Source organism: Vibrio sp. B181a (assembly GCF_030248375.1).
GTDB lineage: Bacteria > Pseudomonadota > Gammaproteobacteria > Enterobacterales > Vibrionaceae > Vibrio > Vibrio campbellii.
Window position 1 is genome coordinate 57,672 of sequence record NZ_JAHGAD010000020.1, and the last position, 57,671, is coordinate 115,342.

Sequence of the window (57,671 nt, forward strand, 5' to 3'; positions counted from 1 at the left end):
TTTGTGTTACTGATGTGTGAAAAGTCGGACGAAACATTAACTTTTGCACAAAAAAGCAGCATTTAGCGTGAACAATAATACATTTGTGCGATAAATGTGCTGATCGGGGTTCCAATTTTAAATTGAAACTGCTTTACTGACCATACATAGAGCGTCACACAAACATCTTATAAAGTGTACATTAATATTTACACGAACATATTCTAGACGCCTATCTCTATGCAAACACAACAAAATACTTTGGAGAAAAAGCGTGGCTACAAATACAGCAGCACCACGTGATACGTGGGGGTCTAAACTAGGCTTCGTAATGGCAGCAGCGGGTTCCGCTGTCGGTTTAGGCAATATATGGAAATTCCCTTACACAGCGGGTGAGAGCGGCGGCGGTGCGTTCGTTGCAATCTACCTTTTGTTTGTTATTTTTATCGGCTTTAGCGTAATGCTTACTGAATTCGCTATTGGTCGTAAGACAGGTCTTTCAGCAGTAGGTGCTTTCAAATCGACTGATCGTCGTTGGACATTTACTGGTGTTATCGGCGTACTGAGTGGTCTACTTATCATGGGTTTCTACCCTGTAGTAGGTGGCTGGGCGCTAGCGTACATCTTCAAAGTAGGTGGTGGTCTACTAAGTACTCCTGAAGCAATTGGTGACAGCTTCGGCGGCTTCATTTCTGATCCAGTTCAACCGCTACTGTGGATGGGTGTTTACCTATTCCTTAACATCGTTATCGTAATGAAGGGTATTTCCGGCGGTATCGAGAAAGCGGGTAAAATCCTGATGCCTCTTCTATTCCTTATCCTGATCGTTGTATCGGTGAAAGGTCTGATGCTACCGGGTGCAATGGCGGGTCTTGAGTTCCTATTCATGCCAGACTTCTCGAAAGTAGACAGCAATGTTGTTCTAGCGGCGCTAGGCCAAGCATTCTTCTCACTATCTCTTGGTATGGGTTGTATGATGACGTACGGTTCTTACCTTAAGAAGAAAGAGAACCTAGTTCAAACAACCGGTATGGTCACTGCGATGGATACTGGTGTTGCAATCCTTGCAGGTGTTGCAATGTTCCCGGCAATGTTCGCATTCGGTATGGAACCAGCAGCAGGTCCAGGTCTAGTATTCGTTGTTGTACCTCAGCTGTTTGCTGAAATGGGCGGCGTAATTGGTCTTCTATTTGCTCTGATGTTCTTCATCGGTCTAACAGTAGCGGCACTGACGTCTTCAGTATCTCTATTGGAAGTTGTGGTTTCTTACCTAATCGATGAGAAAGGCCTGAAGCGTTCAACAGCAGTACTTTCTGCAAGTGTCGTAATGGCATCACTATGTGTGTTTGCATCACTATCACTCGGCGGTGTTGGTCCAACACTATTCGGTACAGGTGCATTCGACATCTTCGACCTACTAACAGATAAGATCTTCCTAGCGGTTGGCGGTATGTTGGTATGTATCTTCGCAGGCTGGCGTCTAAACCGTGCTGACCTTGAGAAAGAGATCACGAACGACGGTAAAGTATCGTTCCCACTATTTGGTCTTTGGTACAACCTAGTGAAATACGTAATCCCAGTTGCTATCGCTATCGTAGCCTTCATGGGTATCAAGTCTGGTTTCGACAGCGGTAAGGGCGAAATCATGCTACTAGGTATCGGCATCATTGCTCTAGCGGGTATCTTCTCTAAGAAGCTATAAGCGAACAGCAATCAGCTAAATTCGAAAATTAATAAGCGGGAGTCTTCATAGACTCCCGCTTTTTTATATTCATTATTTATAGGATTGATGGAATTAATATCAATAATGGGTATTAATTGTGAGATAGCTCGCAGGGTGAGGTGGATCACAAAAGTTTGTACTCAAGTTGCATAAGTTCGTTCCGATAACCCTTACAAAGCATGTGTAAATATGTGGATTAACTAAGTTAGAAATAAGAAATCAGAGTAAGGAAGGTTATTAGTGACAATGTCTGTTCGTAAAAAACTGTACGCGAGTTTTGGTGCCATTTTGGCAATCATGCTAGTGATGATCGGGATTATCATGCTAGAGGTATTAAACTCGCACGAAGTGGCTGACGAGGTGAGAACGGACGACGTTCCTGAAACAGTGCAGTATCTTATTTTGATCGATGAAGCTGGCGATGTTTATCGCGATGCGTTGGGTAGTATCGTTGGTGTTGCAGGGGCCCAAGCTGAGTATCAAGTTAATAAAAAGGAGTTTTCTGCCGCTATTGCCGAAGTTAAACGCCTAGAAACGGTGGGTGGTGAAGATTACCGTAACGTTGAAAAAGCCGAGCGTTACATGAGTAACTTCACCCGTGACTTTGAATTACAAGTTCTGACCAACCTTGGTTTGGAAAATGTTGAGGAGAACGTTGCTCGTCTTCGCTCACTTTATGATGCGAATCTAGCACCGCTTGAATCCATTCTGGATGCCGCATCACTCGATGGTCGCCAAAGCACCAGTGAGGCATTACTCGATCTCTCTGATTCGTTTAACAGTATTGAGCTGACGATTTCTGTGTTGGGTTCGATTGCTTTGATTGCAACAGGTGTGATTGCGTACTTGTTGTCGAACTCAATCACCAACCGTTTGAGTAAGTTAGATGAATTAGCACAGCGCGTTGCAGAAGGTGATTTAACCGTCGATCCGATTGAGGATAAATCGGGTGATGAGCTGGCTAACCTAGCGACGTCACTAAATAAGATGCAGGCGTCTTTGACCAGCCTTATTGGTTCGATTTCGCTTGTGTCGGAAGAGGTGAAATCTGTTACCGGTGAGCTTTCCGTTGTGAGCCAAGATATTGTGTCTGGTGCTAGCAGCCAATCTGATAAAGCAAACTTGATTGCGACTGCGGCAGAAGAGCTGAGCTTGACCATTTCTCAAGTTGCCGAGCAAGGTGCTGCGACGTTTGAAGAAGCACGCAAGTCGGAATCAACTGCTGAACAAGGTCGCACCGTGATTGTAGAGATGGTGGAAAGCATTCAACAGGTATCTCAGCAGATGTCGGATATGTCGGTGCAGATGAACAGTCTAGGCTCTCATGGTGAGAAGATCGGCGCGGTTATCAAAGTGATTGAAGATATCGCAGAGCAGACGAACCTGCTGGCATTGAACGCAGCGATTGAAGCGGCACGTGCAGGTGAGTTTGGTCGTGGCTTTGCTGTGGTTGCAGATGAAGTACGCGCTCTGGCTGAACGCACAACAAAGGCAACACAAGAGGTCGGTGAGATCATTCAAGCGATTCAAGTCGGTACTCAAGAGGCAGTAACTTACACCGAAGATGGCTGTCGTTTGGTTGAAATTGGTGTGAGTCAAAGCTCTGGTGCAGTGAACTCGCTGGAAGAAATCGTTTCGGGTGCGGCGCACGTTCAAAGCATGGTCAATTCAATCGCGACGGCGGCGGAAGAGCAAACCGCAGTGACGAAAGAAATTGCTGCTGACATTACCTCGATCAGCGATATCTCAAACCGTTCATTACAATTGGCCAATGATAGCTCGCAAAGCGTAGAAGGTCTGAACCGTAAAGTTCAAGAACTGGAAGCGCTGGTGGGCAAGTTTAAGCTCGCCTAATTGCTTAGAATCGGTATACTTCTGGCTCCAAACGTGGAGCCAGTTTTTTATGTTCGACATTCTACACACCCATCCAGATTTTCTGATCATCAATAAACATCCCAACGTCTCAGTACACAAGGACGATGGAGATACCATGTTGCTGCAAGAAGTAGCAAAACAAAGTGGTGATGAGCAGTTGTATCTTATCCACCGCCTCGACAAAATGACGTCTGGAATTTTGCTTTTGGGTCGCAACGCGAAAGCAGCAAGTGCGTTATCGCAAGCATTTGCAAATCGTGAAGTCGAGAAGTTCTATCTTGCGATTGGTTCGAAAAAGCCTAAGAAGAAGCAAGGGTTCGTAGTGGGTGACATGGAACGCTCTCGTCGTTCTTCATGGAAGCTGGTCAACAGCAAAACGAATCCAGCGATTACCCAATTCTTCTCCCTCGCTGCAGAGCCGGGAGAGCGCCTGTTTTTATGCAAGCCGCACACTGGCAAAACGCACCAAATTCGCGTGGCATTAAAATCCGTTGGCTCGGGTATTGTTGGCGATCCTATTTATAATGCAGGCAATGAAGCCGATCGTGGCTACTTGCATGCATTTTCGCTGTGTTTCCCGTATCAAGATGAAACACATTGCTATGTTTGCGACCCGCGTGAACACAAAGCACTTGGTAGCAAATGGCACAATGAAACGGTATCCCAAGGTATCGACACTTGGCTCTCTCCGTGGGAACTAAACTGGCCTACGATCAAATAACCATCACAAAGAAAACGAATAAGAGAATTCGATGCAAGCATCACAACTTCCGCTGTTTTTTCAGCATCTAGAAGCCGAGCTAACACAAGCTCCCAACGAAATCCGCCGACTGTTTCACGGTCGTGGCCGCCGCTTCGAAGGTTTAGAGCAAATTACGTGTGATTGGTTACAAGGTCAGTTGATCATCAATCTATTTAAAGAAGTGGATGAGTCGTTTCTGAGCGAATTAAAAGCGGGATTGAACACGCTTTCTGATTCTGCTCTGTGGGCAGAGAAACAGGGCTGCACGATCGTGATTCAGCACCGTTACGCTGACGGTGCACCTTCTGAAATTCTATTGGGTGAGCTAGATGCTCGACCTGTGGTTGAAGAAAGTGGCTTGAAGTACCAGCTAGACATCGGTCGTAACCAGAACTTCGGTCTGTTCCTTGATATGCGCTACGGTCGTGATTGGGTTCGTGAAAATGCCAAGCACAAAAACGTACTTAACTTGTTTGCTTACACTTGTGGCTTCTCTGTGGCGGCTATTGCTGGTGGCGCAGATAAAGTGGTTAACGTGGATATGGCGAAAGCGTCGCTGTCTAAAGGTCGTGAGAACCATAAGCTGAATGGTCATAACATCAACCAAGTGAGCTTTATGGGGCACGATATCTTTAAGTCGTGGGGGAAGATCAAGAAGTCAGGTCAGTACGATATGATCATCATTGATCCGCCATCATTTCAGAAAGGCAGCTTTGCACTAACCAAAGACTACAAAAAGATTCTACGCCGTTTGCCAGATTTGCTAGCAGAAGGCGGTCAGGTGTTAGCATGTGTAAACTCGCCATCGGTGACCAGCGATTTCTTGATTGAAAGCATGAAGGAAGAAGCGCCACAGCTAACATTCCGTGAGCGTTTGGATAACCCACCAGAGTTTTTGGATGTAGATAGCGAAGCTGCACTCAAGGTTTTACTGTTTAGCTGAGTTTAGATAAAGAAACTTCTGAGTTTAATAACACTTTTCCACAAACAAAAAGCGCCTAGTACGGCGCTTTTTTAGTGTTCGTATCAACGGCTTTAACCAATCTGAACTTCGAGGTCGGATTCAATCGTTGAAGAGCAGGCGAGTACGTATCCTTGCTCAATTTCTTCTGGGGTCAATGTTTCAAGGCTAGTTGAAGAAACGCTGCCTTTGCGAACCTTACACTTACAAGAGCCACAAATGCCGCTCCGGCAAGCCACGATTAGTGGTAATGCAGCACCTTCCAACACATCAGCAAGGACTTGGCCTTTTTGCGCATCGATCGCCTGAGCAAAGTCTGGTACTGACACACTGGCCGTTTCATCTGATACTTCAGCTTCGTCGCTCACTGCTGGAGTAAAGCTTTCTTGGAAAAAGTTCGCCATATCAAAGCCAAGTTCACTTAGGTAGCTTTGGACATCAAGCATAAACTGATTTGGACCGCATAGATAAACCGTGCGCTGCTTAAAGTCTGGCACCAGTTCTTTTAACCACTCGGCATTCAAACGACCTTCTGGGTAAAGCGTTTCACCGCGGTTTTTCAGTAGCAATTTCAGTTTGAAATCTGAATAAACTGAATGGTAGGTCTCTAATAAATCAAAGTAGATGGTTTCAGGCTGAGAGCGAGCAATGTGCAGGAACTCAATATCAACTCCAGCGTCGTTATCTAGCCATTCTTTTGCCATCGCGAATACAGGCGTAATACCGCAGCCCGCACTAATGAGCAGTGCTTTCTTTCTACCGTTGACCTCGATTGGTGGATGATCGATGCAGTTGAAATCACCCGTAGGGGGAAGAGCTTGAACCGTATCGCCAATGAGAAGCTTATCGATGATGTAGTTGGAGACCTTACCGCCTTCGACACGCTTGATCGTCAGTTGCAAGCAGTCGTCACCGGAAAGAGAGCTGAGTGAGTAAGCACGAAACTCCATCTTGCCATCGATTTCAACACCAAGGTTGATGAACTGACCCGCTTTAAACTCAAACAAGAGCGATTCTGACAGGTCTGCCAACTTGAGGCTCACTGCATCGGCAGTTTCATGGTATTTGTCTACACAGCGTAACGTGACAGGTTGACTGCCTTGCCATTCAAAAAACATAACAATCTCTTTGGTTATCGAGTACTCAATAGATAGAAGCGCCCCCAATTAAGGAGGCGCGTGATAAGCGAGGCGATTACGCTGCTAGGATGGTTTTAAGATCGTCCTGAACATTTCCAATACTGCGCATATCGAACTTCTCTTGGATAATCGCAATCAAGTTTGGCGTTAGGAATGCAGGCGCTGTTGGACCTGTGTAGATGCCTTTCACACCAAGAGCGAATAGCGTAAGTAGGATCACAATCGCTTTTTGCTCGAACCAAGACAGAACAAGCGTTAGAGGAAGCTCGTTGATGTCGCAATCGAACTCTTTCGCAAGTGCCAGTGCAAGCTGGATTGCTGAGTACGCATCGTTACATTGACCCACATCCAATAGGCGAGGGATGCCATTGATGTCGCCAAATGTGTTCTTGTTGAAACGGTATTTACCACAAGCCAGCGTTAGGATTAGCGTATCTTCTGGTGTTTCTGCAGTGAAGTCGGTGTAGTAGCTACGTTCTGCTTTGTCACCATCACAACCACCGACTAGGAAGAAGTGTTTAATATTGCCTTGCTTCACTTGGTCGATAACCGCTGGTGCTGCGTTCATTAGTGCGTTGCGACCGAAACCAACCGTGATGTTGTGTTCGATTTCGTCATGCTGGAAGCCTTCTTGCGCTAATGCACATTCAACCACTTGGCTAAAATCATCACCTTCTAGGTGAGCGACACCCGGCCAACCAACAATGCTACGAGTGAATAGGCGGTCTGCATATTGGCCAACGTTCGGGTTCAATAGGCAGTTTGATGTCATCACAATCGCGCCAGGGAAGTTAGCGAACTCTTTCTGTTGATTCTGCCAAGCACTGCCGTAGTTACCCACTAGGTGAGGGTACTTCTTCAGCTCTGGGTAGCCGTGTGCAGGCAGCATTTCACCGTTGGTGTAAACGTTAATGCCTTTGCCTTCGGTCTGTTGCAGGATTTTCTCTAGGTCGTGAAGGTCATGACCAGAAACAAGGATACATTTGCCTTTCACTGGCTTAACGTTAACAGTGGTTGGTTCTGGGTGACCGAACGTTGCTGTTTCACCATGATCCAGCATTTCCATCACTTTGTAGTTCATAAGACCAATGCGCATTGAGCAGTCTAATAGCTCGCCTAGATCTTCTGGGTCAGTACCTAACCAAGCCATGATTTCGTGGTATTCCGCGAAGATGTCATTGTTGGTTTGCTCAAGTACGCGTGCGTGTTCCATGTATGCAGCGGCACCTTTTAGACCGTACAAGCAAAGTAGGCGTAGGCCGATAACGTCTTCGTGTACTTGGTCTTTACCACGGTTTACTGCCACTTGAGGAGCAAATGCTAGGATTTCTTCTGCGCTGTTTGGCAGTTCGAAGTTCGCAACGTTAGGTACGTTCAATACGACTTCGTCAGCAAGTGTTGCGGCAGTCATGACTTGGTCTTTTAGCAGTGCTTTGTATGTTGCTGCTTGAGAAGTTAACTCAAGGATACGCTCAGGATCGAAGTTTACGTTCGTCAACGTAGAGAAGAATGCTCTTGGAGCCCATTGGTTGATTTCATCATTGATGATGTTGAATTCAAGCGCGCGTGCTGCCCAAAAAGAAACCCCTTGCAGAGTGTAAACCAACACGTCTTGTAGATCGGATACCTCTGAAGTTTTGCCACACATACCTTGTGCGAAAGAACAGCCTTTTACAGCTGGGGTTTGGATTGTCTGTTCACATTGAATACAGAACATATTGGGTTCTCCAGTGATTGTAGTAATAGTCGTTTTGTTTTCTCCAATAGAGCAGAATGCGTGCCAATTATTATCTTATTGATTTTAAATAACTTTGTTCTTATTGGGGGACGTTGTTGATGTAATTGTGACAACGTAAATGATGTACAAATGACAACAAAAATACAGATGTGATGAGAAAAGCAACGCGTAGATAAACGCTTGAACTGTCGAAAGTGGAAGTGCTTGTTAAACAGAAGAAAAGTTAATGCGGTTGTATGGAGGCTAGAGATTCCCGATTGCGCTCCTTCGTCGGCTCGCTCTGCTTCGGGCTAGTAGTCATTCCGGACGAGCCTAAGCGAGCGATCCGGAATCTATCTTTTAAGACGTAAGTTTCTATCCCTTCAAGAGAAGAGAGCGAAGTAGTGGCTTCTATTTGCTAATGCCGAGCTTTTTACCCATGCGATACAAGTTGCCCCGATCCATTTGTAAAAACTCCGCTGCTTTTGCCCAAACCCCACCGGTTTGGCTTAAAGCGTGTTCAATCAAGTCTCGTTGATAACTCTCTACTAACTCACGCATTGGTTGGCTGTCTTTCGGTAAGTAATGCGATGTGTTTTTTACATCATCCAATGCCAATGAAGTATCAAAGTGATTGAGCATGATGGTGCTCGCGCCTTGCTGAATCGCATGTAATGCCGCACGCGTTAAGGTATGTTCAAGTTCTCGAACGTTACCGTACCAAGGCAGAGATTCTAGTTGAGTCAGTACCTTAGGGTGAACGTGAAGGTTTGGTGCGTTAAATTGCTGGCGTACTTTTTCTAACAAATATCCCGCTAGAACCGGAATGTCGCCATCACGCGCGCGCAATGGTGGCACTTCGATTGGGAATACGTTTAAACGATGGAACAGATCCGCACGAAATGTGCCATCTTCTACTTCTTTTTCTAACTGTCGGTTGGTGGCTGCGATGATGCGCACGTTAACCATCAAATTCTGATCGCTACCTACGCGTTGTAACTCACCTTGTTGGATAACTCTCAACAGTTTTGCCTGCAAAATCAATGGCAATTCACCCACTTCATCTAAGAAGATTGTACCGCCATCAGCCAGTTCGAACTTACCTGCACGATGACTATTGGCTCCTGTAAAAGCGCCCTTTACGTGGCCAAACAGTTCGCTCTCCGCCAGACCTTCGGGTAGGGCAGCGCAGTTTACGTAAATCATCGGTTTATCATTGCGATGAGATTGAGCATGAACTGAATGAGCAACAAGCTCTTTACCGGTCCCCGTTTCTCCCGTTACTAATACTGCGTAATCCGACTGAGCAACGGTCGCAATGTTGTTTCGTAATTGATTGATTTGTGGGCTTAAGCCAACCATGTCACTGTGTTGTGAGCGCGCTTGTTGGATCAGGGTTTGCGTAACGCTCTTTTGCTTCTGGTTCTGCGCTTTAAGGGCTTTTAGTTGCGCAATGTTACGCAGTGTCGCCGCCGTTAGCGCTGCGAACGTTTCGATCGCAACTGGGTCGATATGGTCAAAGGCACCAACAGCCAGCGCATCCATGGTTAACGCCCCGACAAGTTGACCCTCAACGTACAAGCTAAAGCCCATGCAGTCGTGAACGTCAATGCATTGATCTTCCGTTAAAAGTGTTCCATCAAATGGATCGGGCAGGGCACAATCAGCGTCGAAGCGAACCGGCTCACGACTATGAATGATGGCCTCTAAACGTGGGTGAGCTTTAGGAAAGTAGCGGCGACCGAGTACTGAACTCGATAGGCCTTTTACTGCAACGGGCGTTAGGAAGCCATCTTCATCAAAGATAAACAGACAACTCGCATCACAAGGGAACACTTGTGCCACTCCATCAATCAGGTTTTGGTATTGCTGCTCATGAGAGCGATTTGAGCTCAGGTTGAGTGCGATATTAAGAAGTACGTGATCGACAGTAGGAGTCATAACAGGCCCGGAGTTAGCTTGAATGGGCCCATGCTAGCAACTTGATGTCATTTGAACATCGAAAGGTGTGAGAGATTGATGTTCCATTGACGACGATCAAGTGAAGCTGCATTACTGTGACATAAACAAATGCAACTGGTTGAGTTTAATGGCTAAGCGTAAGGAATTTAGCCTACGGAAATAATGTTATCCGAAATTGATATTTTACTGTTGACCTAAAGTTAACTTGAGCTTTTATCCTCCGCACACCAAAACGTCATGAGGATAGGTTATGCATAATAATTACATTAAAGAATTAGCCATAAAGAGCTACCAAGAAGATATACAAAAAGAGTATTACCGAGCTAAGCAGCAGACTTGGCACTTACCGAGTTTTATGTTGGGAATTGTGCTCTCACAGCTTATTTTCGGCTGGTAATTCTGATAGGAGAAGTTTGGCCTCAACAGAATGGAAACTTTGAGGCCAAACCCCTGTTAGTTATCAGGGTAATAAATAGCGAGCAGTGGTGTTCTGAAGAACTAATTTTCAGAGAGCGTGTATGCTTGGCCTACTGCTCTACGTTGCTTAATGAAGATGATGAAAAATGCGATAGCGCTTGTCAAAGCGAGTATCCAACTAGTGAGTACCATCATGCTTTGAGTCGCAGGCAACATCGATAAACCGTAGGTGAAACCAAATGCTCCTATCATCTGTAATGCTCCATAAATCGCGCCAACTTGCCCTTTGTGTTTCGGAAACATATACAAGGCTGAAACGCCCGCGATAGCAAGTAAGAACGCAACCCCAAATGACATCACGCAGAAACCCAACAACATGAATGAATAGCTTTTCACCATAAGGCTGAATGTAGTCAGGGCACAGCCTGAAACTTGGATTACGCAGCCGAAGAAAAGCGTCAGATTCTCACTTAGGCGGTTCTTTAAGAACTGATTCCAAAATAATCGTGATACCACGCTACTGATCATTAACGTCATTGCACCTAATCCAAAATCTGCTACTGAGATGTCAAATTGGTTTTGAGCAACGAAGGAGCCCATCACTTGGAAAAGTAGAAGACAGCTCGTGCCGCTGATCATCATTGCGAGATAACACAAAAATGTTAGGTTTGAAGTGATAAAAGCATAGTCTTTTAGCATTTGCTTAGGTTTGATTGCGTCCGGGTTATGTTGACTGATTGTCTCGCGTTTAATTACTGCGATGACAAGCAATGTCACAACCGCTAGGCCGAGCAAAAAGATAAAGTTTGCTTCCCAGCTAAAATGTGTTGTGAGGTACCCACCTAGAATTGGAGTTAAGCCTGGTAAGCTCATAAAAATAATCCCATACCAGGCAAGTATCCCCATAAGTTCCGATTTTTCGAAAGCGTCTTGTAGTATTGTTCTACAAAGCAAGTAGAGTCCTCCTACGCCAAAACCTTGTACAACTCTACCAATCAGAAGAGACTCGATGCTTTGTGATAGGGCGCACAGCGCTGAGCCTGCCACAAAAATGACGGCTGAGAGTAAGGCGACGGGCTTCCTTCCATATCTTTCGGAAAAAGGTCCAGCGAGTAGTTGACTGCATGCTAGTGCAATAAAAAATACGCTCAAAGATTGTTGCACAAGTGCCTCTGAGGTGTGCAGAGCATTCTGTATCTCGGGGAGGCTTGGCACATACATGCTCGAGGCAAAAAAATAGCTGGACGCCATGATTAGGCTGATAAATATGATCTGGAGTTTGGACATTCGTTTAACCTCATGCCTTGTTAAAGGAGTAGTTAAACATGGTAGAGAGGTGCGTCGTTTAAAGCTTTTGGGCAGCTGACAGTTTGTTTACAAAACGCGCCATATCGTCTGGTCACTGTACATATTTGACCGTTAATCAATATTCTGCTTTTGATGCTTGTTATAAGCAGTCGAAAAAGAAGAGAGACTTGAATACTCCAACTCAAACGCAACAACCGTTGCGCTTATGCCTTTTTTCATCATTTGCTCCGCTCGCTCCATGACTACTTTATTTCGGATCTCTTTGAAAGAAGCTTTGAAGTGCGAAAGGAACAATCGGTTTAATGTTCGCACTGACGCACCAGTCTTTTGCGATAACTGCGAGATAGACATTTTAATGGTTGGTTTATCAGAGAGCGCTTCGATTATGATTAATAGGCGTCGGTCCATGCTACCCTGCGCGACGAAAGGGTGAGTTGTCGGTGCGCAACGAGAGCACTGGTCGATAAGAACATCTATGTATTGGTCGGCTAACTTGGGATCTTGAGTCTTGTTTTTCCAAACACTGAACAACTGTGTGATGATTGGTGGAACGTCCAGCATACAGACTGCTTTTATATTTGGGGTTGAGTTGGAGGGCAGCTTAAGAAGAGAAACCTGCGAGCGCTTTAGAAACTCTGCTCGGTGCGGTGTATAGGCTGGAATATAGACTAATGAGCCCGGCATGGATAACAGACTATGCTTGTCCGTTGATACAATTTGACACCCTTGGTGCACGTAGGCGAGATGTGAATAACTATGAGTGTGAAAATCTCCTGGCGGCCGATGTGATTCATATTGTTTGAGAATCAGTCTTTTATCTTCCAAATTCACCTTCTTTTTGATGTCATTGTTTATCTATTTCGAGGCTCATAGTTCAATGAATAAAAAATTGGACTACGAGCCTACAGTTTACACGAGTTTGACTGAATCTTTTTTTACTGGCGCCAATCGTTTTTGTTTTCGCGCCAACATGCTTCTTAACGTGGGGAAGGTTACGACTTTAATGTTTGAAATCCAGAGTAAATGCGCGTAAAGGTAGTAAACCAACACGCTGCACCAAAGATGTACGCAATCACGGCAAAATGTTGTGGGAACAAACAGAACAGCACGAAGCAACCGATGGTCTCTGTGCCTTCTGTCAGACCGCTCATGTAGTACAGAGATTTGTGCTTGTAGACAGGGTTATCGATACCACGTTTACCCGCCATGATCGCAAATGCTAAGAAGCTGCTTCCTGTACCAATAAACGAGAAGATCAAGAACGCGCCCGCAACGGCGTTCTGTTCTGGGTTTGCTAGTACAAAGCCAAATGGAATCAGAGAATAGAACAAGAAGTCTAGGCTTATATCAAGGAAGCCGCCCGCATCGGTGATGCCTTGAATCCTCGCCAACGCGCCATCTAAACCATCACAGATTCGATTCAGAAGAATAAACGCTAATGCAAGCGTGTATTGCTCTGCCATCAATGCAGGTAAGGCAAAACAGCCAAGGGCGAAGCCAAATAAGGTGGTTTGGTTAGCTGTCACGCCACATTTATCAATAAGTTTTGCGCTCTGTGCCAATGGCCACTTAATGATTTTGATACTCAGGCTATCAAGCATGGCTTGTCTCCCAAGGCCAGTTCAGGCAGCGACTGCCTTCTGGAATATCATCCTCATCGTGAGTCACCATTAAAGCAGGAATATTGGCTTGTTGAAGTTGCTCCACAACCCAGTTACGAAACTGTACGCGAAGATCTTTATCCAGCTTGCTGTATGGCTCATCGAGCAATGCAACTTTCGGTTTCGCTAACAACATGCGAGTGAGAGCGATACGCGCGCGCTGGCCGCCTGAGATTTGGTCAGGGAAAGACTCTGCAAGTTTAGTTAGCGAGATGTGCTTCAAAGCCTGCATCGCGCGCTCTTTACGCTCAGCCCCTTTGATTGAATTGGGTAGTGCGAACGCAAGGTTTTCCCACACGGTTAGGTGCGGAAAGAGCAAATCGTCTTGGAAAAGAATGCCGACTTGGCGCTTGTGCGCAGGTAAAGCATCCAGCTTTTCATTGTCGAGCGTGATTGAGCCTGAATAGTCGAACTCGGACGACAGGTGACCAGCAATGGCATCCAACAAGGTGGATTTGCCACAGCCACTTGGGCCCATCAGGGTAACAATTTCGCCTTTCTCTACCGTCATGTTGAAGGCAGAGAAAAGTGTGTCGCCATTGGTTTTACGGATGGCGAGGTTTTCGAGACAAAGACTCATTCGGTAGTAAACCTTTAATAGACAACCGGCGATACTTAACGTGTAAACGACTAAGTAGAATCGCAAAAGAGAAGAACATTAACGGCAAGAGAGCTTGCCAAATTGCGTAAATCGCGGTGACACGACGGTCGAAGCCACTTGAGAGGGCTACCGCTTCTGTTGTTATGGTGCTGATGCGACCAGCGCCCAGCACGAGTGTAGGTAGGTATTGCGCCAAGCTAACACTAATGCCCACCGCCCAAGCAAACGCTATTGCAGGCAGAAGAATCGGCAGTTTGACTTTTAGCCAAGCCTGCATTGGTGATTTACCAAGGCTTAGGGCAACACGAGTTAACCCATTGTCGAAGCTGCGCCAAGGGCCATCCAATGACAAGTAAACAAACGGGAATGCAAAGAACACGTGAGCCCAGCATACCCAGAAGAAGTACGCGTTGCTGTCGAGATACAGCGTGACGACTTGCATACCAAACAACACAGATAGCTGGGGGATCAACATTGGCACGGCAATGATGTATCCCGGCACCTGCCAGCGGTAACGTAATCGGTATTCATGAGCAATCAGCGCCAGTACAAGGGCAATAGACGCACTGATCACCGCAATCAACATGCTTTGCTCGAGCGTACCGAGAATACTTTGCCACTCGTATTCCCAAAAACGTAAGCTATAACGGCTCGGCAATAAGTCAGGGAATCGCCAACGTTGAGCGAAGCTCCACACTACCATAAGTGGCACCATTAACAGTGCGAGCAAGGCAATCATAGAGAACAAGGTTTTGCCCGGTAAGTGGAAGCCGCTGCGGCCGGAGTATTGCCAGCGTTTAAAGCCTTTAGTGATGGTCCATTCCACTAGGCGAGCAACACCAATCAAGATGCTCGCAATGGCAAACAACATCACTGCACCTGCCGCCGCTCTTGGTAGCAGGGATAAGTCAGGATCGTTAAACCATTGCCATACCAACACTGCAAACGTAGGAGGGTTGGTTGGGCCAATAATGAGCGCCACATCCACAACGGATAAGCTGTAAGCTAGAACAGCCAACATTGGGAAACGCAGCTTTGCTAACCATTGTGGGAAAACGCATTTCCACCACGCTTGCGCGGAGCTATAACCCATTGAATGGCTGACTTTTTCAATCTTCTCAACTTTTAATTGCTGAAGAATAGGAATGCTCATCAACAATAAAAACGGCACTTCTTTAATGGCAAGCATGATGATCAAACCCAGTGCGTATGGGTCTTTGATCAGCAGTGCTAAGTCATTCACTGTTTGGGCATTTGGATCGTAACCAAACATTTGGTTGAGTACGCGAACACCCATGCCAGTCGGCGCAAATAGGAAAGCAAAACCAATCGCAAACGCCACATGTGGCATGGCGAGAAGTGGAGAAAGGCTGACCTCAATCTTACGCCAGAATTTACTCCCCCAAGAAGCTTGCAGAATCGCAAACGTCATTAAGCAAGCAAGGTAACTGCTGAAAATGGCGGAATAGAAAGTCAGGCCAATGGAAGTCCATACGCCTTCCCAATCGAAGACGGCACTAAAGCCATCCAGCGAGAAGTGGTGAAGACCAATCGGAGGGACATAGCCGAGCGCAGAGACCACCACTCCGAGCAGGCCCGGAATTGTTGGTAATATACAAACTGCGATAATAACTAGATACAGCGCTCTTAACATGGGTGTGTATTAATTCCCGTAACGTTTCAGCCATTCTTTTTCTAGCGCGGCTTGCCAGCTAGGATGTGGCTCCTCGATAGATTTGAATTGCTGGGTATTCTTAGCCGTCCCCGTTAGGAATTGGCTGCTTAGCACTGAAGGATCACCCCAAGTATTAATGTCACCTTTGCGAGATTGCGCTTCAGGGCTTAATAAAAAGTTTATAACAACTTGTGCACCTGCATTGGCATTTGCGTTCCAAGGAATCGCTAAGAAGTGGATGTTCGACAGTGCCCCTGCATCCATCGCATACGCTTTCGTACTTTCTGCAAGGTTGCCGCTCGATTGCGCAGAGAAAACCGCGTTCGGGTTGAAGGTCACCGCTAGGTCGATTTGACCGTCATCCAACAGTTGAATGGACTCGGCAGTACCGCCAGGAAATTGTTTACCACCGCGCCATGCCACTTTATGGAATTCATCTAGGTATGCCCATAGTGGTTGTGTGACGGCTTTAAATGACTCTTCCGTTACTGGTTTTTGCAGCACAGGATCGTTGTGACTCAACTCAATCAGTAGAGACTTGATGAAGCTGGTGCCATGAAACTCAGGCGGGCGAGGGTAAGTCAGACGGTTCGGAAACGCTTTAGCGTAACTCAGCATTTCTGCATAAGAGTGAGGCGGGTTATTCAGAGTTTCTTCATCGTGAATAAATACGAGTTGGCCGACCCCCCAAGGTGCTTCTAGGCCATTGGTTGGCTCTGAGAAGTCGACGTCAACAGGTAGAGTTTTATCTACATATTGCCAATTTGGTAGGCCTTCTACGAAAGGACCAAACAGCAGTTGGTTGTCTTTCATTGATTTAAAGTTTTCACCATTAATCCAAACCATATCAACACTGCCACCGCTGTTTTTTCCTGCGGCTTTTTCAGCAATAAGACGAGTAGTGGTTTCAGAAATATCAGTGACTTTGACGTGATTAAGCGTCACGTTGTAGCGAGATTTAAGCTCTTTGCGTGCCCAATGGAGATAGCGGTTGATCTCTTGGCTGCCACCCCAAGCATGAAAATAAACGGTTTGACCGTCAGCTTGTTGTTCGATTTTTTGCCATTCTTCTGAGTGAGAAGCGGCGAAAGAGGAGGTGGCAAAAGTGGTGGCTAAAATGCCAATGGTGCTAAGTAGCTTTTTCATACGTAATCCGTGTTTATTTATCTTTGTTTTCATTTTGGAGCTCTGTATACCCATGTGATGAAAAATGCGATGAAAATCGTTTTTTTCAGCACTAAAACTATGGGTATAAACCACGCTGGAAGCTCCTTTCCCTCAAGGTGGATAGTAATCTATCTCGCTTTATTATCAACGCGAATTTGATAATAGATTCAGAGAATTACTCGCCTTGTGAGGTCATACCAATCCACGTCAGTTTTTGGCCTTAAAAGTCACCAATTGAAGGGCAAAGTGTGAGCAAATTAGTAGCAATGAAAAGAGTGCAACTCCCGATAAGTCGCACTCTTTTGGCGTCAATAATTGGTAGACCGGATTACTTCGCTAATTCTTCCATGTTGATGCCTTTTTTCTTCGCGATATATTTTGGAATTAGAGACATGCCAAACAACACAAGGCCTGCCACTGCAAATTTCACTAGCAGCATCGCAGACACACCGTTTGTTGCGATATCACCCGCCATGTAAGCGAAAATGAATGCACCTGGTGCCATTGTTAGTAGCGAAACCAGAGCGTAAGTACCTAGGTTTAGGCTGGTTAGACCGTAAGCGTAGTTCTGTAGGCTGAATGGGAATACAGGCACAAGACGAGTCAGGATCAAGAAGCTTGTACCGTTTGCTGCTACGCCATCATCGATTTTCTTGAAGATTGGGTTGTCGCCAAACTTCTTCATGATGTTATTACGAAGCAGGAAGCGCGCTACGATGAATGCTGCCACTGCGCCAAGCGTTGCGGAAAACAAAGCCAATACGCCACCTTTGATAGGACCGAATACGATACCTGCCACAATGGTGAACGCACTGCCCGGAAGTAGGAAAACACACGCAAACACGAATGCTGCAACGAATACGGCGTAACCCCACACACCAAAGCTTGCGATCCAGTCTTGTAGACTCTTGATGTCAGTGATGATTTCAAGAATGCCAGTTTGTTTTGCCGCGAACAGAGCAATAGCTACAACAGCGACGATAAGAGCGATTTTTACGAATTTCATAAGTTCAACTTCACTTAAACCTAATAATTAAAAAGATGTAGCTACAAAAACGTAGCTACAGAGACACAGCTACACAGACATGCACTTGATCAGACCCGCTTTTGATTTGTAGCGGTTGAACCAAGCTTTCACAGGGCTTGCAAGTACGTTGACTGGCGGTTCATCGCCTTGCATGATCACTGGGCCGAACATCAGATCCAGAATGTGCCAAGACTTCGTGCCAACACCCATCATGGATGCACGACAAGCTGAGCAATAAACTACGACGTAGTCAGTCTCGAACTCTTCAACTCGGCGCTTGATTACACGCGTGGCCACGTCTGGGTTTGCTGGCACAACCATGCCGCCGAAGCCACAGCAGCGCGTGTTTTCGCGTGTGTGTTCTGGCTCAGAGGTTTTGTAACCAAGCTCGTTTAAGATCCAACGGATCCCGTCTTGCAGTTCTTTCTCGTAGCGAGTTGAACAAGAGTCGTGAATGGTAAATACCACATCACTGTTTTTCGCTTTACCGCGTAGCGCTTCTGGCAGACCGATTTCTGGAAGCAGTTTCCACAATGAAACCGGCTTTTGTGTGCCACCAGATTTCTTGATCATGCCGTAGCAGCTTTGACATGCCACGATGACTTCTTGTGCGTCCAGCTTGTCAAAGTCAGCTTGAAGCTGGCCGTAACGCTCTTTGAACTTCTCTGTTTGACCGATAGCCGCGGTCGGTTTGCCACAGCACTTCTGGACTGCGCCCATTTCAGGGAATACTTCTTTTAGGTAGCTTGCGATTGCTGCTACGCCTTCTGGTGAATAGGATGGCAAGCTGCATCCTGGCATAAATACTTTATTACTCATTTTGTCGATACCGCTCGTTTTGCCATAGTGAAGATTTTTGAGAAGCCCAGCTTCTGGTGCATGTTGATCGCTTTATGACCCGGCATTGGAGATTCACCGTTGTTTGCCTTAACAAAGTCAGCACGTGCGCCTAGGAACATTTCCTTCATCGGGAAGTCTTTCGGACACACGATGGTGCATTGGTCACACGCGTTGCATGAATAAGCCATCAGTGGGTCCATCGACTTGTTGTTCACAAAGTCAGAGAAGATAGTCTTCGGACAATCGCTGAAGTCATTCATCATGATGCACTCGGTCATACATAGCTTGCAGCTACATTGCAGACAGCGAGAGGCCTCTAATTTGATTTGCGCTTCAGTAAAGCCTAAATCCACTTGGGCAAAATCTTGCTTACGCTCTTCAGCGTCACGTAATTCACCGTGTAGGCGAGGGGTATCTACCGTACCTTTTGGTAGTGGTACGTCTAGACGAGATGCGTAGCTGTACTCTTGCTCGAAGTCGCGATCTTCAGTCAGTGGACGAGCCGTTAGGAAGCGCTCAACACTCATTGCTGCTTTACGACCCAATGCCATCGCTTCAATCACGATGTTACCGCCACATGCGTCGCCGGCTACGAAGACGTCTTCTAGACTTGATGCTAATGTTTGTTTGTCGACAACGTAACGACCGCCGCGAGTTTGCTCTAGTGCACCGTCAGTAATGTCTGCCACGATTTGGCCCGTAGCGAAAACAACCGTATCCACAGAGATGGTTTTGCTTTCTTCGCTGTATTGAGGAGCAAAGTTGCCTTGCTCGTCGAAGATAGACAGTACTTTCTTGATAGTGATGCCGGTTACTTTGCCGTTCTCGTGTTCGATAGCAACTGGGCCCCAACCTGCGTTGAACTCGACGCCTTCTTCTAGTGACTCGTCGATTTCGACTTGGCTTGCAGGCAGGTTTTCAAGACTCTCAAGTGAGCATTGGTAAACGTCGCTTGCACCGATACGCCATGAAGAGCGGGCACAGTCCATTGCAACGTCACCACCACCGATAACCATCACGCGTTTACCTGCACGAGGGAATTGGCGAGTTTCAGAAATCTCTTTTAGGTACTCAACGGCAGAGAACACACCATCGTTGTCATGACCCGGCAGAGGGATGATCGAACCTACGTGTGCACCGTGAGCCAGAATCACAGCATCATGTTCGCTACGTAGATTGTCGAAGCTAATGTCTTTGCCGATCTCAACGCCAAACTGAGTTTTAATACCCAGCATCGCTAGGTAGCTGTATTCGAAATCGATAACATCGCGTGGTAGACGGTATTCAGGGATACCCACACGCATCATGCCGCCGTATACGTCTAGCTTTTCGTAAATCGTTACTTCGTGACCTTGACGACGAAGTTCGATTGCTGCTTGAGCACCAGCAGGGCCAGCACCTACGATCGCAATGTGTTTGTTTGTCAGAGGGGCAATGTTGAGATCCCAGTGATCTTGGTTATCCATTTTCTCTGCGACGAAACGTTTGATGCCCGCTACGCTGATCGGTTGACCGAACTCTGTGCTACGACGACAAGACGCTTCACAAGGGTGGGCACAAATACGGCCAAGAGTTTGAGGAAGGAATAGTTTGCTGCGGATCAGATCCAAAGCGCCTTGGAAATTCCCTTCGCCTGCCATGCGAACGTACTGTTTTACGTCCGTGTGCATTGGACATGCGGTTTGACATGCCGGATCGGCATCACCCATACAACCATCGACAATCGTTTGAGCTGTGTCGAATAGCTTTTGGCTAAAAATTACATTGTTCATTCACTGCGGTTCCGTGTTGATTAGCTCTTGCCGTTGATAACGTTCACTTCAGGATTCTTTTGCTCGTAGTGAGCGTGGCTGTATTCGATCCATGAGCCGTCGTAGTTGTAGACGCCTTCTGCACCTAATACTTCAGTAAGAATCATTGTGGTGTGGGCAGAGCGAACACCAGATTGGCAGTAAGCGATGACTTTTTTGCCTTTGATGATGTCGCCGTAAAGGGCTTGCAGTTCTTCTGCTGATTTCAGTGTTGTGTCTTCGTTCAGCGCTTTAGTCCAGTTAATGTGAACACTGCTTGGGATTGTGCCAGGGCCGTACGCACCAGAAACCGCAACCTCACCGTTGAACTCGTCGTTGCCGCGAGTATCTAGGATCACCCAATCAGGGTTGTTTTGCGCAGCAATAACCATGTCTAGCGTGGCTAGGGCATTGTTATCTTGTTGTGCGTTAGGTGCGTTGTATTCAACCGCTGCCACGCTTTGGTTTGCAGAGCCTGTCGGATAACCAGCGCCCATCCAAGCGTTCAAGCCGCCGTCAAGGTAACGAACGTCTTGGTGACCAAGGTTATGGATTTGCCAGTAAAGACGCGCAGCATCGTGGTGAGAGCCTGCCGCGTAAACTACGATTGTGCTGTCTGCTGTCGCGCCGAAGCTGCCCAGAATCGTTTCCATCTCTTCTGTGCTGTTGCTCATACCACCGAAGTCGTAGGCGTCTTCAGCTGCTGAGTAATCGTTGCGCCACATAGTGTAAGAACCAGAAATAGGGCTATCTGGCTTAATAGGGTTTAGCGCACCGATCACAACCAAGTCTTTGTTACCGTCCATCAGCGACTTCAGTTGTTGTGCAGAAATGAAGTGTTCTGGGTGAGCGTACTGTGTGAACTTCTGCTCTTGAGCAGCAGCATCCACAGTCACAGCCTCAGCCGAAAACATCGTATTGTAAGCTGAGTAGCCAACCGCTGTAACAGTGGCGAACACACCCAACGCAATCGTCGATTTTTTCATGAGTTGCTTCCATATATTAATTTAAAGTTTTGCTGCCGAACCTTCGATGGTTCGACAGATAGAATGCTTTTGAAGGGGGAGTACAGGCATGAACGTTTTTTATTCATTTTTGGTGTTCATGATTTAAAACAGGTGAAAATGCGCTCTACCCCTTTATGGGTAAGGCATTCTGAGGAAATCGTTTAAATGGCGATATTGTGGTTTCCCACAATAATGATGTGGGATTGATCTAAAGCAACAAAGTAGCAGGGGGCAATGGTGGTAAAATGCGCCACAGCCGTATTTTGGTAGTATTTTGTAAGTGATTGATAATTATTCTCAAAAGTTTATTCTTTTCATTTTTGCTCTCTCTTTTTTCTTCACCTCTTTTGCTTTTGCTCATGACCAAAAAGTACAGAGAACAGACTACGATGTGGGTGTTTTAGCGCTGCGTGGACACGCACATGCTCGAGAAGCATGGCAACCGACTTTGGATTGGCTGGAGACTCAGAATCCTGGTTATCAATTCAACCTACATACTTACGATTTCGACCAACTTGAAGATGCATTTTTGCACGGTTGGCTCGACTTCATTCTGACCAGTCCAGGGCAGGCGACCAAACTTGCTCGCGAATACCCAATCAACTGGTTGGCAACGCAGAAAACCGCTTACAGTGATTTACCAAATAAGTCGATTGCTTCGGTGGTGGTTGTACGTGAAGAATCGCCTTTTAAAACACTGAAAGACATCAATAAAGCCAATGTTGCGGCGGTATCGGAAAAAGCGTTTGGTGGTTTTCTCGCGCTGCGTTACGAGCTCGATAAACTGGGCTACTTCAAATCATCATTCTTTGAAAAGATCCACTTTACTGGCCCACCGACGGATCAGCTGATTTTGGACGTGATTGAGAACGATCTCGATGTGGCGATCGTTCCTGCTTGTACGTTGGAGAACATGGCGAAAGAGGGGCGTATTCAACTGCATAACCTACGTGTATTGAATGAGAAGCGTCCTGCAGATTCAGTTTGCGCGGTGAGTACGCCACTGTACCCAAACTGGACGATGGCGATGACGGAACGCGCACCAGTCGATGTTGGTCAGATGGTGGCACAAACCCTATTCGCAATGCCAGAAGACCACCCGGCAGCGATTGCCGCAAATAATGTCGGTTGGATGCTGCCTGCGCCGAGCATAAATGTAGATAAAGTTTACAAGCACTTAGACATGCATCCGCTGCAAAAATCTTGGGGACAAAAAGCGCAAGAGTGGCTGCATAAGAACCAAGCCATTGCGATGGCGTCTTTACTGACTTTACTGTTGTTGACGGGCTATCACTTCTGGCTGGAGTGGAAGTTTCAGCGCAGTCGCGAAACGCTAAAAACTACCATGAATGATTTGCGCCGCAAGAGTTCTATGCTTGAGCACGCGCAGCGAATCACCATAGTCGGTGAGCTTGGTAGTAGCCTGGCGCATGAAATCAATCAACCTCTGGCGGCGATAAAGAACTACAGCCAGGGGGCTAAGGTACGTATGGAGCGAGGTGCTACTGCCGAAGAGATGGCACCAATCCTCGATAAAATTCAACAGCAGGTCACTTCTGCAAGTGACATTATTCAGCGCCTTCGTAGCTTGATAAACAAAACGCCAATTGAAAAGAGCTGGGTGGATTTAGCTTCGTTAATTGAAGAAGCAATGAAGCTGGTGGATTACGAGTTTCAACGACACCGAATTCAATTGGGCGTGCTTTACTCTGGCGAGCCACAAAAAGTCTTTGCTGACGCCACTGGTTTGCAGCAAGTCATTCTCAATGTTCTGAACAATGCAAAAGACGCGTGTTTGAGCCATGTGCCGAAGCGCGAAGACTTGTATGTGGATCTCCACGTTAGCTTTTGCGATGAGATGGTGATTATCGATGTGATGGACAATGGCATTGGTATTGAAGAGCAAGAGACACCATTAGATCAAGCCTTCTACACCACTAAAGAAAATGGACTGGGCTTAGGTTTGGCCATTTGTCGTGATGTGCTTGATGCCCACCAAGGCAGCATTCAATTTAGGTCAATTGAGCCAACGGGGTGTCAGGTGACCATTGTATTACCGTATCAGGAGGCTTGTCATGAGTCGTAACCTTTGTCCGCTCTATATCGTTGATGATGAAGAGCCAGTATTGGAATCCATGGCGTTTATGTTGGAAAGCTATGGTTATGAGGTTGAGACTTTCTCTAGCGGGATAGATTTCCTCAATGAGGTCAATTTGTCTGCACCTGGTTGTGTTTTGCTCGATAGCCGCATGCCAGACATGCGTGGGCAAGATGTTCACCAAATGATGAACGAGAAACTCAGCCCAATTAGCGTGATTTACCTGACTGGACATGGTGACATTCCAATGGCAGTGGGTGCGCTAAAAGATGGCGCACTCGATTTCTTTCAAAAACCAGTCGATGGTAACGCCCTTGTGATGGCAGTGGATGATGCGATGGCGCAGTCACTCAAAAATGGTGAGAAGTTGGGCGCTAAGCAGGTTTTACAGAGCCTCACTAAGCGTGAGAGAGAAGTTCTCGGTTTGGTCGTCAAAGGGATGAAAAACCAAGAGATGGCGGACTTATTGTGCGTATCTTTGAGAACGATTGAGGTGCACCGCTCTAACGTGATGAAGAAGCTCGAAGCAGAGAGCTTAGCGGTGTTGATCCATAAAGTGGGGCATTTAATTTAGCTTCAGTGTATTTTGGTATCGATAAATGAAAGTATTTAGGTCGAAATATTTATTGTAACCTAATGATATTTAGGGAAAGGTTTGCTCAATTGATATCAGGAAGATAACATCAGCAACCAGAATAAACCTTACTCTTAATTAGAATCCAACTATGTTTGTCGATACCGTTAAAAGCGCTTTCTCATCATTGAGTGCAAATAAACAGGCTATTGCGAAAGCAACGGCGTTACCCATTCTCCTTTCTTTGATGCTGGATCTTGTTTTGAACTCAGCGCAAGGGGATGTCGCTCCTATTCTTGTTCAGATCCTGATGGCTCTTTTATCTGCAATCGTTGCAATCAACGTTCATAGCATCATTTTGAAAGGTCCCCAATCTGTGCCACAGTGGGGACGTTTCACCTTTGGAAAAATCGAAATGTGGTTTATCGGCCACTACTTGGCCATGACCGTGGCGGTGGTCGCTGTGGCTGCGGTTTGCGCGATGATTAATCTTGTCCTAGCAGCTATCGCGCTATTAGCGTTAAGCGTTGTGTGTTGTCGATTAGTCTTGGTTTTTCCTGCCATCGCGATTGGTAAAGGTGTTTCTTTTCCTTACGCATGGAATCTTACTAAAGGCCATACCTGGTACATGATGAGCGTTGTGATTATTGTGCCGCTTCTGTTCGGATTGGCGATGTCGCCATTGGCGTTTTTGCAACTGCCTTTCTTAATGAGTCTATTGAGCTTTATAGTCACCATTATCGGAATTGCAATTCTGTCTAAAGCGTATGAGCAATTGAGTGGTTTTGACGGGGAGTCTTACTCTCAGCAGTCATTCTGATGCTTAAATGAAAATAAACTTTGATATAACAAAGTGTTAATGATGCATAAGCGCTTCCTTTGAGAGGCGCTTTTTTATTGTTGTTTGTAGGTGGATTTACCTACTTTTGTAAGAATTTATTACAAATTACATTTTTGAAGTGATATAAAGCACACCTCTAATGAGGCCGGTCTTGTTTTTTGACTGTCTCATATCGAGGAAACTCATTTCGAGGAAACCATGACTTTTTAATTGACGATTAAGGAAGGTGTTTTTTGCTCATTAGTCCGCCCTAGAACGATCTCTCAGATGCGTTTGCATCAATCCCTTCACCGTGCGCAATGCACCAATTAAGGCAATACGTTTATGAGAGATTTATGTTTAAATTTACAAAAGATACTTGGTTCAACAATGTTAAAGGAGATTGTTTATCAGGAGTTGTTGTAGCACTGGCACTCATTCCAGAAGCTATCGCATTCTCTATTATTGCGGGACTCGACCCTAAAGTGGGTTTGTATGCCTCGTTTTCCATCTGCGTCGTGATTGCGTTTACTGGCTCAAGGTCCGGAATGATTTCCGCGGCAACAGGAGCGATGGCGTTATTGATGACCACCTTAGTTAAAGATCATGGTTTGCAATACTTGCTTGCCGCATCGTTTTTCGCTGGTGTGCTGCAACTGTTAATCGGCTATTTGAGGCTAGGGGATTTAATGCGTTTTGTATCCAAGTCTATTATGACAGGGTTCGTTAACGCTTTGGCAATTCTGATTTTTATGGCTCAACTGCCTGAACTGACTGACGTTTCTTGGCCAGTTTATGCTTTGACCACGCTAGGTTTAGCCATCATTTATTTGTTCCCATACCTACCGAAAATCGGAAAAATGCTGCCTTCTCCATTGGTGTGCATTATCTCGGTGACGGTGATTGCGTTGATGTTTGATATCGATATTCGCACTGTTGGCGACATGGGTGAACTGCCCAGCGCGCTCCCTGTGTTCATGATTCCCGATATTCCTTTCAACCTTGAAACTCTGCAAATCATTTTCCCTTATTCGTTAGCGTTAGCCATTGTTGGTGTACTTGAATCATTAATGACAGCATCCATTGTGGATGAGCTTACGGATACCGAAAGTGAAAAGAATGATGAGTGCAAAGGACAGGGCATTGCGAATATGGTCGCGTCTCTGTTTGGTGGGATGGCTGGTTGTGCGATGATTGGTCAGTCAATGATCAATATTCAGTCTGGCGGTAGAACACGTTTATCAACGCTTTGCTCCGGTGTGTTTTTGCTGGTCATGGTGGTGTTCTTGGGGGATTACCTAAAGCAAATCCCAATGGCGGCACTTGTGTCAGTGATGATCATGGTAGCAATTAGCACTTTCTCATGGCGCTCTCTTGCGGATATGCGCAAGCACAGCTTGCCGACGAACGTGATTATGGTTTCTACGGTGATTGCTGTTGTGGCTACCCACAATCTCGCAATCGGTGTTCTGGTAGGCGTTTTATTAGCGTGTGTTTTCTATGTGAACCAAAGCCGTACCTTGATGAAGGTGTTGGATGAAGTCATTGTCGATAACGACCATACGATTCACAAAGTTCATGGGCAAATCTTTTTTGCTTCCGCTTACAGCTTTACCGATATGTTCGACTTTGATACTGCGACGAAATATATCACGATAGATTTATCCGATGCGCATTTTTGGGATATCACCGCGATATCGGCACTGGATAAAGCGATTCTTAAGTTTCGAAAAGGGGGCTCGATAGTCGCCGTGACCGGCATGAACGAAGCGACGCTGGATATGATTGATCGTCACGCGGTTTATGACGATCCAGAAAAGCTTGCTAAACAAGGTATGGGACATTAGAAGCAAAAAAAGCAGCCATTGGCTGCTTTTTTAGAGACTTATTCTGTCAGAGACCGACTGCCTCAAAACGAATACGGGATTAGTTTACCCAGTCACGCAATTCGAACGTTAGTTCGTGGTCTGCGTTTTTCAATACTAGACTTTCGTTAGTCAGAGTAATGTCGCTCCAATCAGAAAGCGTTTCAGACATTACTTTTTCAATCTTCATTTGGTCTTCCATACACATCTTCATGGTCATGCCCATTTTCTCGATGCGTAGTTGGTTGTCTTTCAGTTCTGCTTGACCGAAGAAGTTGTTACAACCAGCGTTGCCGTTTGCAGTTAGGTTTTCACCAATCTCTAGGCGAGGAGCTTGACGCTCTTCTGCAGCGATGTTTTTGCCATCGATTTGAACCAACTGCCAGTTGTGGTGTTGTAGATCTTGAGCCGTAATTTCTTTCACATTGTCACCGTTGCTAGCGCATGCAGTCATTAGAACTGGAAGTGAGATTGCTGCTACTAACGTTTTTAGGCTAAGCTTCATTTTATTGACTCCGTTTTTAGAAAACGTGGTAAGTATAGGTAATAAAACACTGTTTTTGTCAGCATACGGTTATGGTTTCGTATGTTTTTAAACACGGCGTATTTTATAACAGAGATCCCATTCTCGGTATTGAAATTCACCGAAAACTTCGAAATTTCTTATGGTTATTTGATGATAAACGTATCGGACTCAAATAAGTGAGCGGAAGAACGGGTTGAGCATGGAGCAATTGGAGTTTTTTACCGTCCCAAGTCCTTGTGTCGGAGTTTGTACGTCTGACGAAAAAGGTTATTGCAAGGGATGCATGCGTAAAAGAGAAGAGCGGTTTAATTGGCTGAGTTTTACTCCTGCGCAGCAGTTGCACGTCATTAAGCTGTGTCGTCAGCGATACAGAAGAAAGGTATTAGCAGGGAAGGGGAAAACAGAGTTGCCTCAAGATGATGCCTCACCGCAACAAGATCTGTTCTAGTTATTCATCCTATCGTTCTCGTTTCATAACGATTCCCGGCCCAGTTTGAAATGATTATCCAAAAGAGAGCCGGGAAATTCCTATCCATTTTCTCGCCCAGCAATATGAGCGATTGGCGTTATTTTAATGACCATTGGTCGCTTACCCAGCCTCCTGCTTGTTCGTCGAAGTGACTCCCAGCGAAGCGGTGATTTTGTTCTACCTCTAATTTACTTGTGGGCAATTCATCCATCAATTGGTGAATGTATTTTGCCATTGGGTCAGTACACGCTTCACGCTCTTTACGGGTGACCACTTCTTTAATTATCTGCAGTCTATAGCTGTTGCTGGCTCGTTTCATTTTTGACCTCCAGAACTCGATGGCAGCAGTTTGAACACATTGGCGTTCAGATCGCTGCTCATTAGCGGGAGCGTAGAAGCCCATCGCTTTCGTTTGAAGTCCGAGAGACAAATTGTTTGAGAGCAGTGTTTGTAACGCCATTCACATCTTTCCCAGAATCATTTTCTGTGTGAATCAAAAAGCTTCCTAAAACTCAGTTAATGAATCTGCTTATTTGAAAGACCTTATCAAACATAGAAGTCTCGAACAGGGGCGTCAATAACACAAATGAACAATTTTTGAACGATTTGTGAAGGTGGCGTTTTATCAGAGATTTAGCGCCAATAAAAAACCGGAGCCACTTGGGCTCCGGTTGGTCTTAGAGTCAGTCTGACACGCCTTTGTTTCGATTGTTATGCAACCGAATGGCTGTCAACATCTAAGTGTAGACAAGAATAGTGCAGATTAGCTACCTGTCGCAGGACAGCCTTTCACCGCTTCACCGTTGCTAAAGTATTCGATGTTGCCTAGGTTCTTGTCAAAGTCTGCTGCAGAAATTTGTGGGTTGTTCACGAAGAACTCGCGCAATACTGAAGCGTCAGTCATTTGAGTTGATTCAACATCAATCACTGGGTAGTCATCACCGCCCGCTGCACTGAAGCTGATTACAGAGAAGGTGTACGTCGCTGCTGGATCGAAACCTTTATTGTTGATGTCTGTAATCGTTACGTCGCTTTCGTCACAGTTAACAGTCAGTTTGATGTTATCCAGCTGAGCGTAAGCACCAGAACCTGCTGACTTAGTTGCTACTACGTCTAGGTACTCTTTCACTTCTGCACCCGTCATGGTTGCTTTAGTTACGAAGTTACCAAAAGGTTGTACCGTTAGTACGTCGCGGTACGTGATGTCGCCAGTTTGGATTGAATCACGCACACCACCTGAGTTCATTACACCGAAGTCAGCGTTAACTAGGTTGTATGTACGGTACGCTTCACCCAATAGGTGACCAAGGTTTGTTTGTTGTGAACGAACTACGCCACGGTCGCCTTCAAGTTTGCCGTCAGTTTCTGAAACTTTAACATCCAACAAGTCTTGACCTTGTTGTTGGTAAGGTAGAAGGATCGATTTCACTGTCGCATCGTGCTTGATGTATTCACCGATAACTTCATCGTTATCATCAAGAAGGTTCACAGGGATCAGAGCATAGTTCGCTAGGTGAAGTTTGCCATCGTAGTATTCGAAGTCTGCACGACCTACGTATTTGCCCCACTCATGCGCTTGCATGATGTAAGTGCCGTTTTGTTGATCTGGCGTACAGTCATCACCTGGTTTGAAGTCAGCGTAGTTATTGGTACCTGGCTCCATACATACAGGGTTTTGAGAGTGGCCACCGATGATTGCGTCTAGCTCACCTTCTTCAAGAGAACGTGCAAGTAGAACATCACCAGGTGCTTCGCTGCCGTGTTGACCATCTTGGTAGTGACCCATATGAGTCGTAGCAAATACTAGGTCAACTTTTTCGTTTGCTTCGATTTCTGCAAGTACTTTTTGGATTTCAACTTGTGGATCTTCGAAGTAGATATCAGCAACGTTGTCTGGGTTTACCAGTTTCGCTGTGTCTTTTGTTGTAAGACCGATTACCGCTACTTTAAGGCCGTTAATCGTGAATACTTTGTAAGGGTCGAAGTAACGCTCGTCAGTTACTTTACCGTCTGCATCTTTCTTGTAGATGTTCGCAGCTAGCATAGGGAAGTCTGCTAGCTCAGCTTGCATGTCTAGAACATCTAGAGAGTTATCGAATTCGTGGTTACCCACTGCCATTGCATCGTAACCAATCAGGTTCATACCTACGAAGTCTGGTACTGCATCTTGCATATCTGACTCTGGTACACCTGTGTTGATGTCACCACCAGATAGAAGAATACTCTCACCACCGTTTGCAGCGACTTCCGCACGAATAGACTCGATAAGCGTTTTACGTGCAGCCATGCCGTACTCGCCATCACTGTTGTGCCAGAAACGACCGTGGTTATCGTTAGTGTGTAGAACCGTGAACTTAGTACATGAGTCTGCTGTGTCACAGGTCACTGGAGAGTTGTCGCTGTCTGAGCCACATCCTGCTAGCGCAGCGCCGACCGAAAGTACCAAAAGGGATTTGGAAAACTTCATAAGGGATCCTTTCTTTGTGATTTTGTTATTGTTACGGCGTGAAATATACGGAATTAGTGTGAAACTTTAGTGATCTATATCTTATTTACAGTTCTATCGGATACAGGAATTAACAGGGCTGCAAGGCATGTCGCCAAATAAACAGAAATCGTATTTTGGAAGGTGGTTATTGATTGCTTATCTAAATTCGTGAGCAGTTTAACTGAAAGTGTTTTGTTTTTGTGAATCAATACGGATTTTGGTGAGATATAAAGCAAATTTTGATGATTATTTTAGCAAAATCATGTCTTCTTACGGCTTGAGAAATAAATAGTTATAATTTTCTGTACGCTGTATTGAGAGAAAGGGATGCTCAAAAAAACAACCGCACTTTCCGCGGAAATCGATTGCTCTTGGAAAAAACAGTTCAAAGTGAGCTGTAATTTGTACAATGGCTATTCATATGACCCTCACTATTGGCAAAAGTTCTCCGATCTTTGTGCTGTATTTTTATACCAATCTGACGACTGCACGTTTATATCTTGCCCCGAAAATCTATGGGACAAAATTAAACATGTTCATCCAAGTGAACTCGAGAGAAAATTAAATAACAAGCAATTGTTCTGTGAATACGACGATGTCGACTACTATTTATTTAATGACGGCAAAATCAATCAAGACGATGGGATAATTTCTCTCTCTATTGAGTCTGATCTCGAGTTACTTGAATCGTTTGTAAGTCGAATGAGTGAAGAAGATATCCTCAAAGCGGATTTTGACCTCGATAGCCATTTCTTTTATGGCATTTTCGATAACAAAGCGTTGGTCGCTGTGCTGGCTTCTTATTGTTATAAAGGGAAAGAACCGTTTGAGTCTTTATCCATATTGGTCGCTCCTGAAGCAAGAGGGAAAGGATATGGGAAACGGCTGCTTGCTCATTTAGTCAGTGAGGTGAAGTCGAGGCAGCGTAAAGTTAGATATCGAGTAAATATTGAAAACACGCCTTCAATAAAGTTGTGCCAATCTTTGGGTTTTGAAGCGTACAGTCGTCAAAGAGTATTTACTCCGGAGTGATAAGAAAGGCAGGCAATGGGATATACAGTTAGAAATGCAGTGAGAGACGAGGCGAATCAGATCGCCAAAATACACGTTGATTCATGGCAGGTTGCCTACAGAGGACTGATGCCACAGAGCTATATTGACCAGTTTACTCGAGAGCGTCGAGAGCGAATGTGGACGCGAGTAATGACAGAGCAACTGGCAAACCTCATTGTTGTAGAGAAGCAGAAAGAGATCGTCGGCTTTCTAAGTTATGAACTGCCTAATCACTCCAGCGAAGACAAAACTGCGATTGTGACCTGTTGTTATGTGTCGCCTTTGTATTTTGGGCAAGGAGCAGGCAGTGCGTTGTTTGATGAATTGGAAACACGATTACTCTCAACGCCTGTGATGCAAATTAGCCTTAAGGCACTAGATACCAATAAGCAGGGACTCAATTTCTACAAGAAGTGTGGTTTTGTGCGCTCTGGTGAGGAAGAGTCGGAAGTGATTGATGACATGACGTTGAACGATGTGACGCTAGTGAAGTACATAGCGCGAACCTAATTGTCTCAGCTGAAATTCGTTTTCACTGAAATACTCAATGCAAAACTTGGTCGATTCGAGAGTTGTTTATCAGATTCGAAGAGTAGGGGGACATTTGCTTCTGCCCTAAATAGTAAAACCCCGGAGGTGGTAAGTCTCCGGGGTTTTGAAATTTTTTAGATGTCTCGGTTGGTAAGTCCGATAATCTTTATGCAAAAGGTTTGGATTTTATCCGTTAATTCCTTGGTAGGGAATTAGATACGGATGAAGTCCATGTGCTCAACTTTTGGCTTGAAAGCGTGACGTTGAACGTCTTGTGGCTTAACTTTAACTTCAGCGCCGTCGATCACTAGAACGATACCTTCGTAGAACTCAGGCTTGTCCATTTGGTTAACGATGTCGTCGTGGTTAAGAACGATAGCAACTGCTGCTTCTTCACCGCCGTATACAACTGCAGGGAATTTGCCAGCGTGACGTAGGCGGCGGCTCGCACCTTTACCTAGTTCAGTACGTACTACTGCTTCGAATTTCATAGTATTTACTCTCAAATTAGTAAAAAATAAAACTTTACAAACACAATGCGACCTTGTGTTCGTAGTAAAGCTTGAAACAGGAACTGTTCAAGCGAGCGCGGATACTATCATCCTGCTCTACATTCAGCAACCAAAATTGTACCTAAATCACCAAAAAGCCAGTAATTCTTCTTTAAGAAGAGTGTCTGTTTTGTGGTGTCGGCAAAACTCTGTCCGCATTGCGCTGATTTTAACCTATTTGGCTTTTTGTCAGCACGTTTTTATTTGCCTAGGACTCAATCCTCTTTCCAAGTTAATTCATTCATTAACGACATCTGTTATTCACAAAATGAACGCAAAATGAATGTTGACCTCAGTAACTGTTAAGTCAGTCGGTTCTATTCTCCATCGTACATAAACGGACAACCTCAATGGAGCACATTATGAATCCTATCAGTATCGTGATTATTACCCTTAATGAAGAAAAACGTATTGGTCGACTACTTGAAGATTTAACCAAACAAACTCACCAGAACTTTGAAGTGATCGTGGTGGATTCGAACAGTGAAGACTCGACTCGTGAAGTTGCACAAGCTTACGAAAGCGCATTGTCAGAACTGACGGTGCATCATATGGATACGCGTGGTGTCAGTCTAGGTCGTAACACAGGTGCAGAACTGGCGAAATATGAACGTATTCTGTTTTTGGACGCGGACGTACGCTTACCGAGTGATTTTTTGAGCCGCGCGATGAGTAAACTTGAGGACGCGAAGCTAGAAGTTGCTGGTGTGTACATGGGCTCAAAAGATCTGCCAATGGCGCATAAGTTGGGTTACTGGGTATTTAACGCGGGTTTGTTTATTACTCAGTACACTTTCCCAACGGCGGTAGGTGCATGTATTTTCTCTACCAAACGTGTACATAAAGAGATTAACGGTTTTGATGAATCCATTACGCTTTGCGAAGATTGTGATTACGTGAAGCGTGCTTCAAAAACATGGCGTTTCCGTTTTTTACCGATGACGTTTGCATTTGACCCGCGTCGTTTGGATCAAGATGGTTTCTTTAAAATGGGTATGACGTATTTCAAAGCCAATGTACGACGATTCTTCTTTGGCGAGATGCGTAACAACGAAATGGAATACAAATTCGGTCACTACAAAGACCAGCGTTCATAATCGTCGGAGGCTGCATGCTGGAGGCTATCAGTCTGTTCTTCGGAGCACTCCTTGATGCAACGATTGGACCTAATCTCTTTGTCCCGGGCGAGCCGTTTTTGCTCGCTGCGGGCTATCAACTACATCAAGGCGTGATTTGGGGTGTTGTCGCCGTTTTGTTGGGCGGTTGGTTTGGCGATCAACTCAGTTACTTTATTGGCAAGCGTTCTGGCGCTAAAGCACAGAAGAAGCTGATGCGTTGGCAAGCCAAGACAAGGCGTCCAATCGCTCGTTGTCGTTTGTTGATGAAAAAACGCGGCAATACCATTTTGATCTTTGCACGCTTACTCGGACCTGTTGCTTGGGTCGTGCCATTTATGGCGGGCTCGGTGAATGTTGGTTGGAAGCGTTTTACAGTTTGTTCTTCAATTGGATTGATACTTGGTGTAGGGCAATTTGTCGTTGCTGGGTATTTGCTCGCTGCGGGTTTAAACACATGGGTTCCACTTGATTCCATTAAGTTTATCCTTGTTGAGCATAAGCTTCTTATCGCCTCAGTGCTCATCGCTTCAGTATTCGCCCTTGTGGCTTGGAAGAAAAATTGGTCACGTAAATGGACCAAATCCATAACGGCGTTAGTGTTCTGTTTAGTTGCTGCGAATTATGGACACTTTTTCTATCTAGCAGACGACAATATTGAACCAACCGATGTTACTGGAAAGCAACCGATAGCACTTAATGATATCGGCTTTAAGGTTTATCCGGGGCGCTCGAATGTGTTTGACGCTCAGGCCGTAAATTTGGTCTACGTCGGTGAATCACCGATAACCTTAATGCAAGAACTCGGTTGGCTAGAAAATCAAACCTTTTCAAGAAATGACATTGAGTTGGCAGATTATGCGAGCTTATTGAAGCAAAAGCTGCCACCTGTGTCGGATTTGTTTTGGAATGGCAAACCACAAGCGATGGCATTTCAAGAGCCCGGAAGTTTGCTAAAACGCTCTCATATCCGCTGGTGGCAAGCGGGGTTAGAATCAAAGTCAGGTCAACCGATTTGGGTTGGTGCGATTAGTTACGATGACGGTCTAAAGTTGGCGCATTACTCGGGCATTGTGACGGTTCTGCATCGAATAGATCCTAATGTGGACAGCGAAAGGGATCGTCTAGCGAATCAAATTGAAGTCAGTCATTTAAGGCTAGTGGGAGAGTTACATTCTTTGACACAGCCTGTTGCAATGGACAGTAAGCATGACTATTACTCTGATGGAAACGTGTTGTTGATTAGCGAGCCATCATTAGCACTATACTTATCCAACCAAAAAGCTATCTAAATACAAAAATGGCACCTAGTGAATAATTCGATAAGTGCCATTTTAAACCCTTGCAGTAAATAACAGGTGTAGGTGATAGATGTGAGAGACTTAAGCGCGGCTCTTTTGCAGAATTAATGTGGCTTTTAAACCGCCCATTTTGCTCTCTGATAGTTCAAGCTGGCCGCGGTAACTGTGCGCCATTTCACTTACAATGTTTAAGCCCAAACCGGAACCCGGCGTGGTTTCATCCAGTCGGTAGCCACGCTTTATCACTTGGCATAGTTGCTCGGCAGGAATTCCCGGGCCGTCGTCTTCAACGATAATATGAATATTGTCCTTATCTAGCGTTGAATGAACACGAATGATGCTGTCGGCCCACTTGTAGCCGTTCTCAAGCAAGTTACCCACCATCTCATCTAGGTCGGTTTTCTCTACGGCGACGTTCAATTCAGAATCAAGCTCGTTAATCAGTGTGACGTCACGGTGTGCGTATACCTTGTCAAACGCCATGGATATGGCATCAACGCGCTCTGAAGGGTTCGATTTCACCGAAAGAATATTCATAGAGCCAGCCATACGAGCGCGACCCAAGTGGTAGTCGATATGCTGCTGAATCTGCGTGATTGGCGCGTTCAAGCGTTCTTGTTCTTCAGGCGTGAAGTTTTGCACCTCGTTTTTTAAAACGGAAAGCGGTGTTTTCAGCGCGTGAGATAAGTTTCCGGCATGATTACGTGCACGTTCAAGCAGCTCTTGATAGTGAAAGAGCAGGGCATTAAGGTCAGAAATCAAAGGGGAAATTTCTTTCGGGTACTCTTCTTCTAAGCCTTTTTTATTGCCTGATTTAAGCTCGGCTAACTCTCTTTGCAGCTTGGTCAGCGGGCTTAAAGACCACGCGATTTGCAGCAAGATAACCGCAAGAACACCAGCAAAGAGCAATCCTAGAATGATCCAAAGCTGCCCCGTTAAAGACTGGATTGTGCCTTCAATTGGATCTTCGTCAATGCCGATGATGACATCAATGGGACCGTCGTAATCTGGCAGGTAAAGGGTCTTTTTCAACGTGATAAGCTTTTCATCACGAGCGCCAAAGGCGTCTTTATCCAATCCTTTGTACTCAATTTTCTTATCCCACAGTGATCGCGAACGTTCTAAGCTCGTTTTGGTGGAAGCACTCCAATAAAGGCCACTGTATGGGCGACTGAATCTAGGGTCGGAAAGTTGGGTAGAGAGAGTGAGTTGGCCTTGGCTGTCGACTTCGAGCTGGGCGGCAATCTCGTCCATGTAGACATTCAGTTGGGAGCGAGTGTCATCCACCATATAGCTATAGACTTGGGTGGGGATCGTTACTCCCGCAGCGAGGATCATAGCCGTTAGCCAGACAACCGCCGCCAGTACTAAGCGGCTTTTTATACTCAGCCGCTTAAGAATGTGCATAGGTAGCCTGTGTTTACTCGGCATTCAGTTGGTACCCCAGTCCGCGGACGGTTTTGATGATCTTTGGCGCGATTTTCTTACGAATACGACCGATGAAAACTTCAATGGTGTTTGAGTCACGGTCGAAGTCTTGCTTATAGATGTGCTCTACTAATTCGGTACGAGAAATGACTTTTTCTGGGTTGTGCATGAAGTACGCAACTACTTTATATTCCAGCGCGGTTAAGCTGACCGCTTGTCCTTGCCACAGTACTTTTGAGGAGCGGGTATCTAAACTCAAATCACCAATCTGCATGACAGGTGAGGCGTTACCCGAAGCGCGGCGCAATTGGGCTCGAAGTCGAGCTGTTAACTCAACCATTTCAAATGGCTTAGTCAGGTAGTCATCGGCGCCAGCATTCAAACCCTCAACACGTTGAGATAATGTGTCACGGGCACTCAAAATCACAACCGGTGTATTAATGTTTTCATCTCGAATGCCTTTTAGAACCGTTAAACCATCGAGCTTCGGCAAGCCTAGGTCTAGCACAATAGCGTCCCATTCTTCTGAGGTAGCACGGTAAAGCGCATCGATGCCATCTTGGGAAAGTTCTGGCACCCAGCCATTGTTTTCCAACGTTTCTAAAATTTGTTCGCCTAGGCGAGGTTCATCTTCGACAACAAGTATTTTCATATTCTTTCTTCTTATTATGCTTGGTAATTATTTTCACTTAATTATTGTGGCTTGAGGGCTTTGTTGAAGTTACGTCCTTTTATCTCGAGCATTTCTAGTGTAGCGGCATCGTATTCCACCTTTATCACACTGTCATTGAACAAGATCTTAAGTTCGTAAACCCATTCGTCATCGTCTTCTTCAAGTTCAACTTTAATAATACGCCCATATAAATCATTCTCCACTGCTGCGTACATATCAGAGAACGGGCGGATATAGCCTTTCTGAACGGCGCGGTAGACTTCATCCTGATCTTCATCGAACTCAATTCGTGTCCCCGGTTTTTCGACGTCACGAACGATAGCGTGACCATCTTTGTCATCATGATGGTCTTTGTGATCGTGGTGATCAGCAAAGCTAGGCGCAGACAATAAAAGCGGAAATATAGCTAGCAGCACGGAAAGTTTGCGCGGAGTGAAGGAGATAGACATGGCAAAGCCTTTTTCAATGAGTTACGACGATTATATCGTGCTGTACATGAACAGAAAGTGAATTAGTGAGCATTCGCTTATCTTAGTTCGTCGTCAAAGATCTTGTCGCGCAGCTTCCAGAAACGGCCTGACTTACGGGCAATAACAAATTGCGGTAAACGGAAACGATGCTGGTTAGCTACTACTTTAGTTGGCGACGCTTCTTCAAACGGACGATGTTTATCTGCAAGGTGAGGGCGAACAAACTGGTCTTTGAAGGTTTGCTTCTGTTTCTTGGTATTCAGTGACCAGAACTCGTGCACCAATGCGTTCCCTTCGCCTTGGTAGGTTTCACCAGAATACGTCACTTTCAACTGTGACTTGCCATCACTAGATTTAAACACCGTCAAATCCATTTCAGTACATTCAAAGATCAGCGCATCTTTTAGATTTAATGCCTCTTTGAGCTTTTTGTCTGGGTCAACGAGTGTGGCATCACACTCATGGCAAATACGCGCTGCAATATCGTTATCAGCACCGCATTCACCGCAATATTTGGCTCTAAAGCGGTATCCACAGTGTTCTCGCTCGCCAGTTTCATCATCTTCAAAGTACCCTTGGCAACGGCGACCAAAGTGTTCCAGCAAAAAGCCATTGCTGTCTAACTTGCCCCAGAAGTTGTTGTTAAAGCCACAAGCAGGGCAAGGGATGGTGATGATTTCACTGGTGGAGTCTGGCTTAGGATCACCCACTTCAGGTTGGTACAGGTCATAGCTGTTGCCAGCGTAATCCAGCACGAGACATTCTGATTTGCCTTCCGACAGACGCAACCCACGTCCAACAATTTGTTGATATAAACTGACGGATTCGGTAGGGCGCAGAATCGCGATTAAATCCACATGTGGTGCATCAAAGCCTGTAGTCAGAACGGACACGTTGACCAAGTACTTTATCTCACGATTCTTGAACGATTGAATGATGGCATCACGTTCGGGTGTTGGCGTATCACCAATGACGATGGCGGTTTCGCCTTCTGGCAGTAGACCATGGATTTCTTGTGCATGGCGAACCGTGGCTGCAAATACCATTACGCCTTTGCGTTCTTTGGCGTATTGCATGATTTGCTCAACGATTTGTGGCGTCGCACGTTTGGCTTTGTCGATCACCATGTCCATTTCCGCTTCTTTGTACCGACCCGTATTGGCAGGCTTTAGCTGCGAGAAGTCATAAGATAAGACTGGGGCGTCCATCATGCGAGCAGGCGTTAAGAAGTTTTCATCCAGTAAGTAACGAATAGGGAGCTCGAAGATACAGTCGCGGAAAAAGCGTGATTCTTCCGTTCGAACCTGTCCACGGGTGTGGTACTGATAAATCCATCCCATACCTAAGCGATAAGGTGTGGCGGTTAAGCCCAATACTTTGATGCCGGGATTGAGCTCTCTCAAATGAGTGATCACTTTTTGATAGCTACTGGTTTTCTCGTCTGGCACGCGATGACATTCGTCAATCACCAGTAAAGAAAACTGGTTCTTGAAAGAATCCAGATTGCGCACCACGGATTGAACTGAGGCAAACACCACTTGCTGATCGGTTTCTTTACGCCCAAGACCTGCTGAGAAGATTGAGCCTTTGAGTCCATAGCCCTCGTACTTGGCGTGGTTCTGTTCCACCAGCTCTTTTACGTGAGCAAGTACTAGTACTCGACCTTTGGCAAGCCTTGCTAACTCTGCAATGACCAAGCTTTTACCCGCACCAGTAGGCAGCACAATGACCGCTGGTGTGGTGTGTTTACGAAAATAGTGAATCACCGCTTTTACAGAGTCGGCTTGGTAGGGGCGAAGGGTGTACATGAAAATCTGTGAAATTGCTCAACTATTCGAATTAGGATCGCTATAATACCCGACCTTAAACATTAGAGGTATTCATGCGTTTAGATAAATATTTGTGTGATGGACTGGGTGCGACTCGCAAGCAGGCAACGAAGATCATCAAAAGTGGTGAAATAACGGTTGATGGTGAAGTACAAAAGAGTGGTGCATTCAAAGTACCAGAAGGTGGTGTGGTTGAATGGGAAGGGCGCGAAGTTGGTGCTCCTGGCCCTCGTTACATCATGTTGTACAAGCCTGCGGACTTTGTGTGTTCGCATGAAGATGGGCACAACCCAACGGCGTTCGTTCTACTGGATGAGCCAAAGGTAGAAAACTTGCACTTTGCTGGTCGTTTGGATGTGGACACTACCGGTCTTGTGCTGATCACAGACGATGGTCAATGGTCGCACCGTATTACGTCACCAAAACACAAATGTGAGAAGACGTACCGCGTATGGCTAGTGGATGCGATTCAACCTGATTACGTTGAGAAGTTTGCCGAAGGTATTGAGCTACGTAATGAGCGTGAGCCAACACTGCCAGCACATCTTGAGATCGTAAACGAAGCCGAAAACGAAGTGCTGCTAACGATTGTGGAAGGCAAATACCACCAAGTGAAACGTATGTTTGCTGCGCTCGGTAACAAGGTTGAACATCTTCACCGTGAACGTATTGGTTCTATTGTGCTGGATGAAGCACTTGAGCCGGGTGATTACCGCTTCTTAACAGAAAAAGAAGTTGAATCAGTTGTAAAATAACTCAATCTGGTTGGAAATAATCACTGTTCTGGGAAATTGTTTGATTCCTGATAGGAACTAGTCTTTTGATGAGAAATCACTCAGAATGGTGGTTCCTACCAAATAAGTCTTAGTGTCTGAGTAAGATGCTCATTCGCCGCTCGTAAACGCAGGCAGAACTGTATTTAGTCTGAGAAATCCTTTTCTCTTGTTGGTCCTTACTGACGATAAGTACAGACGGTGTTCATATCACCGCCTCTTCGTTTTAGCTCGGTTACTTTGTCGTTCTGCATACTGATCATGCAGGTTTTAGCGTCGAGTTAGTCAAGACCATCTTGGTATACTTTCGTCTTTTATGATCTTCTCAATAGTAAGGAGACTATGCGCTGTAATTCGTGACTGTTGCGGATTCAGGGTGAGAGAAGCGTCAATCATCTATCTCAATCAATGTGGAATGTTGATGGGAGGACACAACAAGAGGTAAGGCAATGACAGAAAAAGCCCAAAGTGCTCCCCAGTCACAAATCAGTTTTTTATTGTTTCTTGTACTCGGTGCAATTGGTGCGTTGACGCCACTTGCTATCGATATGTACCTACCAGCTATGCCAACCATCGCGAAAGATCTTGGTGTAACCCCAGGCGCGGTACAGATTACGTTAACGGCTTATACGGCAGGTTTTGCAATAGGTCAGTTGATTCATGGTCCGTTAGCGGATAGCTATGGTCGCCGACCTGTACTCATTTTAGGTGTGCTCTTTTTTGGTTTGGCAGCGGTAGTCAGTGCGACCACTAACGGTATCGATGCGCTAACTTATGTGCGTACGGCGCAAGGTTTTGCTGGTGCGGCAGCGGCTGTGATTATCCAAGCGGTTGTACGAGACATGTTTGACCGTGAAGATTTCGCGCGTGCTATGTCGTTCGTGACCTTGGTGATTACGATTGCGCCTTTGGTGGCGCCGATGATTGGTGGCCATCTAGCGATTTGGTTCGGCTGGCGTTCGATCTTCTGGGTACTCGCTATCTTCGCCGTTGTAGTGATTTTGCTTGTTCTGTGGATGATCCCAGAAACGCTTAAGCCAGAAAACCGTCAGCCACTAAGATTCAGAACCACGATTCGTAACTATGCGCGCCTGTGTTCTAACCCTGAGGCATTGGGTTTAATGCTTTCAGGTGCGTTCTCTTTCTCAGGTATGTTTGCATTCCTGACTGCGGGTTCGTTTGTTTATATTGATTTATATGGTGTTCGACCTGACCAATTTGGTTACCTATTTGGTTTGAACATCGTAGCGATGATCATCATGACCAGTCTAAATGGTCGCATGGTGAAAAAGGTCGGTTCGCACTTCATGCTACGTTTCGGGCTAACCGTGCAGTTGATTGCGGGTATTGGCCTGTTTGTCGGCTGGATGCTTGACCTTGGCTTGTGGGGCATGGTGCCTTTTGTTGTGCTGTTTATCGGTACTTTGTCTACGATTGGTAGTAACTCAATGGCTCTGTTGTTGAGTGGGTACCCAACTATGGCGGGTACAGCATCTTCACTTGCTGGTACACTGCGATTTGGCACTGGCTCACTGGTTGGTGCGCTCGTTGCTGCAATGCCAGGCGCTGTTGCGTGGCCGATGATCATCGTAATGTTTGCTTGTTCAGTGCTGTCTGCACTGTTTTATTGGACTTTAGGAAGAAAGGCGTAATGTCTAATTACACCCAAGAAATTCAAAACTTAGTTAACGCTGCTCTGGCGGATCTAGACCAAGAGCATCGCTCAGGCAAATTGGCCAATGCACCAGTTGCGAACAACCACTACTTGGTACGTTGGGTCACAAAGGCGCTGAAATCACAACGGTTTGGTCGCACAGTGGGTGATGACCTAACACGTTGGCAGAAAGCTGGTCGTTCAAAAGGTAACGATGCAGGTTTGCTATTCATCTTCAAACGTATCTCTGGCTTTTACGCGCAGTTTTTCCCTGAAGGTGAAGAGCCTAAAGTAATCAAAGACTCTGACATTGAAGCGTTCTTGGATCTTATGGAACAGGCTGGTTGGGAAGTGTCTACGTCTGAGCAACTCGTTGGTTGTGGCAAGGTTCAACTCTTCACAGAAGGGCAGAACTCATTGGCATTGTGCGCAGACCAATGTGAAAGCTGTTTTGATGGTGAGCGACTGGTGAAACCGATGAGTTGGTTTGTTCGTGGTAACCATGCGGAGTTTGTTGAGAAAGCATCGCAAGCAGGCTACATGGTTCACAAAGTAACCGACTACAAATCGATGGTGAAATACCACGGCGAATATCTAATCTTCCCTGCGAACGAAGGTAATCAATTAGCAGAGATTCCACTGTCATTTAAAGCTGACTAATAGAATCACTTCTCCTCACTAAGCAAAAAGCGTACACATGATCTTTGTGTACGCTTTTTTGTATTTAGCCGTCTCAGTTTAAGGCGCGGGTTAAGTCTCGCAGCTAAACAAATTGATGCCTGTGATCGTAAAAATTCAGGATGTGCTTTAACGCCCAGTCACGGTAACGATCCGCTTCAATCAAAACATCATGTTTAGCGTGAGGTATGGTTAATAGTCTTGAGCTGGTGCACGCTTCATTGAATGTATCTTGGGCTGCTAAGGAGACAACGTTGTCTCCCTCTGGTTGCACGATCAGAATTGGCGTCTTGATATGCTTAGCCTGAGATAGACAATATTTTCCTGCTGCAATGGCTTCACTGATCCACTTTGGACTGACACCGCCTAATCGCAGCTCTGGGTTATTGCTGAGTAAATCACTGTAAGCTTTAAAGCGGATTGGGCTTGTCGTGTGATCATTTCCTTCGAAAGTCTTAGTAACAAAGGCGGTTTGTGTCGGAGCGAAGTTCGGCGTTTTCTGAAGTTGGCTGATCACCTTCATTGTCGCACTTTGGATACCGCCAACAACTTTAGGCAGCTTGATGCCAAACATTGGACTTGTGAGGGCACAAGCTTTGATGTTGTGGTCATACTTCGCTAGGTATTGTGTCGCGATAGCTCCGCCCATAGAGTGGGCGAGTATCATTACTTCAGTTTTGTGTTGGCTTGCGACAACCTGTTCAAGAAATAACGCTAAGTCTTCTACATAGTGCTCAAACTGGTCGACGTGTCCAAGTTCACTGTGCTCGGCTAATCGTTGAGATTCTCCCTGACCACGGTGGTCAAAAGCGTATACATTAAAATACTGACTTAACTCATAAATAAGTTCTTTATACTTCCAAACCGATTCATTACGTCCTTGTACAATGACGAGTGTTCTTGAATAGTTTTGAGGGTTAACGTTGATCCAAGCGATGTCGCTGTTCATTGCCCCCTTCATGTATCCGCGCCTTCTATTAAGCCATACTTGTTCGATTTTCTGATGATGGGCATCATCATTTACAAACTCAGAAGTGATGGTTTTATAGCGTTTGTATGGCTTGTAAGGGATATTCAGCTTTCTGCCAATACTAGCAACAAACAGACGACCTAATCGCGCCCCGTGCAAGTAATCGGCATCCAGCTGTTTTTTCGTACTTTCTACGACGGACGATTTCAGGTTTCTAGCAGGTGAAATCTCGTAGATATTCACGTCATCCGGTGGGTTGGCTAAAAAGCGTTGAGTCTGACGGTAGGTCTCTTCGTGTTTGAGTAAAATAGCTGATAGCTCACTCATGGCTTTACTTGGCGCATGCTTAAGAATGGCCTCAATGAGAGGGTGGTGCTCGTCAAAATCGGTAGGCATTGTTCGGACCACAACGATATGTTTGTAACCTCGACGGTAAGCCTCTTCCACAGGAATGGGAGCCGACACACCGCCGTCAAGCCAACGTGCACCGTCGAACACCACCGGCTTTTTATGCAAGGCAGGAATCGCGCAGGACGCTCGAAGTACATCCTTCCAGTTATCTAGAGTGACATCGAAACACTCGGTGGTTAGGTTACGTGCATGGGTTGCTACAGCGACGACTTGTTTGGTTTTGAGTAAATCCGAGCCTTTTTCCCAATTGAGTGGGATGTCAATTTCCGCATTGTCGACCAGAAAGTCTAAATCTAAGCCTTCGCCATTGAGGAGGTATTTCGTCAGCTTAAAGAATTCTGGGCGTCGCGTTGTCTCTGCAATTATTTTGTAAGCGTGACCTTGATGCCCGCATATGTAAGAGGCGAGGTTGAGGGAGCCTGCAGAAGTGCCGATAAGTAAGTCGAATGGATTAAAATCAGCATGTAAAAAGGCATCGAGAACGCCCGCAGTGAATATGCCGCGTTGACCACCACCTTCAGTCACCAATGCAATCTTATCTACGTGTTGCTGGTGAAGCATGAAGTTATCGTGGTGTTTGTTGCTAATGATGTATCGATTACCCATTGTGATTCCAATACTTGCTTGTTGTGGTCACCACTTCGCACAAGATGAAGTGGGTAAGAAGAAGGCATGGATTAAGAGTAATACGGGGGCTGGCCTGAGATAAATTCAAATAAATTGACTCCGCGTTAATCAATCTAAAACCCTCTCTCATCGACCCTTAGCTTATTACTCTTTTATGCTGGCATCCGTGCCAATGGTTCGCTTTATTTAGTTTTGTTTTTCCTCTAGCGCCTCTGCTTCTTTCGCTATGGCTTTAACCATGCCTTTGAAGATAAACAGGTGAGCAGGCATCATCGCAAACCAGTAGAGTAAGCCCGGAAAGCCTTGGGGATGCCACCATGCAGTGATATCGAATTCACGCTCCTCACCATCGTCTTTAATGGTGATTTCCAAACGACCAAGCCCTGGCCCTTTCATGCCAAAAAATAGCGAGAGGAACTGGTTCTCTTCGCAGCGAATGACTTTCCAAGAATCAATGAAATCACCCACTTTGAGCTCTGGACCGGGAGGGGAAACACGAATGGGTTTTCCGCCACCAAAGAAGATATCGAGCCATTCTCGGGTGCGCCAAAGGATGTTAGCAAAGTAATAGCCTTTTTCAGGGCTACCGATCTTTTGTGCCACCTTCCAAAGTGATTCGGCAGAAGCTTTAGTCTTGATGCTCGCTCCCGCTTGTTTTGGATAGTACCCATAGCCCGGCTGCCAGCGTTTGAGTGCGGCAGGTTCGAAGCCCCAGACGTTACTGCGTACAAAAGTGCCTTCCGTTGCGATCGTGTCCTCAACAGACTGCTCGTAGCTAATCAGCTGCTGTGGGAATCGCTGATGAATGGCTTTGGTATCGGCAATGTAGTCGTGTTCTAAACCTGCAAGTAACGCTTTACCGATATTTGCAGGAACCGATGTCACGATGGCCAACCAATACGATGCCATTTTAGGTGTCAGCAGTGGCGTAGACCAAAGTCGGTAAGGTTTCTTGGTAATCTTACAAATGACTTCAAATTGCTCACGATAACTTAATGTATCCGGACCGCCGACCTCGTAGATTTCACTCTCTGTTGGTTTGGTTTCTGCCAGTTCAAGCAAATAATGATTAAGGTTGGGGAGGGCGATTGGGTTAGCTTTGGAATCTACCCATTTAGGCGCAATAAGAACCGGCAAATTGTAGACAAAGTCGCGCATGATCTCGAATGCCGCAGAACCGGGACCGATAATCACGCCTGCACGAAGTTCAGTAACAGGCACGCCAGCTTGACGAATGATCTTTCCCGTCGCTTTGCGTGCCGCTAAGTGTTGAGAGTTGCCAGTTTGAGGCTGAATCGCACTCAAGTAAATAACGTGTTCTACACGACTTTTCTCAAGCGCATTTTTGAAGTTCTCTGCGAGGTTTAATTCGTATTCAACGAAGTCGTGGCCTTGCGCCATACCGTGCACAAGAAAGAACACCAAATCAAAGTCATTCACCACTTCGAGCGTTGCTTGCGCATCCGCTAGATCGAGATAAGTAAGGGTGAGGTTAGGGTGTGGCTGAGTTCGGGATTCTAGATAGTCAATATGACGCGCTGCTGCAGTGACAATGTAACCTTTGTCGAGCAGTTGTGGAAGAAGTTGTGAGCCAATGTAACCGGAAGCCCCAAGTACCAACACCTTTTTCATTCTGAGTCCTTTTTATTGCTGGTGGATTAGTCACCACTGGGTATAATCATGAGACACTTTTCCCTTTCTATCAATAAGTTGTCGACGGAGCGAGCATGACTTTTTTTTCACAATTGATTACTCATGCTGATAAGTCGTTTTTACGTCGACTGTTTGCCATCGCATTACCTATTACTTTGCAGAGCATGATGTTCTCTAGTCGAAGCTTGGTGGACGTTTTGATGCTAGGCCAGTTGGGTGAAGCGGAAATTGCAGCGGTCGGCGTTGCTGCAAGAGCGACCTTTGTAACCACGATTATGCTCCTTGGTGTGACAACGGGTGGTGCGCTGCTAACGGCACAATATTGGGGAGCGGGCGATAAAGTCGGAGTTCGCCAAAGCACGTCATTGACTTGGATGATCTCCATGGTGTTCGCTGCTTTCACCGTCGTGTTGTTCGTACTCTTCCCTGAACCAATTATGCGCCTAACGACGGATTCAGAGGAAGTGATTCGTCTTGGGGCTGACTATTTGGTGATTTCATCGGTTAGTATGTTCGCTGTAGCTTGTGTCGCGAGTATGGCTGTAGGTTTACGTGCCATGCATCAACCTGGGCTAAGTACTTTCTTTAGCGGCATTGGTATTGCGTCTAACATTTTCCTCAACTGGGTGCTGATTTTCGGTAAATTTGGCTTTCCTCCAATGGGGATTAAAGGTGCTGCGATCGCGACAGTGATCAGTGGCGTAATAGAGGTCACATGCCTATTCAGTTACTTGTGGTTTAAAAAACACATCATCGCGTTTGGATGGGATGATATTCGTGCCAGCTTGGTGTTGGATAAAATCACACGTTTCTTGAAGTTATCTCTTCCTACCACATTTAACTTCCTTGCTTGGGCTGGCGGTTTGTTTGCCTATCACGCCATTATGGGGCAGGCCGGAGTGCAAGGCTTGGCTGCTTTATCAGTGATGACACCGGTTGAGTCGATTGCTCTGGCCATGATGATAGGTTCATCTAATGCAGCGGCTGTTTTAGTAGGCAACCAACTAGGCGCGAAGCAGTTTGGTCCGGTTTACTACCAAGCGTGGGCAACGGTCTTCCTGAATGTAGCCATCGCCATCGTTGTCGCTATTTTGCTTCTACTCTCTAACCAACTTATTCTCGATGCATTCAGCGCACTGACACCAGAAACTCGGCACCTTGCTGAGCAGTTTATGGTGATTCTCGCTATTGGTGTGATTCTGCGCTCCGTGCCTATGATGGCCATTGTTGGTGTGCTACGCGCAGGTGGGGATGTGAAGTTCTGTTTATATCAAGATCTGATCGCACAATGGGTGATCAGTATCCCTCTCGCTGCCTTCGGTGCAATCTACCTTGGTTTTGAACCGCAATGGGTTTATCTACTGTTTTTGACCGAAGAAGTGGTGAAGTGGGGAACGTGTTTTCAACGTATGGCGAGTAAGAAATGGATGAAAAATTTGATCGAAGCTTGAGTGGTGTCTCGAGACAAGTTGCATTTGTACCCTGATAGTGTGATCAACTATTCAAAATACTTCCTACCAACAGCATTTTAGTGTAGATTCTGATTCCAATTTTTAGACACCATTTGAGCGGCAAAATCAATGTTAAAACTGTCAGACCTATGTAAAGGCTATGTAGACGGGGGAGAATTTCATCCTGTACTGCAAGGGGCAGAATTAACATTACAACAAGGTGAACAAGTTGCATTAATGGGGGAGAGTGGTTCAGGTAAAAGTACCTTACTTAACTTGATCGCAGGTCTCGATACCGCTGATTCAGGCGAGATCCAGTACCCAAGCTTTGCCATGCACAGCGCACCAGAGCATCTAAGAACCTTATATCGCCGTAATAACATTGGTAATATCTTCCAGCAGTTTAACCTTCTTCCTACCCTGAACATTGCTGACAACATCCGCTTCTGTCGCCAATTGAAAGGCTTACCAGAAGACAAAGGCTTGTGGCGTCAAATCCTTTCCGCTCTCGACCTTATGCCGCTTTTAGGTCGTTACCCTGAAGAAGTGTCCGGTGGTCAGCAACAACGTGCTGCGATTGCTCGTGCGTTGTATATGGAACCGAAAATTCTGCTTGCCGATGAACCAACAGGTAGCTTGGATGAGCGCAATGCCGAAGCCGTAATGCGCTTACTTACGAGCCTAGCACGCCAGTTAGAGTGTACTTTGCTGCTGGTTACACACAGTGAAAAGGTGGCAGAACACATGGAAGGTCGAATCCGTCTTCAAGGAGGGCAGCTGCATGTTATGGCCCGTAGTTAAAGCACTACTCGGTCACTACCGCCGCTATCCACTTCAAATTATTCTTGTTTGGCTTGGTTTAACCCTTGGAGTGTCACTCCTTGTTGGTGTTACTTCTATTAACCAACACGCGAAACAGAGTTACGAAACCGGTGAGAAACTTTTTTCAAACCCTTTGCCTTACCGTATTCGTACTAAGCATTCTGCTAATAAAATCCCCCAAGGCTTTTATATCCAATTGCGTCGTGCTGGTTTCAACCAGTGTGCGCCGTTTGATATTCTCCACCTTGATACGGAAGCCGACCTAAGCTTGATGTTGGTTGGTGTCGATCCCGTCGCCTTATTGCCTCTACAGCAGGGTAAATCGCTTAAAGACCTACCGATGCTGTCTTTAATGAAGCCTCCTTATCCTATCCTTGCAAGCCAAGACTTGGCTGCACACATGCAATGGAGCGATGGCGACTTTATTCAACTCAATGATGGTAGTCGACTTGGGCCACTAAAAGTCGACTCAGATAACCTGCTCTCCGGCACTCGCCTTGTAACCGATATTTCTCTGCTTCGTATGCTCAAGCGCAGCTCTGGTTTGTCTGCTATCGCTTGTGGTGAAATGCCAGAAGAGAAAATACTGGCTCTTAAGAACATGCTGCCTAACGGTATGACACTGGTGCGTAACAGCCGTACTGAGCTAGAGTCTTTAACGAAAGCATTTCACATGAACTTGACGGCGATGGGCATGCTGTCGTTCTTAGTGGGTTTGTTCATCTTCTACCAAGCAATGTCACTGTCGTTTATTCAGCGCCAGCGCTTGGTCGGCATACTTCGCCAAACTGGTGTCAATGGTATACAGCTCGCCCAAGCTTTGATGCTTGAACTGACCATTCTTGTGTTGGTTGCATGGGCTTGTGGTAACTTCTTTGGCCTTATCTTAGCGAATGAGCTGATCCCAGCAGTTTCGTCGAGCTTGAGCGATCTTTACGACGCCAATGTTGGCCTAACGATAGGCTGGTCATGGGAATCGAGCCTATACAGTTTAGTGATGTCAGCGATGGGGGCTCTCATTTCATGTCTTTGGCCGCTGATTCGTCTGCTGAAATCGCAACCGATTCGCCTTTCTTCTCGTTTATCTCTGATGCGTTTTGCTGGACGTGAGTTCTCTTGGCAAGCTTTTGCGGCTTGTGCTTTCTGTGTCGCCGCCGTAGCCGTGTACCAAGCACCTAAAACACAAGAGTCGGGTTTTGCCATTATTGCCTTGATGCTAATCAGTGTGGCCTTGTTTATGCCATTTTTGATGTGGCATATGTTCCAAAGCTTTTCTTACTCACTACGTTGGGTGCGTGTGCGTTGGTTCTTCGCTGATGCGGCTGCGAGCATGAGTTACCGTGGCGTTGCGACGATGGCGTTTATGCTCGCCTTGGCAGCAAATATTGGTGTGGAAACCATGGTTGGTAGCTTCCGAGATACGACGGATAAATGGTTAAGCCAACGCCTAGCCGCCGACCTCTATATATACCCAACTAACAACTCAGCAGCACGTATGAGCGCTTGGTTGAAAGAACAACCTGAAGTAGACGCTGTCTGGTGGCGTTGGGAAAAAGACGTCCCAACGGAACGTGGTGCATTGCAAGTAGTGAGTACTGGTTCCTCAGAAGGGGAGTTGGACTCTCTGACTGTGAAGCTTGGTGTGCCGAACTATTGGTATCACTTGCACCATTCGAAGAGCTTAATGGTGAGCGAATCCATGGCTTTGAAGCTCGATATTCGCCCGGGTGACTATATTGATCTTCAGCCTCCATTAGGTGGAGGGTGGCAAGTCGTTGGTGTGTATTACGACTACGGTAACCCGTACAACCAAGTCATGATGTCGCATCGTAATTGGCTGTACGCGTTTGCTGGCTCAGGTAATGTAGGGCTTGGCGTTTTGGTGAAGGACAACGTTAACGGAGAGGGCTTGAAGCGTCGTCTAGAAAACGTGTTCCGTTTACCTCAGGATCGAGTGTTCGACAACAACAATATCTATAACCAAGCCATGCGCGTGTTTGATCATACTTTTGCTATTGCGGGAACGCTAGGCAACATCACTTTGATTATCGCCGTATTTGGATTGTTCTTCGCAACGCTAGCGGGCGAGTTTTCTCGTCAACGACACTTCTCATTGCTACGCTGTATGGGCGTTTCCGGTAAAGAATTGGTGATGTTAGGAGGCCTTCAGTTGTTTGCCTTCGGTATGATATCCGCCATTATTGCAGTACCACTGGGTTTAGCACTGGCACATCTGATCGTTGATATCATTATTAAGCAATCATTCGGTTGGTCGCTGGAGCTGCAAACCATTCCTTGGGAGTACGCTCAAACCATCGCTTGGGCAATGCTGGCCATTATGATCGCTGGTGCGCTGCCAGTGATTAGAATGATTAAGAGCACGCCAATGAAGTCATTGAGGGATGCGCTGTAGTGAAAAACATGAAACCTAAAAAGCGATTATCTCTCTCGGTATTGTTGTGTATCGTTGCAATCACGATGACTGGCGTAGCATTGTATTTGACACTATGGGCGGAAGCGACCGCAACAGAACAGGGTGAGATCAGCGATGTACTCAAACGTGAAAGTAAGACGGTTTTCGAGCCAGTCCTACCTGATGAGCATGTATCGCTACCCGATGATTTCCGTTTTCACCCAGATTACCAGCATGAGTGGTGGAACTACTTTGCTAAGGTTCAGGACAAGCACGGCAAAGTGTACAACATTCAATGGAGCTATTTCCGCGTAGCGACAGACGAACGTGATACTCGAGGTTGGCAGAACCCACACTTATTTATTGCCCACATTGTTATCAGCAATGGCTCTCACGTATGGAAAGAGCAGCGCGTCGCCCGTGGTGGTATTGGCCAAGCTGGGATGACCAATCGTCCGTTCCGTTTGTGGATTGATAACTGGAATTGGCGTGCTCTTGGTTCAACACCATTCCCAGGCAATCTGGATGTCGCCACTGACGCTTTTGCCCTCGATTTGAACACAACAACCAGCGGTCCATTTGTGGTGAACGGTGATAAAGGGTTTCAGGTTAAGCATGCCCTTCAATCGATCGCCTCTTTCAGCTTCAGCGCGCCTTTCTTGAATGTGAAAGGGACGCTTACCCTTAATGGTCGCGAGATCCCTGTTTCTGGCTCAGCCTGGACGCAGAAAGAGTGGGGAAGTGGCCTGATTGGCGAAGGCCAGCAAGGCTGGGATTGGTTTGTGTTTAACCTTGATGATGGGCGAGCGCTTACAGTAAGTCGTTATCGTCACAATGGCCAGGTTCCTCATCTCTTCGGTACGTTGTCAACGCGCTCTGGAAAAGTCATCAATCTAACTGATAAAGACATCACGATGACGCCACTACACGTCACTAATCTTTCTAATGGAAGAAGGTTACCTCTCCAATGGATTATTAACGTTCCTGAGCAGAACATAAATTTGACGACGAGAATCATAAAATCGGACATGTGGTTGCCGTTTGTGATTCCTTATTGGGAAGGCCCGATACTCGCATCCGGTTCTAATGAAGCTTGGGGATTTATGCAGCTCACCGGTTATTAAACAGAACAGAAAAGGCCATCCAGTTGGGTGGTTTTTTTGGTAATGAAACACGCAATTTTCGGTGTAAAACCGCACGTTAATCACGAAAATTCATCAGATATTATACTAACTTAATAGTAGTCTATGTGAATAGATTGAGCTTATAAGGAGATAGGCAGGTCTTGTAAAAAAATATGTTCTTGTTGAAAAATACGATGTTTCGTATATGAAACATCGGAAAAATCGAAGTTTAAACTCTAAACAAGCGATTATTCTTACATTTTCTTCAGCTATAAACTCTCATCATTCTTTGTTACTCGTTTATTAAGATAATAAATATAAGGGCGAAACCATGAACGATGTCATTCGTGACTTTTTTAAAATGGAATCCGCAGGCGGTATCCTTCTTGTAATTGCAGCTGCAATTGCTATGACCATTGCAAACTCACCGCTTGGCGAAAGTTATCAAGCGATGCTGCATACTTATGTATTTGGTATGTCAGTGTCTCACTGGATTAATGACGGCTTGATGGCCGTGTTCTTCCTATTAATCGGCCTTGAAGTAAAGCGTGAGCTACTTGAAGGTGCACTAAAATCGAAAGAAACCGCGATCTTCCCTGCTATTGCAGCGGTAGGTGGTATGTTAGCACCGGCACTGGTTTATGTGGCTTTCAACGCCGGTGACCCAGAGGCTATCTCTGGCTGGGCTATTCCAGCTGCAACAGACATTGCCTTTGCTCTTGGTATTATGGCGCTTCTTGGTAAGCGTGTGCCAATCAGCTTGAAAGTATTCCTTCTAGCATTGGCTATTATTGATGACCTTGGTGTCGTGGTTATCATCGCGTTGTTCTACACAGGCGATCTATCAACGATGGCATTACTTGTTGGCTTTGTCATGACCGGTGTGTTGTTCATGCTGAACGCCAAAGAGGTCACTAAGCTGACGCCATATATGATCGTAGGTGCGATACTATGGTTTGCTGTACTTAAATCAGGAGTTCACGCAACACTTGCTGGCGTAGTAATTGGTTTTGCTATTCCACTTAAAGGCAAGAAAGGCGAGCATTCTCCACTGAAACACATGGAGCACGCACTTCATCCATACGTAGCGTTCGGTATTCTTCCTTTGTTTGCTTTTGCAAACGCGGGTATCTCGCTAGAGGGTGTATCGATGTCAGGTCTGACTTCAATGCTACCGCTAGGTATCGCTCTGGGCCTATTGGTGGGTAAGCCGCTGGGTATCTTCACATTCAGCTGGGCTGCTGTGAAACTGGGTATCGCAAAACTGCCTCAGGGCGTTAACTTTATCCATATCTTTGCAGTGTCGGTTCTTTGTGGTATCGGCTTCACGATGTCGATTTTCATCTCATCGCTAGCGTTTGCTAACGTAAGCCCTGAGTTTGATACCTACGCTCGATTGGGTATCTTGATGGGCTCAACGACCGCAGCGATTATTGGCTATGCACTACTGCACTTCTCATTGCCGAAGAAAGCGGTAGAAGAAGTCGCAAGCGAGAAAAAAGCGTAAGCTAAGATAGAATAATTTACCGAAAGCCTCCCGACTGGGAGGCTTTTTTGTATCTGTAGGTTGGCGAAGTTTGCTAAGCACAATACAAAGCTCATCCAAAGGGGAGCTCAAATGACAGGCGAAAAAAAGCCCAGACTAAAAAGTGTCTGGGCGGATACAAACATAGGAGTTAATAAGAAAAAGCAGCAATGTAGCAACTAGATAGAAACAAGTTTGACGGCCTGAAAAACTTTAAATGCCCTAGTTGTTACAGTAATTCAGACCGGACTAATTCCAAACAGTTCCATTTTTTTTAGAAGTTTTTTTCACAAAATAATATTCGCTTTAAATTCATTCTCTTAAAGCGTCACTTTTCTTTCTGGTCAGACCAATGCGTGAAAATGTGATGTTAATCATTTGTTAATCTCAGGTTTCGGGAGTATATTTTCAAACAGTTGTTTAATACGAGTGATTGAAATGGCCCCGAGAAGTACAACAAAAGAAAAAATACTCGATGTAGCAGAAGGACTATTTGCAGAATACGGCTTCAATGACACATCACTACGAACCATTACTGGTAAGGCAAACGTAAACCTGGCTTCGGTTAACTACCACTTTGGCGACAAGAAAACGCTTGTAAGGGCAGTGCTAGACCGTTACCTAGAAGCGCTAATGCCAAGTATTAAGACGTCGTTAATCGAGCTAAACACACGTGATAGCTACAACATGGATGAAGTGTTTGAATCGTTGCGTTTACCGCTAAGATCGTTGAATGAGGTGAGACCGAACGGTACGGCATTGTTTATGTTACTGATTGGTCGAGGCTACACCGACGTACAAGGTCATTTACGCTGGTTTATCAGTACAAGATATGAAGAAGTGATGAGCTTGTTCATGTTTTCCATCATGAAAGCGAACCCAGAATTAACCGAAGAACAATTGTTCTGGCGATTACACTTCACATTAGGCACTTGCGTTTTCACTATGGCATCAAGCCAAGCGTTAACAGAAATTGCAGAAAGTAAGTTTGAAAAAGAGGTTGATGTTAAGTCTGTCGTCGACCTTTTGATTCCATACTTGTCGGCTGGCATGTCGGCAAAGTAATGCATATTAAATCAATAATAAAGATAAGTTAAAGCCGCTAGCGGTGACGTGAACAAAAGGATCTGAACTATGAGCTCTCTACGAAGAAAATGGATTAGTGACCCAGCATTTAAAATGTTTAAGAAAGTACTGCCTCCATTGTCGAGTACTGAAAAAGAAGCAATGGAAGCGGGCAGTGTATGGTGGGACGCTGAGCTATTCTCAGGCAAGCCAAACTTTACAACGCTACATCATTATCCGAAGCCTGCTCTGACGTCTGAAGAGCAAGCCTTCATGGACAATGAGCTAGAAACGTTACTAGAAATGTTGGATGACCAAAAGATCGTGAAAGACGATCGAGATCTTCCACCAGAAGTATGGGAGTTTTTACGCAAGGAGCGTTTCTTCTCGCTGATCATTTCAAAAGAATACGGTGGCCGAGAGTTTTCAGCGCTGGCTAACTCAACCATCGTTTCTCGCATTGCAACGCGTAGTATCAGTGCTGCGGTTTCAGTGATGGTTCCAAACTCTCTTGGTCCGGGTGAGCTGCTTTCTCACTATGGTACTCAAGATCAAAAAGATTATTGGCTGCCGCGTCTTGCAGACGGTACGGATATTCCATGTTTTGCCCTTACTGGTCCTGAAGCGGGCTCGGACGCTGGTGGTATCCCAGACCAAGGCGTTGTGTGTTATGGCATGCATGAAGGTGAAGAAGTTCTAGGTATCCGTGTTAGCTGGAACAAGCGTTACATCACTCTAGCACCCGTAGCAACGGTTCTTGGTCTAGCGTTTAAGCTTCAAGATCCTGATGGTCTACTTGGTGACAAGAAAGACGTGGGTATCACTTGTGCACTGATTCCTGCTGATCACGAAGGTGTCGAAATTGGCGAGCGTCATGACCCACTGGGTTCTGCATTCATGAACGGCCCAACACGCGGTAACGATGTGTTTATTCCAATGGATTGGTTGATCGGTGGCTCTGAATACGCTGGCAAAGGTTGGCGTATGTTGGTGGAATGTCTATCGGCTGGACGAGGCATTTCCCTTCCTGCACTAGGCACAGCGATTGGCCACCTAACAACACGCACAACTGGCGCTTATGCTTATGTTCGTAAGCAGTTTGGTATGTCGATTGGTAAGTTTGAAGGTGTTGCAGAGGCGATGGGGCGCATTGGTGGTTTAACCTACCTACTAGAAGCGACTCGAACGCTAACCACCACTTCTCTAGATATGAAGGAGAAGCCAGGCATTGTAACTGCGATTGCGAAATACCACATGACGGAAATCGCTCGTACTATCCTAAATGACTCTTTCGATATCCATGCTGGTCGTGCTATTCAAGACGGTCCAATGAACTACCTAGCAAAACACTATCTAGGTATTCCGGTCGCGATTACGGTTGAAGGTGCAAACATCTTAACTCGGAACTTAATGATCTTTGGTCAGGGTGCGACACGTTGTCATCCATACGTGTTGAAAGAGATGGAAGCGGCGGCCAATCCTGATCCGAAAGAGGGCGCAAAAGAGTTTGATGATCTGCTGTTCAAACATATCAAACACGCAATGGGTAACACCTTTGGCGCATTGGGTGCAGCGTTGACTGGTTCTCGCTTCGTGAAAGCACACATGAGCGGACCGACGCAGCAATACTATAAAGATATTACTCGCCTCAGCCGCGCGCTGGCAGTGAGTGCAGACTTCGCAATGTTGACTCTAGGCGGTGACCTGAAGCGCAAAGAAATGATTTCTGCACGCCTTGGTGATGGCCTAAGCTACTTGTACATGGCTTCTGCTGCACTTAAGAAGTATGAAGATGAAGGTCGTCAGCAGGGTGATTTGAACTTTGTACATTATGCAGTACAACACTGCTTATACAATGCTTCGAAGTCATTGAATGAGGCTTACTCGAACTTCCCGGTGAAATATGTAGGTGGCGTTCTAAAAGGCTTGTTGTTCCCATTGGGTAACCACTTCAATGCGCCAAGCGACGAGCTATGTGTGAGCCTAGCAGAAGCGATGATGACACCAGGCGCTCAACGTGACCGACTGACTCATCTATGCTACATCGGCAAAGAGGAAGACGACAGCGTTGGCCTAATGGAACGTGCATTCTTGGCGATGTACGATGTGAAGCCTCTAGAGCGTAAGCTGATGAAAGCTGCAAAAGATGGCAAAGTAGCGCGTAAAGGTCTATTGCATGACCGCCTACAGCAAGCGTTTGAAGCCGAGGTACTGACAGAGCAAGAAATCGACCAAATCATGGCGGCAGATAAGTTGCGCTACAAAGCGATTCAAGTCGACCACTTTAGTCACGATTTCTCAGAAGTTCGCACCAACGTGACGACGAAGAAATCGCACCTGAACTCAGCAGCATGAAGCGTTTGAGTATAAAATGAGAGAAGCACCTCAATTGAGGTGCTTTTTTGTGTTTGAGCCTTTAGGTTTTTCTGTTGAGTGCTCCAACCACTTGCATTTTCGCAGCATTTTTACAGAAATTAGGTGCGAAGTAGGGCTGAACCTTTTATCCTAGCAACGTTTTTTAAAGGAAGTTGAATATGATCATCAAACCTAGAATTCGTGGATTTATCTGTACTACTACGCACCCAGTGGGTTGTGAAGCTAACGTAAAAGAACAAATTGCTTACACTAAAGCACAAGGCCCAATTAAAAACGCACCAAAACGCGTTCTTGTTGTGGGTGCATCAAGTGGCTACGGCCTATCTTCTCGTATCGCTGCGGCATTTGGTGGCGGTGCTTCAACTATCGGTGTTTTCTTCGAAAAAGAAGGCACAGAGAAGAAGCCAGGTACAGCAGGTTTTTACAACGCGGCTGCTTTCGAGAAGCTAGCACGTGAAGAAGGTCTGTACGCGAAAAGCCTAAACGGCGACGCTTTCTCAAATGAAGCAAAACAGAAAACAATCGATCTGATTAAAGAAGACCTTGGTCAGGTAGATATGGTGGTTTACTCACTGGCTTCTCCAGTACGTAAAATGCCAGAGACGGGTGAACTAATCCGTTCAGCACTTAAGCCTATCGGTGAGACTTACACGTCAACGGCTGTTGATACCAACAAAGACGTCATCATCGAAGCAAGCGTAGAGCCTGCAACTGAGCAAGAAATCCAAGACACAGTAACCGTAATGG

Annotated in this window: 48 protein-coding genes (1 of these 48 only partly in view); 25 read left to right on the plus strand and 23 right to left on the minus strand. The window is 45.8% G+C overall.

From position 1 onward, the window contains the following. Positions 1-253: 253 nt before the first annotated feature. From KIO97_RS09515 to KIO97_RS09530, 4 genes are all read left to right on the plus strand, one after another. Positions 254-1,681: a sodium-dependent transporter gene (locus KIO97_RS09515; RefSeq protein ID WP_010646075.1), complete on the plus strand. Its 1,428-nt coding sequence runs from the start codon at positions 254-256 to the stop codon at positions 1,679-1,681. A 261-nt stretch (positions 1,682-1,942) separates the two neighbouring features. Beyond that, positions 1,943-3,556 (plus strand): methyl-accepting chemotaxis protein, encoded by a 1,614-nt coding sequence (locus tag KIO97_RS09520; protein WP_285382169.1) that lies wholly within the window; start codon positions 1,943-1,945, stop codon positions 3,554-3,556. Positions 3,557-3,605: 49 nt separating this feature from the next. After that, on the plus strand, positions 3,606-4,298 hold the full coding sequence (locus KIO97_RS09525; protein WP_285382170.1) for a TIGR01621 family pseudouridine synthase: 693 nt from the start codon (positions 3,606-3,608) through the stop codon (positions 4,296-4,298). A gap of 31 nt (positions 4,299-4,329) precedes the next feature. After that, complete coding sequence (locus tag KIO97_RS09530) at positions 4,330-5,262, plus strand: class I SAM-dependent methyltransferase (protein WP_285382171.1); 933 nt, start codon at positions 4,330-4,332, stop codon at positions 5,260-5,262. Between the two features lie 92 nt (positions 5,263-5,354). Here KIO97_RS09530 and KIO97_RS09535 read toward each other — a convergent pair whose 3' ends face one another. From KIO97_RS09535 to norR, 3 genes are all read right to left on the minus strand, one after another. Continuing rightward, positions 5,355-6,398: a hybrid-cluster NAD(P)-dependent oxidoreductase gene (locus KIO97_RS09535; protein WP_285382172.1), complete on the minus strand. Its 1,044-nt coding sequence runs from the start codon at positions 6,396-6,398 to the stop codon at positions 5,355-5,357. Positions 6,399-6,474: 76 nt separating this feature from the next. Beyond that, positions 6,475-8,136, minus strand: coding sequence for a hydroxylamine reductase (hcp, locus tag KIO97_RS09540; protein ID WP_285382173.1), 1,662 nt, complete (start codon positions 8,134-8,136; stop codon positions 6,475-6,477). A 411-nt stretch (positions 8,137-8,547) separates the two neighbouring features. Further along, entirely contained in the window at positions 8,548-10,077 is a 1,530-nt protein-coding gene (gene norR, locus KIO97_RS09545; protein WP_285382174.1) for a nitric oxide reductase transcriptional regulator NorR, read from the minus strand. A gap of 271 nt (positions 10,078-10,348) precedes the next feature. Between norR and KIO97_RS09550 the strand changes: the two genes are divergently transcribed. Then, positions 10,349-10,495 (plus strand): hypothetical protein, encoded by a 147-nt coding sequence (locus tag KIO97_RS09550; RefSeq protein ID WP_285382175.1) that lies wholly within the window; start codon positions 10,349-10,351, stop codon positions 10,493-10,495. A gap of 101 nt (positions 10,496-10,596) precedes the next feature. Here the strand turns inward: KIO97_RS09550 and KIO97_RS09555 are convergent, their stop codons facing one another. From KIO97_RS09555 to KIO97_RS09600, 10 genes are all read right to left on the minus strand, one after another. Beyond that, complete coding sequence (locus KIO97_RS09555) at positions 10,597-11,802, minus strand: MFS transporter (RefSeq protein ID WP_258471528.1); 1,206 nt, start codon at positions 11,800-11,802, stop codon at positions 10,597-10,599. 132 nt (positions 11,803-11,934) lie between these two features. Further along, positions 11,935-12,384, minus strand: coding sequence for a helix-turn-helix domain-containing protein (locus KIO97_RS09560; RefSeq protein ID WP_043882932.1), 450 nt, complete (start codon positions 12,382-12,384; stop codon positions 11,935-11,937). A gap of 431 nt (positions 12,385-12,815) precedes the next feature. Further along, positions 12,816-13,424, minus strand: coding sequence for a CDP-alcohol phosphatidyltransferase family protein (locus tag KIO97_RS09565; protein WP_045378285.1), 609 nt, complete (start codon positions 13,422-13,424; stop codon positions 12,816-12,818). Further along, the gene (locus tag KIO97_RS09570) at positions 13,417-14,064 is read right to left on the minus strand and encodes an ATP-binding cassette domain-containing protein (protein ID WP_005425724.1); all 648 of its coding nucleotides are present in this window, start codon (positions 14,062-14,064) and stop codon (positions 13,417-13,419) included. The genes KIO97_RS09565 and KIO97_RS09570 overlap by 8 nt, the downstream gene beginning before the upstream one ends. Further along, the gene (locus KIO97_RS09575) at positions 14,030-15,739 is read right to left on the minus strand and encodes an ABC transporter permease (protein WP_285382179.1); all 1,710 of its coding nucleotides are present in this window, start codon (positions 15,737-15,739) and stop codon (positions 14,030-14,032) included. Before KIO97_RS09575 ends, KIO97_RS09570 begins: the two co-directional genes overlap by 35 nt. Positions 15,740-15,748: 9 nt before the next feature. After that, on the minus strand, positions 15,749-16,906 hold the full coding sequence (locus tag KIO97_RS09580) for an ABC transporter substrate-binding protein (protein WP_285382181.1): 1,158 nt from the start codon (positions 16,904-16,906) through the stop codon (positions 15,749-15,751). Between the two features lie 349 nt (positions 16,907-17,255). Next, complete coding sequence (locus tag KIO97_RS09585) at positions 17,256-17,933, minus strand: TVP38/TMEM64 family protein (RefSeq protein WP_285382183.1); 678 nt, start codon at positions 17,931-17,933, stop codon at positions 17,256-17,258. A 69-nt stretch (positions 17,934-18,002) separates the two neighbouring features. After that, complete coding sequence (locus KIO97_RS09590; protein ID WP_005478886.1) at positions 18,003-18,773, minus strand: (Fe-S)-binding protein; 771 nt, start codon at positions 18,771-18,773, stop codon at positions 18,003-18,005. Further along, positions 18,770-20,566, minus strand: a complete 1,797-nt coding sequence (locus KIO97_RS09595; RefSeq protein WP_285382185.1) for an FAD-dependent oxidoreductase — start codon at positions 20,564-20,566, stop codon at positions 18,770-18,772. The genes KIO97_RS09590 and KIO97_RS09595 overlap by 4 nt, the downstream gene beginning before the upstream one ends. A gap of 20 nt (positions 20,567-20,586) precedes the next feature. Further along, a complete protein-coding gene (locus tag KIO97_RS09600; protein ID WP_285382187.1) occupies positions 20,587-21,570 on the minus strand; it encodes a sulfurtransferase in 984 nt (327 codons plus the stop codon). Between the two features lie 301 nt (positions 21,571-21,871). On the opposite strand from KIO97_RS09600, the gene KIO97_RS09605 reads away from it, so the two are divergent. The 4 genes from KIO97_RS09605 to KIO97_RS09620 all read left to right on the plus strand — a co-directional run bounded on the left by KIO97_RS09605 (position 21,872) and on the right by KIO97_RS09620 (position 26,930). Beyond that, complete coding sequence (locus tag KIO97_RS09605; RefSeq protein ID WP_285382189.1) at positions 21,872-23,677, plus strand: sensor histidine kinase; 1,806 nt, start codon at positions 21,872-21,874, stop codon at positions 23,675-23,677. Beyond that, the gene (locus tag KIO97_RS09610) at positions 23,667-24,263 is read left to right on the plus strand and encodes a response regulator transcription factor (RefSeq protein ID WP_285382191.1); all 597 of its coding nucleotides are present in this window, start codon (positions 23,667-23,669) and stop codon (positions 24,261-24,263) included. Before KIO97_RS09605 ends, KIO97_RS09610 begins: the two co-directional genes overlap by 11 nt. Before the next feature lie 151 nt (positions 24,264-24,414). Beyond that, positions 24,415-25,083 carry a hypothetical protein gene (locus KIO97_RS09615; RefSeq protein WP_285382193.1) on the plus strand — a complete coding sequence of 223 codons (669 nt, stop codon included), beginning with the start codon at positions 24,415-24,417 and terminating at the stop codon, positions 25,081-25,083. Positions 25,084-25,439: 356 nt separating this feature from the next. Beyond that, complete coding sequence (locus KIO97_RS09620; RefSeq protein ID WP_285382195.1) at positions 25,440-26,930, plus strand: SulP family inorganic anion transporter; 1,491 nt, start codon at positions 25,440-25,442, stop codon at positions 26,928-26,930. 79 nt (positions 26,931-27,009) lie between these two features. Here the strand turns inward: KIO97_RS09620 and KIO97_RS09625 are convergent, their stop codons facing one another. Further along, positions 27,010-27,453 carry an META domain-containing protein gene (locus KIO97_RS09625; RefSeq protein WP_285382196.1) on the minus strand — a complete coding sequence of 148 codons (444 nt, stop codon included), beginning with the start codon at positions 27,451-27,453 and terminating at the stop codon, positions 27,010-27,012. Between the two features lie 220 nt (positions 27,454-27,673). Between KIO97_RS09625 and KIO97_RS09630 the strand changes: the two genes are divergently transcribed. Beyond that, entirely contained in the window at positions 27,674-27,922 is a 249-nt protein-coding gene (locus tag KIO97_RS09630) for a DUF1289 domain-containing protein (protein WP_010646041.1), read from the plus strand. 118 nt (positions 27,923-28,040) lie between these two features. Here KIO97_RS09630 and KIO97_RS26950 read toward each other — a convergent pair whose 3' ends face one another. Further along, entirely contained in the window at positions 28,041-28,262 is a 222-nt protein-coding gene (locus KIO97_RS26950) for a hypothetical protein (protein WP_038889567.1), read from the minus strand. 444 nt (positions 28,263-28,706) lie between these two features. Beyond that, on the minus strand, positions 28,707-30,410 hold the full coding sequence (gene ushA / locus KIO97_RS09640) for a bifunctional UDP-sugar hydrolase/5'-nucleotidase UshA (protein WP_045378311.1): 1,704 nt from the start codon (positions 30,408-30,410) through the stop codon (positions 28,707-28,709). Between the two features lie 348 nt (positions 30,411-30,758). Here ushA and KIO97_RS09645 point away from each other — a divergent pair, with 348 nt between their 5' ends. Both KIO97_RS09645 and KIO97_RS09650 read left to right on the plus strand, forming a co-directional pair. Next, the gene (locus KIO97_RS09645; RefSeq protein WP_134976623.1) at positions 30,759-31,463 is read left to right on the plus strand and encodes a GNAT family N-acetyltransferase; all 705 of its coding nucleotides are present in this window, start codon (positions 30,759-30,761) and stop codon (positions 31,461-31,463) included. Between the two features lie 15 nt (positions 31,464-31,478). Beyond that, positions 31,479-31,994, plus strand: a complete 516-nt coding sequence (locus tag KIO97_RS09650; protein ID WP_012128268.1) for a GNAT family N-acetyltransferase — start codon at positions 31,479-31,481, stop codon at positions 31,992-31,994. Positions 31,995-32,227: 233 nt separating this feature from the next. Here the strand turns inward: KIO97_RS09650 and rplY are convergent, their stop codons facing one another. Beyond that, positions 32,228-32,506, minus strand: coding sequence for a 50S ribosomal protein L25 (gene rplY, locus KIO97_RS09655; protein ID WP_005529240.1), 279 nt, complete (start codon positions 32,504-32,506; stop codon positions 32,228-32,230). Positions 32,507-32,928: 422 nt separating this feature from the next. On the opposite strand from rplY, the gene KIO97_RS09660 reads away from it, so the two are divergent. Both KIO97_RS09660 and KIO97_RS09665 read left to right on the plus strand, forming a co-directional pair. Then, a complete protein-coding gene (locus tag KIO97_RS09660; RefSeq protein ID WP_285382200.1) occupies positions 32,929-33,663 on the plus strand; it encodes a glycosyltransferase in 735 nt (244 codons plus the stop codon). A 14-nt stretch (positions 33,664-33,677) separates the two neighbouring features. Next, positions 33,678-34,973 carry an LssY C-terminal domain-containing protein gene (locus KIO97_RS09665; RefSeq protein WP_285382201.1) on the plus strand — a complete coding sequence of 432 codons (1,296 nt, stop codon included), beginning with the start codon at positions 33,678-33,680 and terminating at the stop codon, positions 34,971-34,973. 90 nt (positions 34,974-35,063) lie between these two features. On the opposite strand, the gene KIO97_RS09670 is transcribed toward KIO97_RS09665, so the two are convergent. From KIO97_RS09670 to KIO97_RS09685, 4 genes are all read right to left on the minus strand, one after another. Beyond that, the gene (locus KIO97_RS09670; RefSeq protein WP_285382203.1) at positions 35,064-36,413 is read right to left on the minus strand and encodes an ATP-binding protein; all 1,350 of its coding nucleotides are present in this window, start codon (positions 36,411-36,413) and stop codon (positions 35,064-35,066) included. Then, on the minus strand, positions 36,403-37,062 hold the full coding sequence (locus KIO97_RS09675; protein WP_005442273.1) for a response regulator transcription factor: 660 nt from the start codon (positions 37,060-37,062) through the stop codon (positions 36,403-36,405). Before KIO97_RS09675 ends, KIO97_RS09670 begins: the two co-directional genes overlap by 11 nt. A gap of 41 nt (positions 37,063-37,103) precedes the next feature. Beyond that, positions 37,104-37,532, minus strand: coding sequence for a PepSY domain-containing protein (locus tag KIO97_RS09680; RefSeq protein WP_038886169.1), 429 nt, complete (start codon positions 37,530-37,532; stop codon positions 37,104-37,106). Between the two features lie 77 nt (positions 37,533-37,609). Beyond that, positions 37,610-39,361 (minus strand): DEAD/DEAH box helicase, encoded by a 1,752-nt coding sequence (locus KIO97_RS09685; RefSeq protein WP_285382205.1) that lies wholly within the window; start codon positions 39,359-39,361, stop codon positions 37,610-37,612. A 74-nt stretch (positions 39,362-39,435) separates the two neighbouring features. Between KIO97_RS09685 and rsuA the strand changes: the two genes are divergently transcribed. The 3 genes from rsuA (at position 39,436) to KIO97_RS09700 (ending at position 42,469) form a co-directional block, all read left to right on the plus strand. Further along, positions 39,436-40,137: a 16S rRNA pseudouridine(516) synthase RsuA gene (gene rsuA / locus KIO97_RS09690; protein WP_285382207.1), complete on the plus strand. Its 702-nt coding sequence runs from the start codon at positions 39,436-39,438 to the stop codon at positions 40,135-40,137. 467 nt (positions 40,138-40,604) lie between these two features. After that, the gene (locus KIO97_RS09695; RefSeq protein ID WP_005428556.1) at positions 40,605-41,807 is read left to right on the plus strand and encodes a Bcr/CflA family multidrug efflux MFS transporter; all 1,203 of its coding nucleotides are present in this window, start codon (positions 40,605-40,607) and stop codon (positions 41,805-41,807) included. Then, the gene (locus KIO97_RS09700; protein WP_181144059.1) at positions 41,807-42,469 is read left to right on the plus strand and encodes a DUF2913 family protein; all 663 of its coding nucleotides are present in this window, start codon (positions 41,807-41,809) and stop codon (positions 42,467-42,469) included. Before KIO97_RS09695 ends, KIO97_RS09700 begins: the two co-directional genes overlap by 1 nt. A gap of 103 nt (positions 42,470-42,572) precedes the next feature. Here KIO97_RS09700 and KIO97_RS09705 read toward each other — a convergent pair whose 3' ends face one another. Together KIO97_RS09705 and KIO97_RS09710 are read right to left on the minus strand one after the other, a co-directional pair. Further along, positions 42,573-44,474: an alpha/beta fold hydrolase gene (locus KIO97_RS09705; protein ID WP_285382210.1), complete on the minus strand. Its 1,902-nt coding sequence runs from the start codon at positions 44,472-44,474 to the stop codon at positions 42,573-42,575. A gap of 207 nt (positions 44,475-44,681) precedes the next feature. Next, a complete protein-coding gene (locus KIO97_RS09710; RefSeq protein ID WP_045378332.1) occupies positions 44,682-46,127 on the minus strand; it encodes a DUF2867 domain-containing protein in 1,446 nt (481 codons plus the stop codon). A gap of 95 nt (positions 46,128-46,222) precedes the next feature. Between KIO97_RS09710 and KIO97_RS09715 the strand changes: the two genes are divergently transcribed. The 8 genes from KIO97_RS09715 to fabV all read left to right on the plus strand — a co-directional run. Then, on the plus strand, positions 46,223-47,599 hold the full coding sequence (locus KIO97_RS09715) for an MATE family efflux transporter (protein WP_285382213.1): 1,377 nt from the start codon (positions 46,223-46,225) through the stop codon (positions 47,597-47,599). 129 nt (positions 47,600-47,728) lie between these two features. Beyond that, a complete protein-coding gene (locus KIO97_RS09720) occupies positions 47,729-48,400 on the plus strand; it encodes an ABC transporter ATP-binding protein (protein ID WP_005428554.1) in 672 nt (223 codons plus the stop codon). Then, a complete protein-coding gene (locus tag KIO97_RS09725) occupies positions 48,381-50,834 on the plus strand; it encodes an ABC transporter permease (protein WP_285382215.1) in 2,454 nt (817 codons plus the stop codon). The genes KIO97_RS09720 and KIO97_RS09725 overlap by 20 nt, the downstream gene beginning before the upstream one ends. 8 nt (positions 50,835-50,842) lie before the next feature. Next, complete coding sequence (locus KIO97_RS09730; RefSeq protein WP_077201281.1) at positions 50,843-51,958, plus strand: lipocalin-like domain-containing protein; 1,116 nt, start codon at positions 50,843-50,845, stop codon at positions 51,956-51,958. A 331-nt stretch (positions 51,959-52,289) separates the two neighbouring features. Further along, positions 52,290-53,465, plus strand: a complete 1,176-nt coding sequence (gene nhaA / locus KIO97_RS09735) for a Na+/H+ antiporter NhaA (RefSeq protein WP_045452927.1) — start codon at positions 52,290-52,292, stop codon at positions 53,463-53,465. 456 nt (positions 53,466-53,921) lie between these two features. Then, positions 53,922-54,548, plus strand: a complete 627-nt coding sequence (locus tag KIO97_RS09740; protein WP_038891364.1) for a TetR/AcrR family transcriptional regulator — start codon at positions 53,922-53,924, stop codon at positions 54,546-54,548. 69 nt (positions 54,549-54,617) lie between these two features. After that, positions 54,618-56,903, plus strand: a complete 2,286-nt coding sequence (locus tag KIO97_RS09745) for an acyl-CoA dehydrogenase (protein WP_045452924.1) — start codon at positions 54,618-54,620, stop codon at positions 56,901-56,903. 179 nt (positions 56,904-57,082) lie between these two features. After that, positions 57,083-57,671 carry the 5' portion of an enoyl-ACP reductase FabV gene (gene fabV, locus KIO97_RS09750; protein ID WP_051118852.1) on the plus strand. It continues 614 nt past the right edge of the window, so 589 of the gene's 1,203 nt are visible here — the first part of the coding sequence; its start codon is at positions 57,083-57,085; the stop codon falls past the right edge of the window.

What these genes read in the sequence shown, in the direction of transcription:
- KIO97_RS09525 (WP_285382170.1), top strand. Translation starts at nt 3,606, where the DNA reads ATGTTCGACATTCTACACACCCATCCAGATTTTCTGATCATCAATAAA.
- KIO97_RS09530 (WP_285382171.1), top strand. Translation starts at nt 4,330, where the DNA reads ATGCAAGCATCACAACTTCCGCTGTTTTTTCAGCATCTAGAAGCCGAG.
- KIO97_RS09535 (WP_285382172.1), bottom strand. Translation starts at nt 6,398, where the DNA reads ATGTTTTTTGAATGGCAAGGCAGTCAACCTGTCACGTTACGCTGTGTA.
- hcp (WP_285382173.1), bottom strand. Translation starts at nt 8,136, where the DNA reads ATGTTCTGTATTCAATGTGAACAGACAATCCAAACCCCAGCTGTAAAA.
- norR (WP_285382174.1), bottom strand. Translation starts at nt 10,077, where the DNA reads ATGACTCCTACTGTCGATCACGTACTTCTTAATATCGCACTCAACCTG.
- KIO97_RS09550 (WP_285382175.1), top strand. Translation starts at nt 10,349, where the DNA reads ATGCATAATAATTACATTAAAGAATTAGCCATAAAGAGCTACCAAGAA.
- KIO97_RS09555 (WP_258471528.1), bottom strand. Translation starts at nt 11,802, where the DNA reads ATGTCCAAACTCCAGATCATATTTATCAGCCTAATCATGGCGTCCAGC.
- KIO97_RS09560 (WP_043882932.1), bottom strand. Translation starts at nt 12,384, where the DNA reads ATGCTGGACGTTCCACCAATCATCACACAGTTGTTCAGTGTTTGGAAA.
- KIO97_RS09565 (WP_045378285.1), bottom strand. Translation starts at nt 13,424, where the DNA reads ATGCTTGATAGCCTGAGTATCAAAATCATTAAGTGGCCATTGGCACAG.
- KIO97_RS09570 (WP_005425724.1), bottom strand. Translation starts at nt 14,064, where the DNA reads ATGAGTCTTTGTCTCGAAAACCTCGCCATCCGTAAAACCAATGGCGAC.
- KIO97_RS09575 (WP_285382179.1), bottom strand. Translation starts at nt 15,739, where the DNA reads ATGTTAAGAGCGCTGTATCTAGTTATTATCGCAGTTTGTATATTACCA.
- KIO97_RS09580 (WP_285382181.1), bottom strand. Translation starts at nt 16,906, where the DNA reads ATGAAAAAGCTACTTAGCACCATTGGCATTTTAGCCACCACTTTTGCC.
- KIO97_RS09585 (WP_285382183.1), bottom strand. Translation starts at nt 17,933, where the DNA reads ATGAAATTCGTAAAAATCGCTCTTATCGTCGCTGTTGTAGCTATTGCT.
- KIO97_RS09590 (WP_005478886.1), bottom strand. Translation starts at nt 18,773, where the DNA reads ATGAGTAATAAAGTATTTATGCCAGGATGCAGCTTGCCATCCTATTCA.
- KIO97_RS09595 (WP_285382185.1), bottom strand. Translation starts at nt 20,566, where the DNA reads ATGAACAATGTAATTTTTAGCCAAAAGCTATTCGACACAGCTCAAACG.
- KIO97_RS09600 (WP_285382187.1), bottom strand. Translation starts at nt 21,570, where the DNA reads ATGAAAAAATCGACGATTGCGTTGGGTGTGTTCGCCACTGTTACAGCG.
- KIO97_RS09610 (WP_285382191.1), top strand. Translation starts at nt 23,667, where the DNA reads ATGAGTCGTAACCTTTGTCCGCTCTATATCGTTGATGATGAAGAGCCA.
- KIO97_RS09615 (WP_285382193.1), top strand. Translation starts at nt 24,415, where the DNA reads ATGTTTGTCGATACCGTTAAAAGCGCTTTCTCATCATTGAGTGCAAAT.
- KIO97_RS09620 (WP_285382195.1), top strand. Translation starts at nt 25,440, where the DNA reads ATGTTTAAATTTACAAAAGATACTTGGTTCAACAATGTTAAAGGAGAT.
- KIO97_RS09625 (WP_285382196.1), bottom strand. Translation starts at nt 27,453, where the DNA reads ATGAAGCTTAGCCTAAAAACGTTAGTAGCAGCAATCTCACTTCCAGTT.
- KIO97_RS09630 (WP_010646041.1), top strand. Translation starts at nt 27,674, where the DNA reads ATGGAGCAATTGGAGTTTTTTACCGTCCCAAGTCCTTGTGTCGGAGTT.
- KIO97_RS26950 (WP_038889567.1), bottom strand. Translation starts at nt 28,262, where the DNA reads ATGAAACGAGCCAGCAACAGCTATAGACTGCAGATAATTAAAGAAGTG.
- ushA (WP_045378311.1), bottom strand. Translation starts at nt 30,410, where the DNA reads ATGAAGTTTTCCAAATCCCTTTTGGTACTTTCGGTCGGCGCTGCGCTA.
- KIO97_RS09645 (WP_134976623.1), top strand. Translation starts at nt 30,759, where the DNA reads ATGCTCAAAAAAACAACCGCACTTTCCGCGGAAATCGATTGCTCTTGG.
- KIO97_RS09650 (WP_012128268.1), top strand. Translation starts at nt 31,479, where the DNA reads ATGGGATATACAGTTAGAAATGCAGTGAGAGACGAGGCGAATCAGATC.
- rplY (WP_005529240.1), bottom strand. Translation starts at nt 32,506, where the DNA reads ATGAAATTCGAAGCAGTAGTACGTACTGAACTAGGTAAAGGTGCGAGC.
- KIO97_RS09660 (WP_285382200.1), top strand. Translation starts at nt 32,929, where the DNA reads ATGAATCCTATCAGTATCGTGATTATTACCCTTAATGAAGAAAAACGT.
- KIO97_RS09665 (WP_285382201.1), top strand. Translation starts at nt 33,678, where the DNA reads ATGCTGGAGGCTATCAGTCTGTTCTTCGGAGCACTCCTTGATGCAACG.
- KIO97_RS09670 (WP_285382203.1), bottom strand. Translation starts at nt 36,413, where the DNA reads ATGCCGAGTAAACACAGGCTACCTATGCACATTCTTAAGCGGCTGAGT.
- KIO97_RS09675 (WP_005442273.1), bottom strand. Translation starts at nt 37,062, where the DNA reads ATGAAAATACTTGTTGTCGAAGATGAACCTCGCCTAGGCGAACAAATT.
- KIO97_RS09680 (WP_038886169.1), bottom strand. Translation starts at nt 37,532, where the DNA reads ATGTCTATCTCCTTCACTCCGCGCAAACTTTCCGTGCTGCTAGCTATA.
- KIO97_RS09685 (WP_285382205.1), bottom strand. Translation starts at nt 39,361, where the DNA reads ATGTACACCCTTCGCCCCTACCAAGCCGACTCTGTAAAAGCGGTGATT.
- rsuA (WP_285382207.1), top strand. Translation starts at nt 39,436, where the DNA reads ATGCGTTTAGATAAATATTTGTGTGATGGACTGGGTGCGACTCGCAAG.
- KIO97_RS09695 (WP_005428556.1), top strand. Translation starts at nt 40,605, where the DNA reads ATGACAGAAAAAGCCCAAAGTGCTCCCCAGTCACAAATCAGTTTTTTA.
- KIO97_RS09700 (WP_181144059.1), top strand. Translation starts at nt 41,807, where the DNA reads ATGTCTAATTACACCCAAGAAATTCAAAACTTAGTTAACGCTGCTCTG.
- KIO97_RS09705 (WP_285382210.1), bottom strand. Translation starts at nt 44,474, where the DNA reads ATGGGTAATCGATACATCATTAGCAACAAACACCACGATAACTTCATG.
- KIO97_RS09710 (WP_045378332.1), bottom strand. Translation starts at nt 46,127, where the DNA reads ATGAAAAAGGTGTTGGTACTTGGGGCTTCCGGTTACATTGGCTCACAA.
- KIO97_RS09715 (WP_285382213.1), top strand. Translation starts at nt 46,223, where the DNA reads ATGACTTTTTTTTCACAATTGATTACTCATGCTGATAAGTCGTTTTTA.
- KIO97_RS09720 (WP_005428554.1), top strand. Translation starts at nt 47,729, where the DNA reads ATGTTAAAACTGTCAGACCTATGTAAAGGCTATGTAGACGGGGGAGAA.
- KIO97_RS09725 (WP_285382215.1), top strand. Translation starts at nt 48,381, where the DNA reads ATGTTATGGCCCGTAGTTAAAGCACTACTCGGTCACTACCGCCGCTAT.
- KIO97_RS09730 (WP_077201281.1), top strand. Translation starts at nt 50,843, where the DNA reads ATGAAACCTAAAAAGCGATTATCTCTCTCGGTATTGTTGTGTATCGTT.
- nhaA (WP_045452927.1), top strand. Translation starts at nt 52,290, where the DNA reads ATGAACGATGTCATTCGTGACTTTTTTAAAATGGAATCCGCAGGCGGT.
- KIO97_RS09740 (WP_038891364.1), top strand. Translation starts at nt 53,922, where the DNA reads ATGGCCCCGAGAAGTACAACAAAAGAAAAAATACTCGATGTAGCAGAA.
- KIO97_RS09745 (WP_045452924.1), top strand. Translation starts at nt 54,618, where the DNA reads ATGAGCTCTCTACGAAGAAAATGGATTAGTGACCCAGCATTTAAAATG.